Origin of the sequence: Hymenobacter sp. J193 (genome assembly GCF_024700075.1) — a bacterium.
GTDB lineage: Bacteria > Bacteroidota > Bacteroidia > Cytophagales > Hymenobacteraceae > Hymenobacter.
In genome coordinates this window covers 2,724,824-2,782,494 of the sequence record NZ_JAJONE010000001.1, presented here as the reverse complement: position 1 = coordinate 2,782,494, position 57,671 = coordinate 2,724,824, and the positions used below count along the sequence as shown (strand labels likewise).

Annotated in this window: 49 protein-coding genes, 1 tRNA gene and 1 pseudogene (2 of these 51 running past the window's edge); 30 read left to right on the top strand and 21 right to left on the bottom strand. The window is 59.7% G+C overall.

All coding sequences use genetic code 11. The features are described from left to right. From gatA to LRS06_RS12130, 9 genes and pseudogenes are all read left to right on the top strand, one after another. Positions 1-155, top strand: partial view of an Asp-tRNA(Asn)/Glu-tRNA(Gln) amidotransferase subunit GatA gene (gene gatA / locus LRS06_RS12170; RefSeq protein ID WP_257871742.1) — the 3' end only. The gene continues 1,288 nt to the left of window position 1, outside the view; the window shows 155 of its 1,443 coding nt (coding positions 1,289-1,443); its start codon lies beyond the left edge, outside the window; the stop codon is at positions 153-155. Continuing rightward, on the top strand, positions 155-2,194 hold the full coding sequence (locus LRS06_RS12165) for a LysM peptidoglycan-binding domain-containing protein (RefSeq protein WP_257871741.1): 2,040 nt from the start codon (positions 155-157) through the stop codon (positions 2,192-2,194). Before gatA ends, LRS06_RS12165 begins: the two co-directional genes overlap by 1 nt. A gap of 164 nt (positions 2,195-2,358) precedes the next feature. Next, a complete protein-coding gene (locus tag LRS06_RS12160; protein ID WP_257871740.1) occupies positions 2,359-2,961 on the top strand; it encodes a hypothetical protein in 603 nt (200 codons plus the stop codon). Between the two features lie 154 nt (positions 2,962-3,115). Further along, positions 3,116-5,391 (top strand): annotated as a pseudogene (locus LRS06_RS12155) (NADP-dependent malic enzyme). 186 nt (positions 5,392-5,577) lie between these two features. Continuing rightward, entirely contained in the window at positions 5,578-6,183 is a 606-nt protein-coding gene (ruvA, locus tag LRS06_RS12150; RefSeq protein WP_196954035.1) for a Holliday junction branch migration protein RuvA, read from the top strand. A gap of 115 nt (positions 6,184-6,298) precedes the next feature. Beyond that, entirely contained in the window at positions 6,299-13,594 is a 7,296-nt protein-coding gene (gene sprA, locus LRS06_RS12145) for a cell surface protein SprA (protein ID WP_257871739.1), read from the top strand. 163 nt (positions 13,595-13,757) lie between these two features. Continuing rightward, positions 13,758-14,138: a glycine cleavage system protein GcvH gene (gene gcvH, locus LRS06_RS12140; protein ID WP_257871738.1), complete on the top strand. Its 381-nt coding sequence runs from the start codon at positions 13,758-13,760 to the stop codon at positions 14,136-14,138. A 9-nt stretch (positions 14,139-14,147) separates the two neighbouring features. Further along, on the top strand, positions 14,148-14,552 hold the full coding sequence (locus tag LRS06_RS12135; protein WP_257871737.1) for a VanZ family protein: 405 nt from the start codon (positions 14,148-14,150) through the stop codon (positions 14,550-14,552). An 8-nt stretch (positions 14,553-14,560) separates the two neighbouring features. Continuing rightward, positions 14,561-15,868 carry a M28 family metallopeptidase gene (locus tag LRS06_RS12130; RefSeq protein WP_257871736.1) on the top strand — a complete coding sequence of 436 codons (1,308 nt, stop codon included), beginning with the start codon at positions 14,561-14,563 and terminating at the stop codon, positions 15,866-15,868. Between the two features lie 93 nt (positions 15,869-15,961). On the opposite strand, the gene LRS06_RS12125 is transcribed toward LRS06_RS12130, so the two are convergent. Together LRS06_RS12125 and LRS06_RS12120 are read right to left on the bottom strand one after the other, a co-directional pair. Beyond that, positions 15,962-16,504 carry a hypothetical protein gene (locus tag LRS06_RS12125; protein WP_196954039.1) on the bottom strand — a complete coding sequence of 181 codons (543 nt, stop codon included), beginning with the start codon at positions 16,502-16,504 and terminating at the stop codon, positions 15,962-15,964. Between the two features lie 334 nt (positions 16,505-16,838). Then, complete coding sequence (locus LRS06_RS12120) at positions 16,839-17,735, bottom strand: YicC/YloC family endoribonuclease (protein ID WP_257871735.1); 897 nt, start codon at positions 17,733-17,735, stop codon at positions 16,839-16,841. A 141-nt stretch (positions 17,736-17,876) separates the two neighbouring features. On the opposite strand from LRS06_RS12120, the gene LRS06_RS12115 reads away from it, so the two are divergent. The 4 genes from LRS06_RS12115 to LRS06_RS12100 all read left to right on the top strand — a co-directional run bounded on the left by LRS06_RS12115 (position 17,877) and on the right by LRS06_RS12100 (position 25,060). Beyond that, a complete protein-coding gene (locus LRS06_RS12115) occupies positions 17,877-20,666 on the top strand; it encodes a TonB-dependent receptor (protein WP_257871734.1) in 2,790 nt (929 codons plus the stop codon). A gap of 105 nt (positions 20,667-20,771) precedes the next feature. Then, a complete protein-coding gene (locus LRS06_RS12110) occupies positions 20,772-22,379 on the top strand; it encodes a T9SS type A sorting domain-containing protein (protein ID WP_257871733.1) in 1,608 nt (535 codons plus the stop codon). A 191-nt stretch (positions 22,380-22,570) separates the two neighbouring features. Continuing rightward, a complete protein-coding gene (locus LRS06_RS12105) occupies positions 22,571-23,770 on the top strand; it encodes a glycosyltransferase (protein ID WP_257871732.1) in 1,200 nt (399 codons plus the stop codon). Between the two features lie 21 nt (positions 23,771-23,791). Next, on the top strand, positions 23,792-25,060 hold the full coding sequence (locus LRS06_RS12100; protein ID WP_257871731.1) for a lipopolysaccharide biosynthesis protein: 1,269 nt from the start codon (positions 23,792-23,794) through the stop codon (positions 25,058-25,060). 111 nt (positions 25,061-25,171) lie between these two features. Here LRS06_RS12100 and LRS06_RS12095 read toward each other — a convergent pair whose 3' ends face one another. Beyond that, positions 25,172-25,318 carry a hypothetical protein gene (locus LRS06_RS12095; RefSeq protein ID WP_257871730.1) on the bottom strand — a complete coding sequence of 49 codons (147 nt, stop codon included), beginning with the start codon at positions 25,316-25,318 and terminating at the stop codon, positions 25,172-25,174. An 11-nt stretch (positions 25,319-25,329) separates the two neighbouring features. Then, positions 25,330-26,289 (bottom strand): MoxR family ATPase, encoded by a 960-nt coding sequence (locus LRS06_RS12090; RefSeq protein WP_317191358.1) that lies wholly within the window; start codon positions 26,287-26,289, stop codon positions 25,330-25,332. A gap of 280 nt (positions 26,290-26,569) precedes the next feature. On the opposite strand from LRS06_RS12090, the gene LRS06_RS12085 reads away from it, so the two are divergent. The 4 genes from LRS06_RS12085 (at position 26,570) to LRS06_RS12070 (ending at position 30,164) form a co-directional block, all read left to right on the top strand. Further along, positions 26,570-28,789: a T9SS type A sorting domain-containing protein gene (locus LRS06_RS12085; RefSeq protein ID WP_257871729.1), complete on the top strand. Its 2,220-nt coding sequence runs from the start codon at positions 26,570-26,572 to the stop codon at positions 28,787-28,789. 39 nt (positions 28,790-28,828) lie between these two features. Then, a complete protein-coding gene (locus LRS06_RS12080; protein WP_257871728.1) occupies positions 28,829-29,038 on the top strand; it encodes a PID-CTERM protein-sorting domain-containing protein in 210 nt (69 codons plus the stop codon). Between the two features lie 115 nt (positions 29,039-29,153). Further along, positions 29,154-29,663 (top strand): exosortase X, encoded by a 510-nt coding sequence (gene xrtX, locus LRS06_RS12075; protein ID WP_257871727.1) that lies wholly within the window; start codon positions 29,154-29,156, stop codon positions 29,661-29,663. Between the two features lie 15 nt (positions 29,664-29,678). Next, positions 29,679-30,164, top strand: coding sequence for an XrtX-associated membrane protein (locus tag LRS06_RS12070; protein ID WP_257871726.1), 486 nt, complete (start codon positions 29,679-29,681; stop codon positions 30,162-30,164). A gap of 82 nt (positions 30,165-30,246) precedes the next feature. Here the strand turns inward: LRS06_RS12070 and LRS06_RS12065 are convergent, their stop codons facing one another. Next, positions 30,247-30,648, bottom strand: a complete 402-nt coding sequence (locus LRS06_RS12065; protein WP_257871725.1) for a hypothetical protein — start codon at positions 30,646-30,648, stop codon at positions 30,247-30,249. Positions 30,649-30,902: 254 nt separating this feature from the next. On the opposite strand from LRS06_RS12065, the gene LRS06_RS12060 reads away from it, so the two are divergent. Continuing rightward, the gene (locus LRS06_RS12060) at positions 30,903-31,196 is read left to right on the top strand and encodes a hypothetical protein (protein WP_257871724.1); all 294 of its coding nucleotides are present in this window, start codon (positions 30,903-30,905) and stop codon (positions 31,194-31,196) included. 73 nt (positions 31,197-31,269) lie between these two features. Here LRS06_RS12060 and LRS06_RS12055 read toward each other — a convergent pair whose 3' ends face one another. Further along, positions 31,270-32,820, bottom strand: coding sequence for a hypothetical protein (locus LRS06_RS12055; RefSeq protein WP_257871723.1), 1,551 nt, complete (start codon positions 32,818-32,820; stop codon positions 31,270-31,272). 191 nt (positions 32,821-33,011) lie between these two features. Here LRS06_RS12055 and LRS06_RS12050 point away from each other — a divergent pair, with 191 nt between their 5' ends. After that, entirely contained in the window at positions 33,012-33,230 is a 219-nt protein-coding gene (locus LRS06_RS12050) for a CsbD family protein (protein ID WP_196954053.1), read from the top strand. 120 nt (positions 33,231-33,350) lie between these two features. After that, positions 33,351-34,184 carry a DUF1206 domain-containing protein gene (locus LRS06_RS12045; RefSeq protein ID WP_257871722.1) on the top strand — a complete coding sequence of 278 codons (834 nt, stop codon included), beginning with the start codon at positions 33,351-33,353 and terminating at the stop codon, positions 34,182-34,184. Between the two features lie 73 nt (positions 34,185-34,257). Here LRS06_RS12045 and LRS06_RS12040 read toward each other — a convergent pair whose 3' ends face one another. After that, positions 34,258-35,484, bottom strand: a complete 1,227-nt coding sequence (locus LRS06_RS12040; protein ID WP_257871721.1) for an NAD(P)-dependent oxidoreductase — start codon at positions 35,482-35,484, stop codon at positions 34,258-34,260. A gap of 253 nt (positions 35,485-35,737) precedes the next feature. Here LRS06_RS12040 and gcvP point away from each other — a divergent pair, with 253 nt between their 5' ends. Further along, positions 35,738-38,653, top strand: coding sequence for an aminomethyl-transferring glycine dehydrogenase (gene gcvP / locus LRS06_RS12035; protein ID WP_257871720.1), 2,916 nt, complete (start codon positions 35,738-35,740; stop codon positions 38,651-38,653). Positions 38,654-38,751: 98 nt separating this feature from the next. On the opposite strand, the gene LRS06_RS12030 is transcribed toward gcvP, so the two are convergent. Continuing rightward, a complete protein-coding gene (locus LRS06_RS12030) occupies positions 38,752-39,045 on the bottom strand; it encodes a hypothetical protein (RefSeq protein ID WP_196954057.1) in 294 nt (97 codons plus the stop codon). Positions 39,046-39,258: 213 nt separating this feature from the next. On the opposite strand from LRS06_RS12030, the gene LRS06_RS12025 reads away from it, so the two are divergent. Continuing rightward, complete coding sequence (locus tag LRS06_RS12025) at positions 39,259-39,858, top strand: DUF4136 domain-containing protein (protein WP_257871719.1); 600 nt, start codon at positions 39,259-39,261, stop codon at positions 39,856-39,858. 58 nt (positions 39,859-39,916) lie between these two features. Here LRS06_RS12025 and LRS06_RS12020 read toward each other — a convergent pair whose 3' ends face one another. The 3 genes from LRS06_RS12020 to LRS06_RS12010 form a co-directional block, all read right to left on the bottom strand. Continuing rightward, a complete protein-coding gene (locus tag LRS06_RS12020) occupies positions 39,917-40,297 on the bottom strand; it encodes a DUF805 domain-containing protein (protein WP_257871718.1) in 381 nt (126 codons plus the stop codon). A 149-nt stretch (positions 40,298-40,446) separates the two neighbouring features. Then, positions 40,447-41,343 carry a lipoyl synthase gene (lipA, locus tag LRS06_RS12015; protein WP_374679444.1) on the bottom strand — a complete coding sequence of 299 codons (897 nt, stop codon included), beginning with the start codon at positions 41,341-41,343 and terminating at the stop codon, positions 40,447-40,449. Positions 41,344-41,436: 93 nt separating this feature from the next. Next, complete coding sequence (locus LRS06_RS12010; protein WP_257871717.1) at positions 41,437-42,264, bottom strand: hypothetical protein; 828 nt, start codon at positions 42,262-42,264, stop codon at positions 41,437-41,439. 79 nt (positions 42,265-42,343) lie between these two features. Here LRS06_RS12010 and LRS06_RS12005 point away from each other — a divergent pair, with 79 nt between their 5' ends. Continuing rightward, positions 42,344-42,751, top strand: a complete 408-nt coding sequence (locus LRS06_RS12005) for an OsmC family protein (protein WP_257871716.1) — start codon at positions 42,344-42,346, stop codon at positions 42,749-42,751. A 103-nt stretch (positions 42,752-42,854) separates the two neighbouring features. Here LRS06_RS12005 and ytxJ read toward each other — a convergent pair whose 3' ends face one another. The 5 genes from ytxJ to LRS06_RS11980 form a co-directional block, all read right to left on the bottom strand. After that, positions 42,855-43,199, bottom strand: a complete 345-nt coding sequence (gene ytxJ / locus LRS06_RS12000; RefSeq protein WP_196954061.1) for a bacillithiol system redox-active protein YtxJ — start codon at positions 43,197-43,199, stop codon at positions 42,855-42,857. Next, a complete protein-coding gene (locus tag LRS06_RS11995; protein ID WP_257871715.1) occupies positions 43,196-43,546 on the bottom strand; it encodes a hypothetical protein in 351 nt (116 codons plus the stop codon). Before LRS06_RS11995 ends, ytxJ begins: the two co-directional genes overlap by 4 nt. A gap of 25 nt (positions 43,547-43,571) precedes the next feature. Then, positions 43,572-43,859 carry a hypothetical protein gene (locus LRS06_RS11990; RefSeq protein WP_257871714.1) on the bottom strand — a complete coding sequence of 96 codons (288 nt, stop codon included), beginning with the start codon at positions 43,857-43,859 and terminating at the stop codon, positions 43,572-43,574. Positions 43,860-44,016: 157 nt separating this feature from the next. Then, a complete protein-coding gene (locus LRS06_RS11985) occupies positions 44,017-46,056 on the bottom strand; it encodes a dehydrogenase E1 component subunit alpha/beta (RefSeq protein WP_257871713.1) in 2,040 nt (679 codons plus the stop codon). 311 nt (positions 46,057-46,367) lie between these two features. Then, positions 46,368-46,844 carry a hypothetical protein gene (locus tag LRS06_RS11980; RefSeq protein WP_257871712.1) on the bottom strand — a complete coding sequence of 159 codons (477 nt, stop codon included), beginning with the start codon at positions 46,842-46,844 and terminating at the stop codon, positions 46,368-46,370. A gap of 419 nt (positions 46,845-47,263) precedes the next feature. Between LRS06_RS11980 and LRS06_RS11975 the strand changes: the two genes are divergently transcribed. Both LRS06_RS11975 and LRS06_RS11970 read left to right on the top strand, forming a co-directional pair. Next, positions 47,264-49,639: a TonB-dependent receptor plug domain-containing protein gene (locus LRS06_RS11975; protein ID WP_257871711.1), complete on the top strand. Its 2,376-nt coding sequence runs from the start codon at positions 47,264-47,266 to the stop codon at positions 49,637-49,639. A 154-nt stretch (positions 49,640-49,793) separates the two neighbouring features. Further along, on the top strand, positions 49,794-51,071 hold the full coding sequence (locus LRS06_RS11970; RefSeq protein WP_257871710.1) for a pitrilysin family protein: 1,278 nt from the start codon (positions 49,794-49,796) through the stop codon (positions 51,069-51,071). A 79-nt stretch (positions 51,072-51,150) separates the two neighbouring features. On the opposite strand, the gene LRS06_RS11965 is transcribed toward LRS06_RS11970, so the two are convergent. Then, on the bottom strand, positions 51,151-51,696 hold the full coding sequence (locus tag LRS06_RS11965) for a hypothetical protein (RefSeq protein WP_257871709.1): 546 nt from the start codon (positions 51,694-51,696) through the stop codon (positions 51,151-51,153). Between the two features lie 232 nt (positions 51,697-51,928). On the opposite strand from LRS06_RS11965, the gene pheS reads away from it, so the two are divergent. From pheS to LRS06_RS11940, 5 genes are all read left to right on the top strand, one after another. Next, positions 51,929-52,966: a phenylalanine--tRNA ligase subunit alpha gene (gene pheS / locus LRS06_RS11960; RefSeq protein ID WP_257871708.1), complete on the top strand. Its 1,038-nt coding sequence runs from the start codon at positions 51,929-51,931 to the stop codon at positions 52,964-52,966. 51 nt (positions 52,967-53,017) lie between these two features. Further along, positions 53,018-53,902, top strand: a complete 885-nt coding sequence (locus LRS06_RS11955) for a 3-hydroxyacyl-CoA dehydrogenase family protein (RefSeq protein ID WP_257871707.1) — start codon at positions 53,018-53,020, stop codon at positions 53,900-53,902. Beyond that, a complete protein-coding gene (locus tag LRS06_RS11950; RefSeq protein ID WP_257871706.1) occupies positions 53,889-54,323 on the top strand; it encodes a hypothetical protein in 435 nt (144 codons plus the stop codon). The genes LRS06_RS11955 and LRS06_RS11950 overlap by 14 nt, the downstream gene beginning before the upstream one ends. A 96-nt stretch (positions 54,324-54,419) precedes the next feature. Continuing rightward, positions 54,420-54,493, top strand: a tRNA-Asn gene (locus tag LRS06_RS11945). A 160-nt stretch (positions 54,494-54,653) separates the two neighbouring features. Next, entirely contained in the window at positions 54,654-54,830 is a 177-nt protein-coding gene (locus LRS06_RS11940) for a hypothetical protein (protein WP_257871705.1), read from the top strand. 73 nt (positions 54,831-54,903) lie between these two features. On the opposite strand, the gene LRS06_RS11935 is transcribed toward LRS06_RS11940, so the two are convergent. From LRS06_RS11935 to LRS06_RS11920, 4 genes are all read right to left on the bottom strand, one after another. Further along, entirely contained in the window at positions 54,904-55,554 is a 651-nt protein-coding gene (locus tag LRS06_RS11935) for a sterol desaturase family protein (RefSeq protein WP_257871704.1), read from the bottom strand. A 69-nt stretch (positions 55,555-55,623) separates the two neighbouring features. Continuing rightward, positions 55,624-56,145: a shikimate kinase gene (locus tag LRS06_RS11930; protein ID WP_257871703.1), complete on the bottom strand. Its 522-nt coding sequence runs from the start codon at positions 56,143-56,145 to the stop codon at positions 55,624-55,626. A 58-nt stretch (positions 56,146-56,203) separates the two neighbouring features. Beyond that, positions 56,204-56,857, bottom strand: coding sequence for an HAD family phosphatase (locus LRS06_RS11925; RefSeq protein WP_257871702.1), 654 nt, complete (start codon positions 56,855-56,857; stop codon positions 56,204-56,206). 28 nt (positions 56,858-56,885) lie between these two features. Continuing rightward, on the bottom strand, positions 56,886-57,671 hold the 3' portion of the coding sequence (locus tag LRS06_RS11920; RefSeq protein ID WP_257871701.1) for an ABC transporter permease. The gene runs 270 nt beyond the window's last position; the window shows 786 of its 1,056 coding nt (coding positions 271-1,056); its start codon lies off the right edge, out of view; its stop codon occupies positions 56,886-56,888.

Here is a 57,671-nt window from a genome sequence, read left to right as displayed (position 1 = left end):
CATTGGCGGGGGTTCCGGCCGTATCGGTGCCGAATGGTGAAGACAGCGCCGGCCTGCCCATTGGGCTGCAGATTCTGAGCGGAGCTTTCCGCGAAGAGCAGTTGCTGGCATTTGCCAAATCCGTCACGGAAACCGTCACGCCAACTGTGTCCTGATGAAAAAATCGTTGCGCACCCCTGCTCTACTGTTACTGCTGGCTTCTGCAGCCCGCCCCGCCCTGGCTCAAACCGAGCCCGGGCTACAGCCTGAACAGGTAAGTGCCAATGACACGCTTCTGGCCCGGCAACAGCTGCTCCGCGTCGATTCGCTGGTGGCCGAGCCGGCCTTTTCGCCTGACTCCGCCCGGCTGGTGTGGCTTCAGACCCCGCCCGAAATGCGCGACCTGGTAGCCGACCGGATTGGCTGCTACGAGTCGGAAATGCCGCTGGTGTTCAACAACACGGTTATGGCCTTCGTGAACTACTTCACGGTGCGCAACCGCAAGTACACGCAGCGGGTGCTGGAGCGGCAGAACCTGTATTTCCCGCTGTTCGAGAAATACCTGGCCAAGTACCGTCTGCCCCAGGACCTGAAATACCTGGCCGTGGTAGAGTCGGCTCTGCTGCCCCAGGCCCGCTCCCGCGTGGGCGCCCTGGGCTTGTGGCAGTTTATGGGCCCCACGGCCAACGACCTGCGCCTGCGCCGCGACGAGTTCATTGATGAGCGCATGAACCCGGAAAAATCGACGGAGGCCGCCTGCAAGTTCCTGCGCGACCTGCACCGTTATTTCGGCGACTGGGAGCTGGCCCTGGCAGCCTACAACTACGGCTCGGGCAACATCAACAAAGCCATCCGGCGGGCCGGCGGGCAGCGCAATTTCTGGGCTATTTACAAGTACCTGCCCAAGGAAACGCGCGACTACGTGCCCACGTTCACGGCCATTCTGTACACGCTCAACTACGCCAAGGAGCACAACTTGCACGATGCGTCCCTGAACTACCGCTACCCGGAGCCGATGGACACGCTGCTGATTTCGGGCCGGTCGCTGGATTTGTATAAGCTCTCGAAGTCGTTCGGGCTGGATTCTACGGCTTTGCTGAGCTACAACCCGGAGCTGCGCAAACACTATCTACCGGAGACGTTTCATAACTATCCGCTGCAGATTCCGGCCTGCATCCGCCCCGAGTTGGCTCTGCAGGACCGCACAGCCTTGCTGGATTTTTGCAAAGTGACGCTGCCGCCCCCGGCTCCGCTGGTGCCCGTCAGTCCACTTCTGCCCCCACCCGACTCAACCCAGACGGCCGTGGCTGCTGCCGCCCCGCCGGCACCTGAGAAGCCGCGCTACCGCCGGGCCCAGCATACCGTGCGCCGGGGTGAAACGGTGGCCAGCGTGGCCGCCCGCTACGATGTGGACCCCAGCCAGATCCGTCGCTGGAACAAACTGCGCCGCGGCCAGAACCTGACGCCCCGCCAGCAGATCTTCGTCTACGTGCCCGTAGCCGCTGAAGCAGCTCCTGCTGTAGCAGTGGCCCGGCCGGATGTACCCAAAAAACTACCGACGGTAGCTGCAGAAACCAAGCCTGCTGGAGCAACTGTTTCTGCCGTACCTGCTGAGCAGGTTGCCGTTGCGCCAGAAGCTGCGGAATCAGTTGCGGCTGCAGCCGAAGATACGAAGCCGGTTGTTGCCCGCGTTTCAGCGCCCGTAGCCGCGAAAAAGCCCGCGCCCAAGCCTACTCGTCAGCCGCGCCCGGCAGCTCCAGCGGCCGCTGAGCAAGCCGAGCCCCAGCCGGAGCTGCCACCTCAAGTGGCTTCTGGCTTATCTGACGACGACCGGCCCGCACTCACTGAGTACGTGGTGCGTAAAGGTGACTACCTCACCAAAATCGCCCGCGAGCAGAACCTGACGGTGGCTCAGCTCACGGCCTGGAACCAGCTAGGCTCCAACCAGGTAGTGCCCGGCCAGAAGCTCACGCTACGTGCCCCGGCTGATGCCCCCACCGTAGCAGAAGCACGCCCGGTAGCAGCCCAGGCCCTTACGAAGCGCCCAACTAAACCTGCATTGACTGCGCCCCGCGTGCATCTGGTGCAGCCCGGCGACACGTTGTACAATATCTCCCGCCGCTATCAGGGCGTGACAGTGGACCAGCTTCGTAAGCTCAACAACCTGACGTCCGACGAAGTAAAGCCGGGGCAGAAACTGATAGTGCAGGGCTAGTTTCAACGGCAATTCACACGATTATGGGAGGGCTACCTGCGTGGTCCTCCCATTTTCTTTGGAGAAATTTGTGGAAACAAAAAAAGACGACTGCCCAGGGAACTTTTTCCTGAAAAAAGGCACGAAGCTTGTAAAGCTCCTTTCCACACTCTTTTCTACCTGCTATGAAAACGACAACCCACTTCGTCCTGGCCGCTGCTCTCCTTCTGGGAGTGGCGGCTTGTGACTCCCACGAGAACGAGCCTGAACCCGAGGTGCACGCTCCTGTTGCCACCTTTACCATGGGCAGCAGCATTCACTATCCCGCCCCAAACGTCACCACGGCCATCAGCTACCCGTCGGGGTACGTTCAGCATCAGGCTATCCTGAATGATGAGCTGCTGTATGTGCACTTCGATGCCAAAGAAGGCCGGGACGCGGTAAACTTCACCGTAGAGCGCAGCCAGCTTAATGCCAGTATCGTTGGCACCTACTCGCTGAAGTCGATGCCGAATCCGGAGGCCGGGGCAGCTGAGGTACGGTACGTGTACTACCGGGAAAACAAGCCCGGCAACATTTCGGCCAGCATCTACGACAGCAACAATTCCGGCATGAGTGGGCAGCTGACCGTCACAGCCTACGATGCCAAGCGCCACCTGCTGAGTGGCAGCTATGAGTTGCGCATGAAAAACATTTCTGACCCAAATGATACTTCCTGGGACCCTACCGACAAAGAACGGTGTGACCTGACGTTGTGGGGCTCATTTACTGACCTGTCAATAGAATAATCCCGGCTTCATCTTTCAAGACAAGCGCCCCGGCCGTTCGCGGTTCGGGGCGCTTGTGCGTACGCTGCATGCCGCACAAACTTTGATTCCGGCGGTTTTCGCCCCAACTTGCCTGTTACCCCGCGGTGCGGGCACCACCTAGTACTGCACACCCATGCTCAAAATCAACAAGCAAGAGGCCCTCGATTATCACTCCCAGAGCCCGGCCGGCAAAATTGAAGTAGTACCCACCAAGCCCGTCAGCACACAGTTGGACCTAGCGCTGGCCTACTCCCCCGGGGTGGCGGAGCCCTGCAAGGAAATTGCGGCCGATAAAGACGCCGTGTACAAGTACACCGCCAAGGGCAATCTGGTGGCCGTTATCAGCAACGGTACGGCCGTGCTGGGCTTGGGCAACATCGGCCCCGAAGCCAGCAAGCCGGTAATGGAGGGCAAAGGCGTACTCTTCAAAAAATTTGCGGGCATCGACTGCTTTGATATTGAAATTGACGCAACTGACCCCGACGAGTTCATTCGCATTGTGAAGGCGCTGGAGCCCACCTTCGGCGGCATCAACCTCGAAGACATCAAGGCGCCGGAGTGCTTCCGCATCGAAACGGAGTTGCGCGAGAAGGTGAACATTCCGCTGATGCACGACGACCAGCACGGCACGGCCATTATTTCATCGGCGGCCTTGCTGAACGCGCTGGAAGTGGTGGGCAAGAAGATTGAGGAAGTAAAAGTTGTAGTGAGCGGTGCGGGAGCGGCGGCCATCAGCTGCCTGCGCCTGTACCTGGAGCTGGGCCTGCAGCTGGAAAACGTGGTGGTGTTCGACAAGGACGGCATCATTCACCCCGGCCGCACCGACCTAGCCCCGCTGCAGCTACGCTTTGCCACCACCCGCCCGATTACCACCCTGGCCGAAGCCATGGAAGGTGCCGACGTATTCCTGGGCCTCTCGGCGGCCAACGTGCTGCCGGCGGAGCTGCTGCTGAAGATGGCCGCCGACCCCATCGTATTTGCGCTGGCCAACCCCGACCCGGAAATTGCTTATGAGGTGGCTATGGCCACGCGCCCGGACATCATCATGGCTACTGGCCGCTCCGACCACCCCAACCAGGTGAATAACGTGCTGGGCTTCCCCTACATTTTTCGGGGGCGCTGGATGTGCGGGCCACGGGCATCAACGAAGCTATGAAGCTGGCTGCCGTGCGGGCCCTTTCCGACCTGGCCAAGGAGCCCGTGCCGGACATGGTGAACCGCGCCTACGGCGACAATACCCTGAGCTTTGGTCGTACGTATCTGATTCCCAAGCCCCTGGACCCACGTCTGATTACGGCTATTAGCCCGGCCGTAGCTAAAGCAGCTATGGACAGTGGCATTGCCCGCGTGCACATCACCGACTGGCTGGCCTACGAGGATGAGTTGCGCAGCCGCCTGGGCGTAAACCAGAAGCTGATGAACCGCATCACCAACGCGGCCAAGAGCAACCCCAAGCGCGTGGTATTTGCCGAGGGCGACACGTATAAAATCCTCAAAGCGGCGCAGATTCTCCAGGACGAAGGCATTGCCCAACCCATTCTGCTAGGCAACCACAACAAGATTGCGCGCCTGGCCGCCGAAAACAACCTGGACCTGGAAGGCTGCGAAATCATCGACATCCTGCACGAAGATGCCAAGCGGGAGCAGTTCGCGGAACTGCTCTACCAGAAGCGCCAGCGCCGGGGCATGACGCGCTACGAAGGCCGCCGCCTGTTGCGCGAGCGGAACTACTACGGGTCCATGATGCTGGAAACCGGCGAGGCCGACGCCTTTATTACGGGTCTGAGCAAGGACTACGGCAAGAGCATTGTGCCGTCGCTGCAGGCTATTGGCGTGGCTGAGGGCGTGAAGCGAGTTGCCTCCATGTACATCATCCAGCACAAGAAAGGCCCGTTCTTCTTCGCCGATACCACTGTGAACATTGACCCCACGGCCGAGGAAATGGTGGACATCATCGGCCTCACGGCCAACGCCGTGCGCTTTTTCGATACGGAGCCGCGGGTGGCCGTTATCAGCTACTCCAACTTCGGCTCCAACCCCGGCGCACTTCCCGACAAGGCCCGCCGCGCCACGGAACTGGCCAAGCAGTGCTACCCCGAGCTGATTCTGGATGGGGAAATGCAAGCCAACACCGCGCTGAACCCGGAGTTGCTGCAGGAGCAGTATCCCTTCTCGGAACTCGCCGACAAAGGCGGGGCCAACACGCTCATTTTCCCGAACGTTATCAGCGGCAACATTGCCTACAAGGTTATTCAGGAAATCGGCGGTGCGGAGGTAATCGGGCCGGTGCTGATGGGCATGCGCAAGCCGGTGCACATTCTGCAGCTGGGCGCCTCGGTGCGCGAAATCGTGAATATGGCTGCCATTGCGGTGGTCGACGCGCAAAAAGCGGGCGGCAAAGGGCTGTAAGTTTGGGTGGCGGGCTGCCGGCTTCCCGGTGGGCAGCCCGCCATTTACTTAGTGCTCAGGCCCGCTACAGTTTTTTAGCGGAAATCCTCAGTAGATTGGGATAGAAAACCGCCTGCGCACTGTTCAGCAAGACCTGAGTTCTTCCTCTTCCACCCAACGCGAAGCCCGGCTTCGTGCCATGTTTCTATGATTGCCTACATCGACGGTAAACTCGCCTACAAAGACCACGCACTAGCTATTCTCGACGTGCACGGCATTGGCTACGAAGTCCGGATTTCCCTGGCTACCTACTCCAAGCTGCCGGCCGAGGGCGAAAAAGCCAAGCTTTATACGTATCAGCATATCAAGGAAGACGGGCAGACGCTCTACGGCTTTCTGGACCCCAACGAAAAAGCCTTATTCATGCAGCTGATTTCGGTGTCGGGCATCGGTCCGGGCACGGGCATCGTGATGGTGTCGTCGATGTCGGTGGGCGAAATCCGCCAGGCCATTGTGCAGGAAGACGTGCGCGCTATCCAGAGCATCAAGGGCGTGGGGCCGAAAACGGCGCAGCGTGTGGTGCTGGAGCTCAAGGACAAGCTGCGTAAGGATGAGCTGCTGGCCAAAGCCGGCATCGACACCGTGCCGCTGGCCAAGGCACACAATACAAACCGCAGCGAAGCGTTAGCAGCGCTGGTAACGCTGGGCTTTGCGCGGGCTGCCGCCGAGAAAACCCTCGACCAGATTCAGAACCGCCACGGCAACGACCTGAGCGTGGAAGAATTAATTAAATTTGCTCTTAAGTCCCATTAGCTGAGCGGCCGGCGGCAAGCCGTACGCCTTCTACCGGGAAGCAAACCGCCTGTGCCATCCATATCTTTACTCATCAGCTTGCGGCTTGTGGCTTGCGGCTTGACGCTTACCCCGCTTGAATACCGGTAAGAAGACCTTCACTACTGTTTCTTTGGTCGTAGCGTCGTTGCTGGCGTGGTGGTCGCAGTCGGGCGCTACGGGCAGCCGTGCGTTCGGGCTGCAGTGGGCATCCTGGCGTAGTACGGCCGGAAGCCTGGCCTGGTTGCCTGATACCCCTCGCACTGCTCCCACCGACACTACCCGCTACCGGCCCAGCCGCCGCCCCAAAGTAGCGCCCGAAGACCGCGCCGGTAACCGCCTGAGTCCGCAGCGCCGCGAGTCGCCGCTGCTGCTGGATCTGCCGCCCAACGTAAACCTGAACGTGACCGTGGACGACAGCCTGCAGGGCGTGGACGTGTCGGAGCGCGTAGGTTCGGACATTGATTTCCGCGACCCTACCCGGATGTCGTTTGAGGAATACTCGCGCTGGCAGCAGGACCAGACGATCCGCAACTACTTCCGTAACCGGGCGGCCGGGGGCGTGGCCGGGGAAGCCGGTTCGCCCGCCGTAGCCCAGCGCCTGATTCCGAAGATTTACCTGGGACCGGCTGCCAACCGCATTTTCGGTGGCAACTACGTGGATATCCGGCCCAATGGGTCGGTGACGGTGCGGGCCGGGGCCAAGTTCAACCGCAACCGCAACCCTACGCTTACCCTGCGCCAGCAGAAAACCGGCGACTTCAACTTCGAGCAGAACATGAACCTGAACCTCACCGGCCAGATCGGGGAGAAGATGCGGGTGACGCTCAACTACGACACGAAGGCTGCCTTCGACTTTGAAAACAACATGAAGCTCGATTTCACGGGCTTCGATACGGACATTATCCGCAAGGTAGAGCTGGGCAACGTGAGTTTGCCGCTCAACAACTCCCTTATTCAGGGTGGGCAAAACCTGTTTGGGGCCAAAACTCAGCTGCAGTTCGGCAAGTTGTCCGTTACAGCTGTGGCCTCCACCCTGCGCGGCCAGGCCGACGAGGTGCGCATTTCCAACGGCGGCCAGAGCCGGCCTTTCGAAATAAAAGCCAGCCAGTACGAGAAGGACCGGCACTTCTTTCTGTCGCAGTTTTTCCGCGACCGGTACGACGCCTCCCTGCGCAACCTGCCCACGGTGCAGTCGGGCATCCAGATCCGCTACCTGGAGGTGTACGTGACCAACGACAACCGTACCACCGAGAACCTGCGCAACGTGGTAGCCCTGATGGACCTGGCCGAGCCCCGCGTAGTATTCCGCCGCGACCAGTTCCCCCCCACCGGCACCACGCGCACCCCGGCCGATAACGCCGCCAATCAGGAATACGAGTTGGTGAAAGGCAGCCGCGAAAACCTCGGGGTTGATGCGGCGCTGGCGGGCCGGGGCCTGGTGAAGAACGTGGACTTTGAGCACGTACGGGCCCGCAAGCTCGACCCGCGCGAATACACCTTCAACGAGCAGCTGGGCTACCTCTCGCTGAACACGCAGCTCCTGCCTGAGCAGGTGCTGGGGGTTTCCTACGAGTACACCTACAACGGCAAGTCGTACCGGGTAGGCGAAACGGCGGGCTCCTATTCCGCCGGCGTGCAGGAAGACCAAGTAATTTTCCTGAAGATGCTGAAAAGCACCAACCCGGCTCTGCAGTACCCCACCTGGGATTTGATGATGAAAAACATCTACTCCCTGAACGCCACCCAGCTCAACCGTGACCAGTTCCGCCTCGACATCATCTACAAAGACGACGCCACGGGCGTGGATTTGCTTTCCCTGAAGGAAGGACAGCAGACCGCCAACGTGCCGCTGGTGCAGGTGTTCAACCTCGACAATGCCAACGCCAACAACGACCGGCCCTCCGACGGCAACTTCGACTTTCTGCCGGGCATCACCATCGACCCGGAGCAGGGCCGCATCATCTTCCCGCAGGTGGAGCCGTTTGGCCGCTACCTGAAATCGAAGTTCGACACCGTGGCCGAGCGCGACTTGGTAGACAAGTACGTGTACCAGGAGCTCTACGACCAGGTGCAGAGCGACGCGCAACAGCGCCAGGAAAAGGACAAGTTCTTCCTCACGGGCCGCTACCAGGCTACGTCGTCCGACGAAATCAACCTGCCCGGCATTCGGGTGGCGGAGGGCTCGGTGCGGGTGTACGCCGGTAGTACGCTGCTCACGGAGGGCACCGACTACCAGGTGTTCTACGATCAGGCCAAGGTAAAAGTGCTGAACCCGGCCTACCTGAACGCGGCCAACGAGCTGCGCGTGACCTTTGAGAAGGACGCGCTGGTGCAGGTGCAGCCGCGCAGCCTGCTCGGTGCCCGCTTCGACTACCGCCTCAACGACGACATCAACTTTGGCGCGACGGTGCTGCACTTGCTGGAAAACCAGGCGCCCGGCATCAACCGCGTGAACATCGGCGATGAGCCTGGCAACAACACCATCTACGGCCTTGACGTGAACCTGCGCCGCGAGTCCCGCGCCCTCACGCGCTACCTCGACATGCTGCCGCTGATTTCGACCAAGGCCCCGTCCACGGTGGCGTTCAGCGGGGAGTTTGCCAAGCTGGTGCCCGGCAAAACCCAGCTGGGTCGGGGCGAAAACGGCGTATCCTACATCGACGACTTTGAAGCGGCCCGCACGCCCTACACGCTCACGGGCGGCGTCAGCTCACTCACGGCCTGGCGGATGGCGGCCACGCCTTTACCTATACTGGGCAACAGCAGCACCATCGACCTGGCCGCCAACTACCGCCGTGCCAAGCTGGCCTGGTACAGCGTAGACCAGAGCTACTACAACAACGGTTCCAGCCGGCCCAACAACATCACGGCCGACGACCTGCTGAACCATTACACCCGCGGCGTGCAGCGCAAGGAAATCTTCCCGAACCGCGACGTGGGCACCGTGGGCAACGGCTACGAATACCCCCTGGACCTGGCGTACTTCCCCACGGAGCGTGGCCCCTACAATTATAACCCGCAAACAGGCCCTGACGGCCGCACCTTGCCCGCCGGCACCGCTCCGGGCAACTTTGCAGGCATCAGCCGGGAAATCACCTTCGACACCGACTTCGACAACGCCAACATCGAGTACCTGGAGTTCTGGCTGATGGACCCGTTTCTGAAAGGCAAGAACGGCCAGGTGAACGACTCCCAGAACCAGCCCACCGAAAACACCACCGGCGGCGAGCTGTACCTGAACCTGGGTACCATTTCGGAGGATGCGCTGAAAGACGGCCGCTATGCGTTTGAGAACGGCCTTTCTGACGACCCCAGCGACCCCAACAAGGATACCGACAGAACCAAGTATGGCCGCGTCAGCCGCCAGCAGTTCCTGACCGATGCCTTCTCGACGGCCAACGGCGGCCGCGACCGGCAGGACGTGGGCCTCGATGGCCTGAACGATGACGAGGAAAAAGCCGAGCCCGAATTCGGGACGCTGGCCAGCGCCGACGACCCCTCGGCCGACAACTTTCGTCATCACCTGAGCGACTACTACAACTCCGATGGGCGCGACGTGAAGATCCTGGGCCGCTACAAGGAGTACAACGGCCTGCAGGGCAACTCGGCCGAGAACAGCCAGCAAAGCTCCACGCCCCTGCCCGACAAGGAAGACCTGAACCGCGACAACATCATCCAGGACACGGAGCGATACTACGAGTATAAGATTCCGCTCCGCCCCGGCGGGCTGGAAGTAGGCCAGAACTTCATTGTGGATAAGGTGAGCAACCGCATCAACAACGACGTGGTGACGTGGTACCAGTTTCGCATTCCGGTGCGCCAGCCCACGGCCGTGCGCGGCACCACCGACGGGCTTCCCTTCGGCTTCAAGAGCATCCGGTTTATGCGCCTGTACCTCACCCAGTGGCAGCAGCCTACGGTGCTACGCTTCGTGCAGATGCAGTTTGTGGCCAACCAGTGGCGCCGCTACCTGGGCACCGTGGCCGAGCCCGGCCGGCCCAATGTGAACACGGACACCGACGCCGACCTGTTCACCATTTCGACGGTGAGCGTGGAGGAAAACGGTATTTCCGGCACCGGCGGCAGCGACGCTATTCCCTACGTGGTGCCGCCCGGCATCAAGCGCGACCAGGAATACGGCTCCAGCACCGTGAACCGCCAGCAGAACGAGCAGAGCCTGCGCCTGTGCGTGGAAGGGCTGCGTGAAGGCTACGGCAAGGCGGCCTACAAAAACGTGAGCACCAACATGCTCCGCTACAAGCGCCTGCGCATGTTCCTGCACGCCCAAAGCGAAACCGGCACCCGCGACGACCAGGTGCGCGGCTTCATCCGCATCGGCACCGACTACACCCAGAACTACTACGAGTACTCGCTCCCGCTGAAGATAACCGCCCCGGGCAGCACCTCGGAAAACCAGATCTGGAACCCCCAGAACATTGTGGATGTGGCTTTCCAGGATTTCATCGATGCAAAGGTAGAGCGTAATAAAAATGGGGGGCAGGCACCTTACGTGAAGCAGCTGGCCGACGGACGCACCATTACGGTGGTGGGCAACCCCGACTTCTCGGCGGTGCAGGGCGTCATGATTGGCATCTTCAATCCCACCGATAACGGCAACGACCAGTCGGTGTGCATCTGGGCTGATGAGCTGCGCGTGTTTGACTTCGACCGTACCTCCGGCTGGGCAGCTACGGCCCGCTTCAACACCCAGCTGGCCGATCTGGCTAATATCACGGCTACCGGCTCCTTTACGTCCATCGGCTTCGGAGGCTTGCAGGACCGCGTGCAGCAACGCTCCCTCGACGACGTGGTGCGCGGCGACCTGAACGCCACCGTGGCCGTAGACAAGCTGCTGCCCGAGAAGCTGGGGCTGCGCATTCCGGTGCTGGTGCAGGCCGGCCACGAGTCCCGCTCGCCGCTGTACGACCCGCTCGACCCCGACGTGAAGCTTGAACAGTCGCTGCAGAAGTTTGAGTCGAACGAAGAGCGCGCCGACTACCGCAAGGAAGTTATCGACCAGACCAGCAGCCGTAGCATCAGTGTGCTGAACATGCGGAAGGAGCGCACCAACCCCGAGAAAAAGGTGCGGCCCTACGACATCGAGAACTTTGCCCTGAGCTACTCCCTCACCGAGCAGCTGCACACCGATATCCAGACCGACAAGGACTTCACCCGCATCTACAACGGGGCCCTGGCCTACACCTACCAGACCACGCCCAAGAACTACACCCCGCTGGCCAACCTGAAGGCGCTGGATTCGCCCTACCTCAAGTTTTTCAAGGAAATCAACTTCACGCCGCTGCCCAGCCGCTTTGCCTTCCGCGCCGACCTCGACCGGCGCTACAACGAGCGGTTTCTGCAACGGACGCTGGAACCCGGCCAGGTGCCCACGCCTGTGGCGCAGGGCGTTTTCCAGAAAAGCTTTTTCTTCAACCGCATCTATGACCTGAAGTGGGACCTGACCAAGAGTCTGGCCTTCGACTACACGGCCACCAACCGCGGTGTAATTGACGAAGGGCCCGGGGCCACGCTCGGCAACTCGCCCGAGGCAGAAAGCAACCGGGCGCTGATTCGGGAAAACATCAAGCGCGGCGGACGCACCACCAACTTCAACCAGGTAGTGGCGCTTACGTACCGTCTGCCCCTGGACAAGTTTCCGCTCACCGACTGGATTTCGGCCGATGCGCGCTATGCGGCCACCTACACCTGGCAGGCCGCTTCCACTGCCCTGGTTGACCCGCTGGACAGCCTCCGAACCCTGAACCTGGGCAACACGGTGCAGAACAACAGCGAGCTAAGCGCCAACGGCAAGATTGACCTGGTGAAGCTCTACAATAAGGTGCGTTTCCTCAACATTATCAACAACGCTCCGCCACCTGCCCGCCCCGCCAAGCCCGATGCCAAAACGCCGGGTCGCGGCGGCAGCCCTACGGCGCCCGTTGCCCCAGCCGATACCACAGCCAAGAAGCCCGAGCTGCGCTTTGTGAAAGCCGTGCTCCGCTCCCTGATGACGGCCCGCAGTCTTAACTTTACCTATACCCGCAGCGCGGGCACCCTGCTGCCGGGCTATCTGCCCCGCACCAAATTCTTTGGGCTCGACGGTGAGTTCAGCGCCCCGGGTGTGCCGTTCATCTTAGGCAAGCAGTACGAGTTGGATGACCTGTATGAGCGGGCCAGCTCGCGGGGCTGGTACACGCCACAGAGTCAGTACCTGAACACGCCACTCAGCAACCTCGAAACCACCGACCTGAATCTGCGCACCAGCCTGGAACCCATCCGCGACTTCAATATTCAGCTGGATGCGCGTCGCCAGACGGTGCGCAACAATGAGAGCTTCTACCGGCTGGCCATCGACGAAAACACCCAGCTACCCACCGGGGGGCTGGCCGCGCGGCTGCCCCTGGAAACAGGCTCCTTCTCGGCCTCCTTTATCTCAATTGGCACTTTGTTTGGCGATTTGAGCAAGGAAAGCACGGTTTCCAAAGCCTTCAATCAGTTCATCGAAAACCGGAAATTTGTGCGTGACAAACTGGTGGCCGCCACCGACGCCACCAACCCCAAATACAGCTACAACTCCCAGGACGTACTGATTCCGGCTTTCCTGGATGCGTACCGCGGCCGCTCGTCGGAAGGATACAAGGCCAAAGGGTTTGACCCCTTCTCCGTACTGCCGGTGCCCAACTGGACCGTCAACTACAACGGGCTGGGCGAGCTGCCTTTCGTGCAACGGTTCTTCCGCTCGGTTTCGCTTACGCACGCCTACTCATCGGTGTACAACGTGAGCAGCTTCAACAGCTCGTCGCTCTACCCCAGCAAACCCGAGGAATTCCCTACCGTGGTGCAGGACGGTTTGTACGTGCCCTACTACACGCTGGGTCAGGTCAGCATCATCGAGCGACTGTCGCCGCTGATCGGGCTGAACTTCCAGACGCTGGAGAAAGTGACGGGCCGCGCGGAGTATCGCACCGACCGCCAGATTTCCCTGAATATTTCGTCGGGGGCACAGGTTACAGAAGTACACACCCAGGAAATGGTGTTTGGCTTTGGCTACGTGACCAACCAGCTGAAGCTGCCCTTCCGCATCGGGGGTGAGCAGCGTATTCTGCGCAATGAGCTCACGGTCCGCCTCGACCTGTCCATCCGCGACAATACGACTACGCAACGCACTATTGTAGCCGACAGCACCAACTTGTTGGGCAACCCACGTGGGCTGGTCGTGAACGGCAACCGACAGGTGCAGCTGCGCCCCACTATCGACTATGTGCTCAATCAGCGCCTGAACCTGCAGTTTTACTTCACTCGGGTAATTTCGGAACCGCGCGGTACGGCCGGCTACCGCAACTCGGCCACTGAGGGAGGTGTGCAGCTACGCTACAGCCTGTCGCAGTAAGCAACCGTTGCGCAGGGCACGAAACGCCTTTCATCTGCCGGGATGAAAGGCGTTTTTCGTAGAGCTTTGTGTACTTTGACGGTAGCCAATCCAGGATTTAACCCGTACTTTTGAGCGCGGCCTCCGGTCGCTGTGTCAGAACCCTTACTTCAATTCCCCTTCTATGAATTTGCCGGCCACCCTTCAGTATACCAAAGAACACGAGTGGGTTCGTGTTGAAGGCGACGTTGCCTACGTAGGCATCACCGACCACGCCCAGCGGGAGCTTGGCGACATCGTGTACGTTGACATCGACACGCTTGACAAGGACGTTGCCCAGAACGACGTATTCGGTACGGTTGAGGCGGTTAAGACGGTTTCGGACCTGTTCAGCCCCATTTCCGGCACCGTACTCGAAATCAATGATAAGCTCGACAGCAGCCCCGAGCTGGTGAACTCCGACCCCTACGGTGACGGCTGGATGGTAAAAATTTCGATCAGCAACCCCGCCGAGCTGGAAGCCTTGCTCTCTGCCGAAGCTTACGGTGAGCTGGTAGGCGCTTAGTTTTTCCGAATGCCGCTGGTTCCGCCCACGCCACGCCGCCGCGCCTACGTTGCGCTGCCCGTAGCGTGGGCGGTTGTCATTCTGCTGCTCACGCTCACGCCCGCCGACCAGATGCCCCCGCAGCCCAGGTGGGAGCTGCTTTCGTTTGATACGGCCGCTCACGCCGCTGTTTTCTGGCTTTTGGCCGTGCTTAGCTATTTTTCCGCCCGAAGGCAGCAACGTTGGCCCTGGCTCCGTCAGCATGCATTCATTGTACTCCTGCTGGCGGGCATAGCCTTTGGGTTCCTTATCGAAGTGCTGCAAACCACTATGCACGTTGGCCGCTACGGCGAATGGACCGACGGCCTCTCCGACGCCATCGGCATGAGCATTGGCCTGCTGATGAGCAAAGCTGCCATGCGACGCCTTAATTAACTGGTTCGATGCATAGCGCCAACAGGCTCAGGATTATTCGTAGCTCTCCGGCGGTAATCGGTGCCCTAGTAACGCTGCTGGCGGCCCAACCTGCCCCGGCGCAGGATATGGACCGCGTACGACGTACGATATCGGTGCTTACGAGCCCGAAGCTGCACGGGCGCGGATACACCCATCACGGCGACCAGCGGGCTGCGGCATACATAGCTAAACGGTTTCGCCAGTTGGGACTTCAAGCCTGGCAGCCCGATTACCGGCAGCCATTCCCCCTTACCGTCAATACATTTTCGGAAGCGTTGAAAGTGTCCGTTGGGCGGCAAGCTCTGCAGCCTGGCATCGACTTCATCCCGCACCCGACATCTGGCTCCTTTCAGGGCGAGCTGGCGGTTGTGTATTTCGATACACTCGCCTTCACCCAGACCAGAATTCGGAATCAGTTCCTGCAACAGGACCTGCGGCAAAAAGCACTCGTATACGAGCAGCGGATTGAGGCGCGCCTCCGGCAGGAGCCCGAGTTTAAAGCAAAGCTGGCCGCAGTCAGCGCCAGTATTGCACTGACTGCGGCTAAGCTTACCGCTTCGGTAGCCGACAACCAGGCAACACAAGTGCGGCTGCTGGTACGGACTCAGGCCTGGCCAGCGCAGGCGCAGCACGTGCGGCTCGATGTTACGGCTCGCCTGCAGCAGGTGTACCAGACGCAGAATGTGCTGGGCTACGTACCCGGCACCGCCTTTCCTGACTCTTTCTTGGTAGTGACAGCGCATTACGACCATCTCGGTGAGTTAGGCGGGCGCGCGTATTTTCCCGGAGCCAACGACAATGCCAGCGGCACTGCCATGCTGTTGGAGCTAGCCGCGCACTTTGCCCAGCCGGCTAATCGGCTGCGCTACTCGGTAGCCTTCATAGCCTTCAGCGGAGAAGAAGCCGGCCTGCTGGGTTCCCAATACTTTGTGGCAAATCCTGCCATGCCCCTGTCTTCTATTCGCTTCCTGCTTAATCTGGACTTAGTGGGCACGGGGGAGGAGGGCATCACGGTGGTAAACGGCAAGGTGCACTCCCAGGAATATCAGTTGTTGCAGCAACTTAATACGTCGGGCGTAGGTGTAGGCTCTATTGCTGCCCGGGGACGGGCCGCGAATTCCGACCACTTCCCGTTTTCAGAACAAGGTGTACCAGCATTTTTCTGGTATACCCGCGGCGGCACGGCTGCTTATCACGATGTGCATGATAAGGCCGAAGCCCTACCGCTGACTGCTTTTCCGCGACTAGTTAACCTTGCCAGGCAATTCCTGCAGCGCCTCAGCCGGACTATATAACTATATAAACGCAGCAATTCCGGAACAAACCGATGAATATCGATCTGTTCCGGAATTGCTGTATTCTGACGACCTAGAGGCGAAAGGCTAAGATTAGCCGTTCGACTTGAAGGAGTTCATAATCTGCTTAGCCACCATTTCCCACTCCGGCTTCTGACGGTCGGCGCAGGTGAAGGTGCACATCAGCAGTTTGCCTTCCACGTCGGTGAAGAAAATCAGGTTGTATACTTCGTGACCGAGTTCGGGCTTCATCAGCTCCAGGTAACCAACCTGACGGCCGCTGATTTCCTTCATGCCTTTGCCAAACCAGCGGGCATTGGGAAACTGCTTGGTGTAGGTTTTGATGAAGTTGTCCGAGTACATCTGGATCATGTCCTGATCCGCGGTGTTGTCGGTGTAGGTGAAGGAGATGCTGGCCTGCTTGTTATTGGTGTAGATCAGGCTGGGACGGCTCTGCGCTTTGGCGTAGAGGAAGTCCATCTGCTGTTCACTCATCACCTCAAAGCCTTTGGGGATAAGAATTTCAACACGCTCGCTCAACACGCGCTTTTTGATGAGTTCTACCTCAGCAGCGGGGCGGGCAGCCATCAGCAGCAGCATCAGGCTCAAAACAGGAAGAAGTAAAGCTTTTTTCATGGTCGTAGGCTGAAAAAAGTGAGTAATCAAAAGGAATCCAGATTCCGACGTACGCCTTGGAGGCGCCTTCGGATATCTCAAGTTAAGAACAAAATCCGATGTTCCAAGTATTCTGACAGAAAAATATCATTATGCCGGAACAGTGATAAGCCAAAAGGAGGCTGGCAAGCTCATAAGGAAAAAGACTATTTCGCTTAACCGTTGCAAAGTTAATGGTTTAGACGAGACATGACATCAAAAAGTTCTAAAAATATTCAGCACCTTCTATTCTAATTATTACTGGATTAAATCCAACGTATATAGCCGCCACAGGTGCTGATTTTCAGCTAAAGGCCTACAAAATATTGTTGATCTGCTCCTTTATTTTTTCCAGTTCTTCCTTCATTTCAACGACTAAGTGCTGAATCGTTGGATCATTGGCCTTGGAGCCGATGGTGTTTATTTCGCGACCCATTTCCTGAGATATGAACGCTAATTTCTTGCCTACAGGCTCCGGCAAAAACACCGTTTCGTTGAAATAGTGCAAATGGCTGACCAACCGCACTTTTTCCTCGGCGATATCCAGCTTCTCTATATAATACAGAATCTCCTGCTCAAAGCGAGTGGGGTTGAAATGCTCACTGCCGGTTACTTCAGCCATATGGCTCTGGAGCCGCAGCCGCACCTGCTCAATACGGGTAGGGTCGTGCTTTTCTACGTCGGCCAGCAGAATGCGGATTTTGTCGATGTAGCCTAAAATTTCTGTAGTCAGCGTCTGACCCTCGTCACGGCGGAACTGGTTGGCGCGGTCAAGGGCTTCCTGTAGCAAGGGCAGCAGTTCCTCCCAAGGCACATCCTCTTCCTCCTCGGTAGCGGCTGATGCATCGGTGGGAATGCGCAGGGAACCGGGCAGGGCATGGGCCAGGGCAATAAGCTGCTCGGTTGAAAGCCCTAATTCCTGGTTGATTTCCGAAAGCTCCTGCCAGGCAGTGCGCAGCGCGTCTTTATTGACGATAGAACCCTGGGCACCCGTTGCACGCGGGCGCGAGAACTCAAAGTTGAGGTTGACTTTGCCCCGCACCAGCTGCTTGGCCACAAGGTTGCGGATTTCCAGCTCCCGGTCCTGCAGAAAGCGCGGCAGCCGCAGGCTCAGGTCCAGGGTTTTCGAGTTAAGGGACTTTATTTCGACCGAGGCAGAGTACCGTTCGGTGTCGCGCTGGGCGCTGCCGAAGCCGGTCATGGAATACAGCATAGAGAAAAGAATAGGGAGGTTTGAGAGGCAAAACTACGCTTTTAGCGGGTGCCATCGGGGCGTAACATAAGCATAATATTGCCGTCATGCTGGCATAATAGCGGCCGGGTACTTTTGCGGCACAAAACAACCCATCTGGCTATGCAACGTTCTTTCCTAGTGCTGCTTATGCTGTTGACAAGCACCTGGGCCCTGGCCCAGCAAGGTACGCTCAGCGGCAACGTGAAAGACAAAAAAACCGGCGAGGCCGTCATTGGCGCCACGGTGCTGGTAACAGGCACCATTCAGGCCGCTCCCGTGGAGGTAGACGGCCACTACACCCTGAAGCTGGAACCGGGAACCTACAGCATCACCATTACCAACATCGGCTACAAGCCCCAAACCTTCCCCGGTATTGCGGTGCGCGCCGACGCCATTACCACCCTAAATGCCACGCTGGAGGAAAATACTACAACGCTGCAAGGCGTGACGGTGACCGGCCAGAAGCAGACCGGCACTGAGGTGGCGCTGATTCAGGACCTGCGCAAAAGTGAGGTGGTCGTGAGCGGCATGTCGAACGACCAGATTGTAAAATCCCTGGACCGCGACGCCGCCGAAGTAGTAAAGCGCATTCCGGGCGTGACGATTCAGAACAACACCTTCGTAGTAATCCGGGGGCTGTCGGAGCGCTACAACACGGTGTTGCTGAACGACGCCCTCACGCCTTCGGCCGAAACCGATACCCGCTCGTTTTCCTTTGATGTGCTGCCCAGCTCGGTTATCGACCGGATCCTGGTGTTTAAGTCGGGGGCACCGGAACTGCCCGGCGAAATGGGCGGCGGCGTAGTAAAGGTGTACACCAAGAACTCCGCCATCGAGAACAGCACTACGTTTTCCTTTTCCAGCTCCTACCGCGCCGGCACCACCTTCAACGCCTTCCAGCGCGCCAACAACTCCCCTACCGACTGGCTGGGCTTCGACAACTCGCAACGCACGCTGCCCAGCGGCACGCCCGGCACGGTATCATCGGACAATGCCACGCCGGAGCAGCTGGCCGCCACAGGCCGCTCCCTGCGCAACGACTGGGGTATGCGCAACGTGACGGCGCGGCCGGATCTGCGCGCTTCGCTAGGCCTTACGCGCCGCCTGACGCTGGGCAGTGCCGACCTGACGAATGTTACGTCCCTTTCTTACTCTAACACGCTGGAGCAGTACACCGTGAGCCGGGCGCGCTACAACCAGCCGTCGGGCGGCACTATTCAGCAGCAGTTTGGCTATGAAGACCAACAGAGCACGGCCGGCGTGCGCCTGGGCATCGTGCACAACTGGGCAGTGCGGCTGAATCCGCGCCACAAAGTGGAGTTCCGCAACCTGTTCAACCAGATTGGGGCCGACCAGACGGTGCTACGTACCGGCGTAAACGAAGCCGATGGCTACGACCGACGCGACTATGCCTTCCACTACACCAGCCGCAGCATCTACTCGGGCCAGCTGCAGGGTACTCACACGCTCGGTGGCCGCGAAAACACCACCGTGAGCTGGACCGGCGGCTACAACTACGTGAACCGCAACGAGCCCGACTTCCGCCGGGCCCGCACCCAGCGCGAGCTGGGCACCGATGACCCATTCCGCGTAACCATTGGCCGGGAACTGGTAGAAACCAGCCGCTTCTACTCCGACCTCCGGGAGAATACCTATATGCTAAGCGGACAAGTGGAGCGCCGCCTCACGGGCCGCGACACTACTCGCGCCAGTGCCTACAAGCTGCGGGCCGGCTTTTACACCGAGCGCAAAAGCCGGGACTTCAACGCCCGCCTGCTGGGCTTCGTGCGCGGCACCGAAAACGGCTTCGACAATAGCATTCTGACACGGCCGATTGACCAGGTATTCGCGCCGGAGAACTTCGGGCCGGAGAAGCTGCAGCTGGACGAGGTGCGCAACCCCAGCCGCAACTACACGGCCGACAACACCCTCATTGCCGGCTATGTGGGTACCACGGCGCCCATCAGCGACAAAGTGAACCTCTCAGGTGGGGTGCGCATCGAGTATAATGACCGGCAGGTGAACACGGCCACGCTGGGCGATGAGCCGGTAAATACCCGCGAGAAGCGCACTATTGTGATGCCCTCGTTCAACTCCACCTACAACTTTACGTTGCGTAGCCTGCTGCGGGCCGCCGCCAGCGTGACGGTGAACCGCCCCGAGTTCCGGGAGCAGGCCCTGTATCCTTACTATGACTTCAACAACACGGCCCTGATTATCGGCAACCCGCAGCTGAAAACGGCTACCATCTACAACGCCGACCTGCGCTACGAGTTCTACCCCAGCCCCACGGAAATGCTGTCGGGCGGTGTGTTCTACAAGTACTTCAACGATGCCATTGAGCAAACGCAGCAGCCCGCCAGCGGCTCTTTGCCCAACATCAAGCCTGCCAACGCCGACGCGGCTTACGACTACGGCGCAGAGATTGAGCTGCGCAAGTCGTTGGCCGGCCTGGGCGGGGCCGACATCTGGAACCGCTTCTCGGTGCTGCTGAACGCCTCCGTGATTCGGAGCCGGGTGGATCTGAGCAGTGACTCCTCGCAGATTGCGCGCCGCCCGCTGCAGGGCCAGTCGCCATATGTGGTGAATGCGGGCCTTTTCTACCAGGATACCGACCGCGGCCTGCAGCTGAACGTGCAGTACAACGTGGTGGGTAAGCGCATCTTCTTGGTAGGCAACCGCGACATCTTCACCATCTACGAAATGCCGCGCAACGTGCTGGACATTGCCGTGACCAAGAGCATTGGGCAGCGCCTGGAAATCAAGGGCGGTATTCAGGACGTATTCAACCAGGCCGTGCGCCAGGTGCAGGACGTGGACTTCGACGCCAAGATTACCAGCGCCGACCGGGACTTTGCCCGCTACCGCCGGGGCCAGTACAGCACCCTCGGGCTGGTGTACCGCTTCTAACAATAAGGTAACATTCGCCTAAAGAAAGGATAACGCCTTCCGTAGCCCGGGAGGCGTTTTTTCATGAGTACTTCGCAGCGTCATTTCAACCACGTCTTTCTGACTATGAAAAAGTTTGTACTTCCTGCTTTCCTGCTCGCCGCGCTGCTCAGTTCCTCCGCTCAACGGGCGCAGGCACAGGCACCCGTGGTAACGGTTAAGGACAAGATTACGGCCAACACCACCTGGTCCAACAAGAACGTGTACCTGCTCGACGGCTTCGTGCGGGTGGCCGACGGCGCCACGCTCACCATTGAGCCCGGCACTGTTATTAAAGGCAAGAAAGACACCCAGGGCACGCTGATTGTGGAACAGGGCGGTAAGCTCATGGCCGACGGCACGGCCAGCCAGCCCATTGTATTCACTTCGAACTCGGACAAAGGCAAGCGCGCCCGCGGCGACTGGGGCGGCGTGATTCTGCTGGGCCGCGCCCCCCAGAACATCAGCGGCACCACGGCCGTGATTGAGGGCGGCGTGAACGGCGTGTTCGGCGGCACCGTAGCCAACGACAACTCCGGTATCCTGCGCTACGTGCGCATCGAATTCCCCGGCGTGGCTTTCCAGCCCGACAACGAAATCAACGGTCTGACGCTGGGCGGCGTGGGCTCCGGCACCATTATCGACCACGTACAGATATCCTATTCCGGCGACGACTCCTTTGAGTGGTTTGGGGGCAGCGTGAATGCCAAGCACCTGGTGGCCTTCCGCGGGCTGGATGATGACTTCGACTCCGACAACGGCTTTTCGGGCAAGGTGCAGTACGCCGTGGCCCTGCGCGACCCGGAAGTGGCCGACATTTCGGGCTCCAATAGCTTTGAGTCGGACAACGACAAGAACGGCTCGGCCAACTCGCCCAAAACCAGCGCGGTTTTCTCGAACGTGAGCAGCTTCCTGCCCGCTTCTACCAACCTGAACTCGGACTACAAGCGCGCTATGCACATCCGGCGCAACTCGGCGCTGTCGGTCTTCAACTCGGTCTTCACGGGCTGGCCCACCGGCTTGCTGCTGGATGGTACGCCCTCGGAAGCCAACGCCACGAGCGGGGAGCTGCAAATCAAGAACACCGTGCTGGCCAGCGCCAAAACGAACTTCGCCGCTGCCTCGGGCAGTTCCTACGACGTAGCCGGCTTCTTCAACGCCGCCACGCGCAACAACCAGCTGACCACCACCGACGCGCTGAGTTTGAACGCCGACAACTTCAGCCTCACGGCGCCTAAGTTTATGCCGCTGGCCGCCTCCAGCCTGCAGGCCGGCGCCGACTTCACCGACGCTAAAATCAGTGGGGAGTTTTTCGATAAAGTAGCGTTCCGGGGCGCCTTCGGCGCCGAAGACTGGACGGCTGGCTGGACCAACTTCGACCCGCAGAACACCGACTATGCCAGCGGCATCACCACCGCCAGCCGTAAGAAATCCGACCAGCTGGCCGGCCTGAGCGTGTACCCCAACCCGGCCGCCGGCCAGGCCTCTGTGGCTTTCGTGCTGCGGCGTGGGGCGACGGCCGCCGTGCGCGTGCTGGACGTGACCGGCCGCGAGGTTGCCCAACTGAGCCAGCCCACGAAACTGGCTGCTGGTGCGCACGAGCTGCGCCTGCCCAGCCTGAAAGCCGGCGTATATGTAGCCACAGTAGTTACCGAAGAAACCACCCAGGCCGTACGCTTCGTGGTGACACAATAGGTACCTGCACGCATAGCACAGCCTGAATCTGGGGGCGGACACCGAACGTGTCCGCCCTTTTTGTGCTTACGGTGGCCGGGTGATGATGCGCGGCTGCGGGCCAACGGGCACCTTTACATAGCGCAGATGGGCCAACTCCGCTCCTAGCGCTACTTTTGTTTCTGCTTCGCTTCCTAACCGCCTATTGATTGATGCGCATCCTGCACCTGCCCAAGTGGTACCCCAACCGCTACGATGATCAGGATGGCGACTTTGTAGCCCGGCACATTGCGGCTATTGCCCAGGCCGAGCCCACGGCCCAAACCGCCGTGGTATTTGCCGCCGTAGCCCGCCACCCCTTGCCTGCCTTGATTGAGGCCGAACACGACCCGACGGGGCTGGTGCCTACCTGGCGCTATTATTACCGCGCCCGGATTACAGGCCTGAAGCCGTTGGATAAGCTACTGAAGCTGCTGCTTTGGCTGGAATGCATGCGCCGGGGCCTTGGTGCCGTGCGGCAGCACTGGGGCGGCTCCCGCCCCGATATTACGCATGCCCACATTCTGCTGCGCCCGGGCGTTCTGGCTCTTTGGCTGAAGTGGCGCCACCGGATTCCGTACCTTATCACGGAAAACTGGACCATCTTTCTGCCCGCCAATGATGAGCGCCGGAGCTGGTTCCGGGGGTGGCTAGCGGGGTGGCTGGTAAAGCAGGCCGATGCCTACACGCCCGTTTCGGATGACTTGCGCCGGGCCCTGGCACGCCTGGGCGGCGTGAACCCGCATACCGTCATCATCCCGAATGTGGTAGATACGGAGCTGTTTCACCTGCCGGCTGAGTCCGGGCCCCGCCGGGGTCTGCTGAACGTAGCCGCCTTCAACGAGCAGGCCAAAAACCTGAGTGGCACTTTGCGCACAATAGCCCGCCTGCGCAGCCAGAAGCCCGAGTTGCGCCTGCATCTGCGCATTGCGGGGTACGGGCTGGCTGAGGCCCAGATGCACCAATTGGCCACCGACCTGGGCTTGCTGACCGACGGCACGGTGGAGTTCCTGGGCAAGCTCACGCCCGCGCAGGTAGCGGCCGAAATGCAGCTTGCCCAGGTGTTCGTGCTGTTTTCCAATTACGAAAACCTGCCCTGCGTACTGCTTGAGGCTCAGGCCAGCGGCCTGCCGGTGGTGGCTACCCGCGTGAATGGCGTGCCCGAAATGGTGCCTGAAGACGGCTCCTGCGGCCTGCTGGTACCGGCCGGCGACGAGGCAGCCCTGGCTGAAGCCTTACTCACAGCCCTACAAGCTCCGGCTGGCCGCTTCGATGCCAGTGCTATGCGGGCCCGGGCCGTTAGTAGGTTCAGCTATCCGGCGGTGGGGGCTGCTTTCTGGCGGGTGTACCGGCAGCTGCTGGCGCAGGCGTAGCTTTACATTTTTCCTCGCTATATGCTCCGTCGCGTCGCGTACAATTTTGCTGCCCGACTAAGTACGGCTCTGCTGAGTTTTGGCGTGGTCTGGCTGACGGCGCGTTACCTGGGTGCAGCGGGACGTGGGGCCGTGAGCTTGTTTGTTACGGATTGCGCGGCCCTGCTCTTGTTCATCGGGCTCTTGGGTGGCTCTTCGCTGATTTACCTGGCGCCGCGCCGCAACCTGTGGCACCTTCTGCTGCCGGCCTACGGCTGGGCCGTGGTGGTGTGCGCGGCCGGCACAGCAGTAGTCGGGCTGCTTCGCCAGCCTGCATTTGCTTACCTGCTGCATCTGGGCAGCCTGAGCTTGGTGCAGGCATTTTTTTCCATCAACTGCGCGCTGCTGCTGGGCCGGCGCCGCGAAGGCAGCTACAACCTGCTCACGGCGGCGCAGGTGGCATTGCTGGCGGGCGGCTTGCTGCTGGCCTTCGGGCTGGCTGTGCGGTGGCAGGCAGTGAGTACTTATTATTATGCTTCCTATGTAGCGTTTGGGTTGCCTCTGCTGCTGAGCTTCAGGCTACTGCTGAGGCTACCCGACCAACTGCGGCTGGACCTGCGGCTGCGGGCTACCACCCGCGAACTGGCCCGCCACAGCCGGGGGGCGCACTTCTCCAATATCCTGGCCTTTGCCAATTACCGCCTCAGCTACTATTTCGTAGCCTACTATGCCGATGCCCGAGCGGTGGGTATCCTATCGGTAGGCGTGGCGCTGATGGAGGCCCTCTGGTTGATTCCGCGCAGCACCGCCCTGGTGCAGTATGTAGACATGGTACACACGGCCGGTACCGGTCCGCTTCCCACCGCTGCTTTACGCGTGGCGCGCCTCACCATAGCCGGCACGCTGGCGGCCGTACTGGCGCTAATCGGGCTGCCGGCGGAACTGCTGAGCCGGGTGTTCGGGGCTGAGTTTGGGGCCGCGCGCCCGGTTATGCTGCTGCTGGCTCCCGGCGTGGTGGTTATGGCTGTTCAGCTGCTGGTGAGCAGCTATTTCGCGGCCCTGGCCCGCTACCGCATCAACAATACTGCCGCCACGCTGGGCTTGGCCGTCACGCTGATTGCCTGCGCTCTGCTTATTCCGAAGCTGGGCATCCGGGGGGCGGCGCTGGCTTCTACCTGCTCCTACGTGGCTTCCACCTCCTTTTTGCTGTGGCACTTCCAACGGGCTACTGGCAGCGGCTTCAGGGCCTTCCTGCTACGCCCTGATGACGTGGCGCACGGGTGGCGGCTGTTGCGGCAGCGCTGGCGCTAGCCTGCTGTCTTCACTGCCACTTCAAAATACGGGAGTCGGCCAGGGGATTGAGCGCTTGGGTAGGCGTGGCGTCCGGTAGACACACTGCGCACCGCGTGTTGCCAACCTGCTTTAGCTGGTCAGAATGCCTCGTTGGGGACTATGCGCCAGTGCCCGCCGCTGCCAGGCGCTTTCATCGGCAATGAGCACGTGGTTGAGCAGCCACGGGTTACGCGCCACCCGGCCCAGGGCGCGCAGAGTCTTGGTGAGTCGGGACAAAGCAGAACGGATTAGCTGATGGGCACTTTGCGCAGGATGGCCTCAATCAGATCCTGGGTGCGGATGCCGTCGGCCTCGGCTTCATAGTTGAGCAGGATGCGGTGGTTGAGCACATCGGCCGCCACTTCCTTGATGTCTTCGGGCAGTACGTAGTCACGCTCATCCAGAAACGCCACGGCTTTGGCGGCCCGGTGCAGGGCAATGCTGGCGCGCGGGCTTACCCCAAACTGTACATACTGCTGAAAGTCCGGCAGATCGTACTCAGCCGGCTTGCGGGTGGCAAAAACCAGCTCGATGATGTACTTCTCCAGGGTTTCGGAAATCTGCACCTGATTGATCTGGCTGCGGATGGCAAAGATGTCTTCTTTGGTGAGCACGGGGTTGACTTCATCCACGTAGCTGAGGTTGGCCATGCGGCGCATCACTTCCAACTCATCGGCCTTCTTGAGGTAATCTACGAACACCTTCATCATGAAGCGGTCTACCTGGGCCTCGGGCAGCGGGTAAGTGCCTTCCTGCTCCACGGGGTTTTGGGTGGCCAGCACCAGAAACGGCAGATCCAGCGGGTACGTGGTTTCGCCGATGGTAACCTGCCGCTCCTGCATGGCTTCGAGCAGGGCACTCTGCACCTTGGCCGGGGAGCGGTTGATTTCGTCGGCCAGCACGAGGTTGGCGAAAATCGGCCCCTTCTTCACCTCAAATATCGACTGGCTCTGGTTGTAGATCATGGTGCCGATGAGGTCGGAGGGCAGCAGATCGGGGGTGAACTGCACGCGCTGAAACGGCAGGTGCATTACCCGGGACAGGGTACTGATGGTAAGGGTTTTGGCTAGGCCCGGCACCCCTTCCAGCAGGATGTGCCCGCCCGTAAACAGGCCAATCAGCAGCCGGTTGACCATGTAGTGCTGGCCCACCACCACTTTGCCAACTTCAGTAAATACCTGGCGGATTTTGTCGCGGTAGTTTTCCACGGAATGCAGTCAAGAGAAAAGCGAAGGTACCCAATTGGCCACGGCTGACCCGGCCAGGCAGCCGGGCCAAGATAGCAGAGTAAGCGGAGTTGCCGGTCATAGTCGGCCCCTATACTTCTGTTTATGTGCGGCCTCTGCCGGTTCACGTACCAAAACTCTTCTTTTACTTACAAAAAGCCCTATCACAATTATATGTTGGCTATCCACTGTTGGTTATATATCTTACATGCCTTTTATTAGCTGCCTGTAAGCGCTTTTCTCTTTTATTCTTCTTTTTCCTATGAAAAAAACCCTACTCACACATTCATCTTCTGGCCTCTCCCGCCACGCGTGGCGGGCCTTGCTGGGCCTGGGCCTGGCAGCCACGCTGGGCACGTCACCGGCCCTGGCGGCACCGCTTGCCGCGCCGGCCAGCAAACCGGTGGTTGCTGCCGAAGTAGACCGCGTCGTCACGGGCGACGAGCAGATTCTGACGAATGACACTTACCATAACTTAACCATTAAGGCAGGCGCTACGCTGGAGATTTACGGGGAAGTCACTATTACGGGCACTATGACCGTTGAAACCGGCGGTACGCTGAACTGCGCGGGCTTCCAAGGAGGAGTAGTGAAGGGGCCGGGCGCCTTCGTGCTGGAAGATGAGGCCACTCTGATTATCAGAAGCGCCGAAGGCATTGCCGCAACCGGCCAAAACACCGGTATTATTCAAACGACGGCCCGCTCATTCAGTTCCAAGGCTGCCTATGCTTATCTGGTACCTCCATTTTTTATACTCGAAACTCCTCCCGTGACGGGAACTGGCTTGCCAGCAGAAGTAGCCCTCTTACTAATCGGACCCGATATCAGCAGCATCTCGGCTCGTCAGCAAAAGCCAGCCGATTCTCCTTTCGCAATCTTACTTAGCAAGGATGTGAAAGTCAGCACGGGGGTAGTGATGGCCTCAGCTGATTTATACCTGAATGAGCACCAGCTTACGCTGCTCTCGACCAAGGATGTCACAGCCGAGATACTCCCTGTCAATTTTTTTGCAGACTTTGAGGGCGAAGTCATCGGCAGTACAGTAGTAGCGCAGAAATACATTGACGCCGCTACGCCTATCGGGTATCATCACCTGTCTTCTCCCGTTCAGGATGCGCCATTCAAAGCGCTGGAAAGTGGTGGCAACTTCAAGGCAATTCTCAACTCTGCTTATAACTCCGCAGAGAAGCCCGGCGCCCTTGAAGAGTTCCCCAACGTATTTGGCTACGATGAACGCCGGCTGGCTACGGCCAACGAATCGTACGGGCAGACGTTTTCCCGCGGCTGGTTTTCGCCCACTGAATCAAGCATGGAGGAAGGACGCGGCTATTCCGTCAACATCCGCCGAGGCCAGACGCTCAAGTTTGCCGGCGCAGTAAACAATGGCCCCGTAGGGCCGCTTACCCTCACGCGCGGCGACGAAGAAGATAGCGGATGGAACCTGCTCGGCAACCCCTACCCGTCCTCCATCGACTGGTATGCGGCTGATCAGTTAGGCGTTATTCCTGGCGGCATGGAACGCTCGGCTTACATCTACTCGCCCACCAGCCAGTATGGCGGCACGTACCGGACATACTTTAACAATGGAGACGGAACATCTTTTGGTGACCCTATGATTGCCCCGGGCCAGGGCTTTTTCACCCGGCTTTTTAATGACAACAGCTCTGTAGAGCTTACCTTCACCAACGAAATACGCGGAGCTTTTAATTTCGAACCCACCGAACTCCAAGCCAGCCTGCCCAAGCTCACCCAGCGCACAACGGCCAAGCGCATCACCAGTCCCACGCAGCCCTACGTGCAGCTGGAACTGAAAACCGCCAGCGGCCTCGCCGACCCCACGTACGTGTACTTCCAGGCGAAAGCCACTGCTGCCGTGGAGAACAACTACGATGCGCCCAAGCTGCGCAACGTAGGCGCGGCTTCGCTCTTCACGATGGTAGGCGCTAAGGAACTGGCCGTGAACGGACAGGCACCTTTGGCGGGCCTGGCCGTGAGCATTCCGGTAGGTGTAGCCGCCGGCGCCGGCACTTATACCCTGCGCGCCGAGAAAATCCTGAACTTCGCCGGTGCTCAGCCCGTGTCGTTGGTCGATAATGTAACCGGCAAAACCACTGACCTACGCCAGCAGCCGGAGTACACCTTCACGCTGGACAAAGCCTTTTCCGGGCACCGCTTTAATCTTGTTTTCGGAGCCAGCAGCGTAACCGGCAACCGCGACGCCGTGAAATCGGCGCAGGTAGCCTTGTATCCCAACCCAGCCCGCACCGCGTTTGAGCTGCAGATTCCGGTAGTAACCGGGGGCAAAATTGTTAAGGCCCGCCTCTACAACCAGCTAGGCCAGTGCGTGCAAACCCGCAGCCTGCCCATGACCAGCCAGGGTGCCCAGGGCTCCTTTGACGTGCGCAGTCTGGCCCGCGGAGTCTACTCCCTGCAGCTGGAAATCGGCACTACGCTGCTTACCAAGCGGGTAGTTCTGGAATAGGCTGTCTTCCCTTACCGTATGAATCATTTCCTTTGCCCTATGAAAAACGTACTGCTGAAGCTGCTATTGATGGGCAGTTTGTTGATAATGGCCAGCGTAGCCCATGCACAAAGCGACGAGCCCCCAGAAGGCGGCCCCATGCCCGACGATCCTACGGCCGTACCCATTGATGGCGGGGCCTCCCTCCTGCTGGCTGCCGGCGTAGGCCTAGGCGTGCGGCAGCTACGCCGCCGCAAAACGGCCAAGTAAGCGCCTCCACGATTTACCAGCAAAATCCCCGGCCTCGTAAGCCGGGGATTTTTAGTTATTTTTAGGGTACGTTTTCAGGCTTACTTGGCCTGCAGCCGCCTAAATACCCATGTCTATGGATACCCGCAAGCGTCAGTTGCTTCGTTTTGGACTACTCAGCCTAGGTATCTATTTCCTGTGGCTTGGTGTATATGAAAACTGGCTGGGCCCGGACCACCGGCTGGACACAGAATTATCCAACAACATTGCCGCGGGTAGCGCCTTCGCATTGCGGCTCGTTGGCTTCGACGCCGGCACTGCCAGCCAGCACATCGTAACTATTGCCGGCCAGCAGGTAGTAGCCGTGTGGCCGCCTTGCAACGGACTGGTGCTCTATGCGTTGTTCACGGGCTTCATCCTCGCTTTTCCCGGCCCGGCCAAATCAAAGCTCTGGTTTATTCCTATTGGTATAGCGGCCATTTACCTTATCAATATTCTACGTGTAGCGGCCCTGGCTTTAAACCACGTCTACGCTCGTGGGTCAGTTGATTTCAATCATCACTACACCTTCACATTCATAGTATACGCCTTTATTCTGCTGCTGTGGGCCCTGTGGGTTAGGCGTTTCGCTCAGCCAGCTGCCTAAGCCTTGGTGTCAGTTATGCCTACCCGTTCACTTCCTGCCCGCTTGCTATGGATTTCTAGCTTGCTGGTTTTAGCAGGTTTCCTGTTTTGCCTGGGTGCTTATGAGAAGGATATCCTTGGTCAGCTCAATGTTGTATGGCACCGCTACAGCACCAACCTGCCAACTGCCTTAACCGGGTCTGCCGATCCGGCCATTACCCGCCTCCCTGTACCGGTTGTTGGTTTTTACACCTTGCTGTATATCTGCCTATGCCTGTTGCTGCTTAGACTGCTCGTTGTTACCTCACTGCGCTTCCGCTTCATTCTGGCAGCTTACGCGGGGAGCTTTGGTGCCTGCCTGGTACTACTAGTCCTGGCTAAGCTCCTGCCCGGCGCATTGGGCCTTTATCAGCTGGGTCGTAACCTGATTGATTTTATCGTTTCTCCTCTACCAATCATGGCACTTGTCCCTTTGGTATATTGGTATTATCCCGCTGCGGCTCCAGCTACCGCAGCCAAATAAGCAAAAGCAACGAAAAGCTTTGTTTCTGCCCGTAGCCGGCAGCTGCCCGCCCGCTTGAACGAGCAGCTACCGACCGTAAGCACTAGCGCGACAGGGAGGAGCCGAGCTTGATTAGAATTTTGCCCAGGTGCGTCAGGGGGGCAGTATAGCCGTTGGCGGCTTCTTCGGCCACTTTGATGGTTTCGGCACCCAGGCTGGCCAGCGTTTCGGCAATGCTGTGTGAGTCGGTTTCCGAGTTGCTGAGCTGTTCGCGCAACAACACAATTTCCTGCTTGATCTTAGCCAGGCCCGGCCGCTCACTGGCTAGCAGCACCTCTTCCCAGCGGGCTATTTCGGAAAGGCCCCGCTTGTTGTCGGCGCTGGGTACACCGTCATTCAGCAGCGCTAAGGTATCTTCAACCAAAGCCGAGTTCTGCTTGTCGCTAACTTCCAGCGGAATGGTAGGCGTAGGAACGGACTGGGGAGTGGGCGTGATGGAATCCATATAGATCAGAAAAGAAAGGTCAGAAGTTACAGGCATATACCTAGGCTGTGGCGGAAAGGTTGACCATGCATTCTGGCCCGCTCGGGTAGCTGGGCACTTAACCGCTTATATCTGTCAGTAAACCGGACAAAGGCCCCTTAGGTCGCGGAAGCTGTGATTTCAATTCTTCGGCCAAGGGCAGGCAGCCCGGCGGGTTACCTTTTCCGGCCTGCCTTTATTAAGGCTGAATCTTTCACCAGCCATTCCAAATTGCCATGAAATTCTCCCTGAAATCTACCCTGGTTGCCGTTGCTTTCGCCGCTTCGATGACTGCCTGCTCCCAAGCCGAGCAAAACAACGCTGAAGCCGCTGCCGACAACGCCGCCGCTACTACCGAAGCCGCCGCTGACACCGCTGCCGTAGTTACCGACGACGCCGTGGAAGGTGCCGGCCAGGCTACTGAAGCTGCTGCCTCTAACGCTGCCAACGCTACCGAAGCCGCCGCAGACAACGCCGCTACGGAAACGAAAGAAGCTGCCGCCGCTGCTAAAGAAGAAGCTGCTCATTAATTGCCCGGCGCTCCGGCGTCAACAGCTACACAAAAGCCCCCTGACGCAAGCTAGGGGGCTTTTTTTTGCGTTTCTAAGCTTCTGGAGTAGCCAGCGTATCGGCGGGCGCAGGGCACACCAGTTCCAGCAGTACTGAGTAGTAGGGGCGGCCCGTCATGCGGGCGCGCAGCCAGCCGTAGTAGCTCAGGGCCTGTAGATCTTCGCGCAACAACGGCAGGAACGTGGGCAGGGCTTCCACGCGCGCGGCAAAGGCGGGCTGCCGGGCCACATCGGGGTCGAGGAGGATACTGCGCACCAGCTGCAGGTAGCTGGCTACGTAGGCGTACGGGTGCGGCTGGCCCGCAAACCGCTCGTGCAGCAGCCGCTCGATGGAGCGCAGCCGGTTTAGAGCCAGGTCGTGGTGGCCGAGCTCCAGCTGGATGAGCATTTCGCCCATATTCTTGTTGAGCAGCCACTCCAGGCCCATTTCCTGCTCGCACCAGTGGTCCGTTTGCCCGATAGTGAGCAGCACCTGGTTGGCTTTCTGAAAAAGCCCTTCGGCAAAGTAGTGGAAGCTCAGGCCCAGGCGCGCCGTCAGCTCGTCGCGGTGGGTAAGCGAGGTTTCGGATAACAGCTTGTTCAGCAGCGCAATGCTTTCGTTGTTGCGGTGCATAAAGGCGTAAATGGCAGCCTGTAGAAACGCACAGCGGGGCAGCCACTCAGTGGCGTAGCTGCGCCCCCCGGCTGCCAGCAAAGTGTGCATCTGCGCCAAATACCCGGCCGCCTCTGCAAAGCGGCGCGTGCGGTAGAGACCGTGCGCAATCATGTACAGCAGCCCCAGTTGGTAGTAGCGGTGAGCCGGGGCAAAGCCGTGGCGCTTTTCCATGAGGTGGTAGCAGCGCATCACAAAGGGCGTGAAGGAGCTGAAGTCACGGCGCACGAGCATGGCGTTGCGGGCAATGGACATGAGCCGGTAAAGCACCGCCGGGCGGCGAGCAAACGCCTCCTGCAGCTCGTATTCGCGCAGCACTTCCTGCAGAATCCCGTCAAACGACTCGGCGGCGCGGCCTTTGACGCGGGCCTGCCGCAGCCGGTGCCTGATGATGCTGTCGGCAATACCGGCCCGCTCCTCTTCGTCGGCTAGCTTCTTGTTGAGGTGGCGCCGCCGGATGATGTCGTCGAGGTCTTCGGTGGCTTCGCGGCTGGCCTGGGCTATTTGCAGGTTGTACACCGCGTTCAGCAGTTCAAACTGTTCATTTTGCTGGGCCTGCTTTTCGGCTTTGCGCAGGGTAGTCCAGGCCAGGCGGGGCACGCCGGCCTCGAACAGGTACTGGGCCAGCGTGAGCAGGCCACGCACCGAGGACGCCGCCGTAGGGTCGCGCTGGTGCTGGCGAAGCAGCAGGTACTCGGTGAGGTGACGTAGCAGGCGCTTGCGCAGAGCGTAGTAGGCCGTGGGGTTGGGTTCCTGCGGGTACAGACGCGCCAGAATCTGCTCGGTGGTGAGCGGCTGGGGCAGCAGCAGCAGCTCGTAGAGGCGCTGGTCCATGCGGCCCTTGTCTTTGCGCCGCTGCCGCTGAATGAACTGGTCGAACTCGCGCCGCTCATCAACGGAAAAGGTGGCTAACGTGGTCCGTAAATCATCCATTGCCGGCTTGGATTGTATATAATTTTATTCTCAATAATAAGGAGAATAGCGGAGCATTCCGGCACCGGAGGTGCTTTTGCAGCTTAATTGATTTTTTACGGCAACCAGCCACTGAGGCCCTGGCGCTAACCTCCGCAGTAAGGCCGCGTATAGCTCGTCAATACCTTTCCCACCTAACGCTTCTTTCACTCATGGATCTGAACAACAATAACCTGAACGACCGCACGGAGCTGCGTGCCCGCGGCAACTGGAACGAAATCAAGGGCCAGGCCAAGCAGAAGTGGGGCAACCTCACCGACGACGACCTGGACTACCAGGAAGGCCAGCAGGATGAGTGGTTTGGCCGCCTCCAGCAGAAAACCGGCGACGCTATTGATGACATCAAAGGCTGGTTCCACCGCACGTTCTAACTGGCCTGCCTTACGCTTACTGCGCCCCGCCCACCCCAACCTGGTGAGCGGGGCGCTGCTTTTTGGCCATATATCATCGTTTCGCGTAAGCTCCTACATCTATTCTTTCACCTTTCTCCCATGTCTCTCTCCAACTCAATTTCTGCGGCGGTGCCGCACTCGGCTTCCAGCGGCATTCGGGCGCTGGCCCGCTTTGGCTTTGCGGCCAAAGGCGTGGTGTATTTACTGCTGGGTATTCTGGCGCTGCTGGCGGCTACCGGCCAGCAGGGCGGCCAGACGGCCGACAAAAAGCAAGCCGTACAAACCTTGCAAGGACTACCTGGCGGCTCCGTTTTGCTCGGGCTGGTTGCGGTAGGGCTCCTAGGTTACATCATCTGGCGCTTCACACAGGCCTTCCGCGACACCGAAAACAAGGGTTCCAGCGCTAAAGGGCTGGGGCGGCGCCTGGGCTACGCAGGTAGCGGGCTGCTTTACGCCAGTCTGGCCTGGTACGCGGCGCAGCTGGCCTTCCGGGGCTCAGCCAGTGGCAACAGCGGCAGTGCCCAGCAAAGCCTAGTGGCCAAAGCCCTGAGCTGGCCCGCCGGCGAGTGGATTGTTATCCTAGTCGGGCTGATTACGATTGGCAGCGGTCTATATCAGATTTACCGGGCTTATTCGGGCTCATTCCAGAAGCACGTGAACAGCGCCGATATTCCGGCCGGCCAGCAAAACATGGTGTACCGCACCGGGCAGCTGGGCTACACGGCCCGCGGCATCGTAATGGCCATCATCGGTTACTTCTTCGTGCAGGCGGGCCGCCAGCACAGCGCGGCGGCTGCCGGCACCACCGACGAAGCCTTTGACCTGCTGGCGGCTATGGGCCCCGTCGTGCTCGGCATTGTGGCGCTGGGTTTGATGGCCTACGGGCTCTACATGCTGGTGCAGGCGAAATACCCGGTACTGAATGTAAAATAGTGAAATGGTGAGTTGACGTTCTGATGATGCCACTTGCGCGGTTAGCACGTCAACTCACCATTTCACCACCTCACTATTTCACCTCTGCTCCCACGTAATCAGCCAGGTACTGGTACCGCTCGGTGAGCTGGCCGCCGCGGGCAATGGTAGCGCGGGCTACCACGTCGTCGGTGCCGGCTTCGCCCAGCAGGTGCGGGAAAACGTTGTCGATCAGCTGGCGGCCAAAGTCACGGCTGGCGTTGCGGGGCAGCTCGCAGGGCAGGTTATCCACGGCCATAATGGTGATATTGCCGGGTCGTGAGTAGGCGGCCTCCAGCTCGCCGGTCTGGCAGTTGTAGTCGAAGGCCGGCTCCTGAATGGTGCTGCTGCGCTTGGTGGTCGGGATGGAGCCGTTCACGTCGCAGGTGACGTCGGCAATGGTATTGATGCGGAAATCCGGACGGCAGATGTCTTCTTCCGTGAACAGGTGCGGCGCGGCCGGGTGCCAATAGGCGCAGGCAATGAGCAGGTCCGTCACAGGTAGGAAGTTCTGAAACGTCGACTCGTATTCCTGCGGGTTGCGGTGAAAGTCAGGCGTATCCCACACGCGTCCGTCGCGGCGGCGGTTGTAGTCGGAGGAGCGCAGTTGGGTGTATACCGGCTCGTTAAAATTCAGATATAGGTAATCGTACACGCTCACCCGTCGGATGCCCATCCGGTTGAGCACCTCCACAGCACCCTGGGCCACGCGGCCGGTGCCCGTCACGGCCATTTTGATGGGCGGCAGCTGCTTTACTTTAAAGAACTCCTCCTGCATATCCTCCATATCGATGCACTCGTAGGCCGGCTTCAGCTGAAACAGCCCGTGCTTGCGGCCATACGTGAGCAGCCCGTTGTAGGCCCCCACAATGCCGGCCCAGCGTCCGAAGGCCACAATCCGCTCCCCTTGCTCATTGGTCAGCAGCTCGTAGTCTATGAGGGTAATGTTCTTCTTCAGAATTTGGCGCAGCAGCTCCCGGTTGGCCGGCTGCTTTTTCACGGTGTGCGAGAAAAACAGGTATGTTTTATTGGGAATCAGCTGGCTGACGGGCACCTCCTTCACGCCCAGCAGGATGTCGCAGTCGGCCACGTCGGGGCGCACTTCCAGGCCAAGGTCGCGGTACTCCTGGTCGGAAAAGCAGCGGATGGGGCTTTCCTGCACCACAATGCGCAGGCCGGGGTACTGGGCCTGCGCTTCGGCGCATTTTTTGGGCGTGAGCGGCACGCGCTTATCGGGCGGGGTTTTGCCTTCGCGAATCAGGCCAATGGTAACGGAACGCATGGAGGAGCTTGGGTGGGTGGAAATCAGCCTCAAATCTGAGCAAATTATTTGGGCCTGCTGTAAGAGTACCCGGCGCGACTTTCCATAATACCATTAAACCGCCGGGCACTATCCAGGCGGCTGGTGATGTTGCACCGGCGCAAACAGGCCGAAACTTTTGACGCTTTCCGGGCTTATCCATGAAGCCTTTTCGCGCTACCTTTGCTATGGCTCTTCGCGGGGCCCGTTTGTTGCCACCCTCAACCATCCTTTTATGTTGTTGAAAACCAAGCCCGCCGACGTATTCGTGGACCGCCACAATGGGCCCGACGACGCGGCCGTGGCCGACATGCTGCGCGTCATCGGCGTGAAGTCGATTGACCAGCTCATCGACGAGACCGTACCGGCGGCCATTCGCCTCAAAAAGCCCCTGAACCTGCCCGCTGCCCTTACCGAGCGGGCTTTTTTAGCGAAGTTCAAAGGTATTGCCGGCAAGAATAAGCTGTTCAAAAACTATATCGGCCTGGGCTACCACGACACCCAGTTGCCGCCCGTAATCCAGCGCAACATCCTGGAAAATCCGGGCTGGTACACGGCCTACACCCCCTATCAGGCCGAAATTGCCCAGGGTCGCCTCGAAGCTCTCATCAACTACCAGACGATGGTAATTGACCTCACGGGCCTCGAAATTGCCAATGCCTCCTTGCTCGATGAAGGAACTGCCGCTGCAGAAACGCTGCACATGTTCCACTCGCTCAGCAAAAAGAAAAATGCCACCCGCTACTTCATTTCTGAGCAGGTGTTGCCCCAGACCATCGACGTAGTGCGCACCCGCGCTCTGCCCCTGGGCATTGAGGTAGTGGTGGGTGACCACCGCTCCTTCGACCTCACCGACGAAACTTTGTTCGGCGCGCTGCTGCAGTATCCCGCCGCCGACGGGGCCGTGTATGACTACTCCGACTTCATCAGCCAAGCCCACGACAACAACCTGTTCGTGACCGTGGCGGCCGATCTGCTGGCGCTGACGCTGCTCACGCCTCCCGGCGAGATGGGCGCCGACGCCGTGGTAGGTAACTCCCAGCGCTTCGGGGTGCCCATGGGCTACGGCGGACCGCACGCCGGTTTCCTGGCTACCAAAGACGCTTTCAAACGCGTAATTCCGGGTCGCATTATCGGCCAAAGCATTGATGCGGCCGGTAACAAAGCCTACCGTATGGCCCTGCAAACCCGCGAGCAGCATATCCGCCGCGAAAAAGCCACCTCCAACATCTGCACGGCGCAGGTGCTGCTGTCGGTGCTGGCGGGCATGTACGCCGTGTACCACGGCCCCCAGCGCATCCGCCAGTTTGCCAGCAACGTGCATGCTCTGGCGCAAACGCTGAACGGCGCCCTCACCAGCCTGGGTCTGGAGCAAACCAACGAGCATTACTTCGACACGCTGGGTATTCAGCTGGAAAGTGCCGAACTGCAACAGGCCATCCGCCAGGAAGCCGAGGCTGCCGGCATCAACTTCCGCTACTTCGGTGAAAACCAGGTGGGCATTTCTCTGCACCAGAACACCGAAATTGAGGATGTGCAGGACATCGTGGCCGTGTTTGCCAAAGTGCTGGGCAAGGATGCGTCGGCAGTAGAGCTGCCCACTGAGGTTTCGGTGAACTGGACCAAGGAGCTGATTCGCCAGAGCGAGTACCTGACGCACCCCATCTTCAACTCGCACCACTCCGAGCACGAGATGCTGCGCTACATGAAGCAGCTGGAAAACAAGGATTTGAGCCTTGCTCACTCCATGATTCCGCTGGGCTCCTGCACCATGAAGCTCAATGCCACCGCCGAAATGATTCCGGTAACGTGGCCGGAAATCGGCGGGCTGCACCCCTTCGCTCCGCGTGAGCAGGCCCAGGGCTACGCCGAAATCTTCCGCGACCTGGAAGCCTGGCTGTGCGAGGTCACCGGCTTTGCCGCCGTTTCGCTGCAGCCCAACTCCGGGGCTCAGGGTGAATATGCCGGCCTGCTGGCCATCAAAGGCTACCACGATGCCCGCGGCGACCAGCACCGCAACGTGGCGCTGATTCCGGCCTCGGCCCACGGCACCAACCCTGCTTCGGCCGTTATGGCCGGCATGCAGGTAGTGGTAGTAAAAAGCACTGAGGAAGGCAACATCGACGTAGAGGATCTGAAGGCCAAAGCCGCGCAGTATGCCGATAAGCTGAGCTGCCTGATGGTGACCTACCCCAGCACGCACGGCGTGTACGAGGAAACCATCATCGACATCTGCCAGACCATCCATAACCACGGTGGCCGCGTGTACATGGACGGCGCCAACATGAACGCCCAGGTAGGCCTTACCTCGCCCGCCACCATCGGGGCCGACGTGTGCCACCTGAACCTGCACAAAACCTTCTGCATTCCGCACGGTGGCGGCGGACCCGGCGTAGGCCCCATTGGTGTAGTAGCCGATCTGGCCCCCTACCTGCCCGGCCACGTGCTGGTAGATGCCGATGGCCGCACGGCCGGGGCGGTTACTTCGGCTCCCTGGGGCTCGGCCAGCATTCTGCCTATCTCCTATGCCTACATTTCGATGATGGGCGGCGAAGGCCTCACGCAAGCTACCCGCATAGCCATCCTGAACGCCAACTACATCAAGGCCCGCCTGGAAGCGCACTACCCCGTGCTATACACCGGAGCCAACGGTCGTTGCGCCCACGAAATGATTCTGGATTGCCGCCAGTTCAAGAAGGCCGGCATTGAGGTAGAAGACATTGCCAAGCGCCTGATGGACTACGGATTCCACGCGCCTACCGTATCGTTCCCGGTTGCGGGTACGCTGATGGTGGAGCCTACGGAGTCGGAAAGCAAAGAAGAGCTGGACCGCTTCATTGAGGCCATGATTGGCATTCGCAAGGAAATTGCCGCCGTGGAAGAAGGCCGCGCCGACCAGAAGGACAACGTACTCAAGCACGCCCCGCATACGGCCGCAGCCGTGCTCACGGCCGACTGGAACCGCCCCTACACCCGCGAAGAGGCCGTGTACCCCACCGAGTACGTGCGCGCCGCCAAGTTCTGGCCCACCGTAGCCCGTATCGACTCTGCCTACGGCGACCGGAACCTGATCTGCTCCTGCACACCCATCGAGCAGTACACCGATGCCGAAGAGAAACTGGTGGAAACCGACAAAGGCCCGTCTTATTAGGGCTTGAAGCAAATGAAAAAGGCCCCGCAACGATTGTTGCGGGGCCTTTTCAGTTACCGGGCTTATGCTTCAGGCACTGCAGCCCGGGCAAAAACAGCCTACTTGCTAAAGCACTGACGCTGCACGTAGCCGGTATAGGTTTTACCGTCTTTGACCACGCGGGCCTTCATGAAATAGTAATCGACGGTATCGGTGACCTGTACTTCTGAGCCGGCCGTGATGGTCAGCAGCTGGGGCGAGGTTTTTGTCATGCCATCGTACAGGATACACTCCACGATGGTATTGTGGGCTACAGGGTCACGATCAGGCTTGGTGGAAGTGGTACTTTCGGAGGCAGTGGTACAGGAAGCAAAGGCTCCTACGAGGCCGGAAAAAAGCAAAAGTCGACGCATAACGCTGGAGAAGGTGAGGAATATCGGTGAAAGATAAGAGGAAAGGTATTTTCTGAAAACAAATTGTTTCATTCCAAGAGAATGGCCCAGAGGCGACGGAACGCGGCGGCGACGGGAATTGTTAGAATACAGCCGCCCAGCGCGCTTTTTCACCTGTTCAGGTTGAAGGGCAAGTCGGGTGGGTGGTGTAAAAACATTTCTTCTTTACTTCTCATGTCCGTCAATATGTCCAAGTTCCTGCGTTTTTTCTCCCGGCCGGTAGCGCTGGCCGCGGTGGCCCTGCTGCTGGGTAGTGCCGGGTGCGCTACGTCCAGCCGCGTCGGCGTTACTTCTGACTTCGACCACGCCGTCAATTTCCGTACTTACAAAACCTGGGCCTGGTACCCGCAGCAGCCCACCGACGCGGAGGGTGGCCCAGCCCAGGGTTACAACTCCTTTCTCGATCAGCGCATTCGCAAGGCCGTGGAAATGGAGATGAACAAAAAAGGCCTTACGCTGACGGATAAAAACCCTGATGTGTACGTGGCTTACAGCGCCAAAGTGGAAGACAAGCAGCGCGTCGACCCGGCCTTCAACTCGCCCTACGCTTACCGCTGGTACGGTTACGGCTACGGGATGCCGTCGCGCGTGAACGAGTACAAAGCCGGCACCGTCATCATTGATGTGGTGGACGCCCAACGTAAGCAGCTTGCCTGGCGCGGCCACGGCCAGGCCCAGGTACAGGACCAGTCCATCTCTGAGCAGGAAGTGTACCGCATTGTAGGCAGTGTGCTGGGCAACTATCCTCCCCAGGACAATCAGGCACAGCGCTAAACGCGTCCTTGTTTCCTTGCAGTTGAAAAGCTGTCCTGTACATGTACAGGGCAGCTTTTTAGTTTTGCGGGTCCTGTGGATTGAAGCCAGTCCGGCGCTTGGGGTCGGGCCCGAAGCGGTTGGGTCCAGCTGTGCCATCAACCAAGGGAATGCCTGCGCCGAAAACGTTGCCCAGTACCGGCAGTAGCAGCAGCCACCACCACCAGCCCGAAAGGTTCGTGTCGTGCAGCCGCCGGACGGTTTGGGCCACCATCAGCACCAGCAGGATCAACAACATGAAAATCATCAGCAGTACAGCCCAGTCTTCCGCCATGAAATGGTGTTCCACAGCCTGGCCAAGTATGCCATAGAGAAGCAACGTCAGGGCATATAAGCCAACGGAGCGTGCCCAAAATGCGCGGCGGCGCAACCGCCCCCGGAATAGAAAGAATGACTTCACGTAGAATACGTCTATGAACCAGCTGGGAAAATTCAGCCGAAAAAGCTACTGCGAAAAGATATAGGATAGCGCTTAAAATGCAAAAAGCCCCCTCCTTCAAATTCTGGGAGGGGGCTTTTTGCAGTCTAATGGGTTGAATTACGCTTCGATTAGATTGGCACGTTCACGTGACGCTCAGCGTGGTAGCTGGAGCGCACCAGCGGGCCGCTTTCCACGTACTTCAGGCCGCGGCGCAAACCCTCCTCGCGGTAGTGCGCGAAAAGGTCGGGGTGAATAAACTCGGCAACTTCGAGGTGGCGCTTGGTGGGCTGCAGGTACTGGCCCAGCGTCAGAATGTCGAGGCCGTTGGCTACGAGGTCGTCCATGGCCTGGTACATTTCCTCCGGCGTTTCGCCCAGACCCAGCATGATGCCGGACTTGGTGCGCTTGCCCGCCGCCTTGGTCCGGCGGATTTGCTCCAGACTCCGGTCATACTTGGCCTGCGGACGTACGAGGCGGTAGAGGCTGCCTACGGTTTCCACATTGTGCGACACCACTTCCTGCCCGCCAGAAATCATTACATCCAGAGCTTCCCAGTTAGCTTTCACGTCGGGAATCAGGGTTTCGATGGTTGTTTCGGGGCTGAGCTGCTTGATGCGCACCACCGTTTCGTGCCAGATACCGGCACCCCGGTCCTTAAGCTCGTCCCGGTTAACGCTGGTAATCACGGCATGCTTCACACCCATTAGCTGAATGGCTTCGGCTACGCGGCGGGGCTCGTCGGTATCGTACTCGGTGGGGCGCCCGGTGGCTACAGCACAGAACGAGCAGGAGCGCGTGCAGATGTTGCCCAGAATCATGAAAGTAGCCGTGCCCGCCCCCCAGCACTCACCCATGTTGGGGCAGTTGCCGCTTTCGCAGATCGTGTGCAGCTTATGCTCGTCTACCAGACGACGCACATTGGCGTACTCGCGGCCCACGGGCAGTTTCACGCGTAGCCAGTCGGGTTTGCGGGGTTTGGCGGGTGCCACAGCCTCGGGCTGCACAATGGGCAGCGTCAGCAACATATCATCCATACGGCAAAGGTAGGAGGCAGCCCGCAGTTCTTCGCAGTCGGCGGGGCACCTTCGCCGGCAATGGCGCCAGATGCGCCCGGCTGACTACTTGCGGGTGCCGATGTAAATCGTGAGGTAAACCGAGGTAAAGTAGTTATTGTTCAACTGGGCCGCATCCACGGAATTGGAGCCCAGGATGGACAGCTGCTTGGGGTAAGCCTCAAACAAAAAACCGGTTTCTACTCCCGCAATGGCGTCGCGGTAGCGGCCGTATTCAAACGTAAGCGCGCCGCGCACGTGCCCCCCGATCTGGGGCTTGATTTCACTGGCCCCGCTGAAGAGAGGCGCCCTGTCGTAGATAAAGATGTCTTCCGGCGGGTGCTTGTCCGGGTCGTACTGCTCGGCCCGGATGTCTTCCGCGCCGATAGGACGACCGTTGTTGTCGCGCTTGGTGTAGTCGTAGTAGATATAGTAGGGCATCATCAGCGCCACCGACGGCCCAGCGGAGGCCAGGGCGCTTACCTGCACCCCGGAGTCGGGGGCCTTGCGGAAGACAACCCGCTGGGCGCCTACCGATGGGCGGAGCACGAAAGCATAGTTCATCTTGCCCGGCACGTAAATTCCGCCCGAGTACAGGTTCTGCAGCCGCTGCTCTTTCGGGTGCTTTACCTCCACCGCCTCAATCATCCAGAACCGCGCCCAGTCGGCGGAAATCATGCGGGTAGAGCGGAACATGGCGCCCCCGATCATGCCCCCGTTGGTGTTGAAATTGACGCCGTACGTTAGCTCCCGCTGAAACGTGGGCGCATCGAAGGTGCTGCTGGTGCGGCGGGCCTGCGCCTGCGCCACCGTGCTGCCCGCGGCCAGCAGCCCTAGTATTCCTCCCAAAACCCGGAAACGCAAAGCGCCCATAGCGTAGCTGAAGTCTATCATCTGATGATGGCGGCCCCCGTTGGACCAGCACTGGTCGAAAGTACGTAAATTTACTGCCTTTCAGTTAGCCCTTTTTTCTATGCCCACTGCCTCCATTCGCTACGCCGGCCACCTGCGTACCGAAGCTACCCACGTAGCTTCCGGCAACACTATCCTGACCGATGCCCCGCTCGACAACCACGGCCGGGGCGAAGCCTTTTCGCCCACGGACCTGGTCAGCGCGGCGCTGGGCTCCTGCATGATGACGATAATGGGCATCGTGGCGGAGCGGCACGGCCTAAACCTCACCGGCACCACCTTCGACGTAACCAAGCATATGGCGGCCGAGCCCCGGCGCATCAGCCAGATCGACGTGCAGTTTCGCCTGCCCGCCGCCCTGGATGCCAAGCAACGGACGCTGCTCGAAAACGCCGCCCGTACCTGCCCGGTAGCCTTAAGTCTGAACCCCGAAATCCGCCAGGAGGTTCAGTTTGACTATAGTCTGTAACCGGCTTGCGGCGAGTAGGTTTCAGCTCTTGAAAAACAGTCAGGCGCGCTACCGATTAGGTCGATAGCGCGCCTGACTGTGTGTGCCTGAAACGTGTAGCCACCTAGCTTATAGCCTGCTGCACGTCGTTGAGGCGGATGGCCATGTGGGAGGCGTCGAAGCGGCACTCGCCCTGCTGAATGAGCAGTAGCTGGGGCGACTCGTGCCGGACGCCGAACTTCTGGGCTATTTCGTTGGAAATGGGCCGAAAGCGCAGCAGATCCAGGTAGTAGAACTTGGCGTTTGCGGGCGCGGCATCGGCCCACTGGCGCTCCAGGCGGCTTTTGGCGGTGGCGCTGATGGAGCAGGTGGTGCTGTGCTTGAAAATGATTACGGGCTGCTCTTCCGACTCGCGTACGATGTCGGTGAGCTGTTCGGAAGAGGTAAGCGGAATCCAGGAAGAAATCATGAGGTTGGGGTAGCAGGTTGTTTTTTGGGCGTTTTACGGACCGGGCGCAGCTTCGGAATCATATCCTTGGCCGGGGGCGTGTACCGCGGAGTGCCTTCGTGGTCGTATTTGTACTTATTACGGCCATCCTTCTTGCGCGGTTGGTTGGTGCTTTCTCCAGCCCGGAAAGACTGCCGCGTAACGCCCAGGTGCGAGTCCTGATACTGGTTTTTCTGCTTTTCCGCGTCCTTCAGGGCTTTGCGGTTGGCTGCCCGCTGCTGCGCCGGGCTGGAATACTCCGTTTGGGCCAGCGCGGGCGCGGCCAGGCCTACAGACACCAGCAAGAAGAAAACGATGCGAGAAACCATAGTGCGTAGCAGTAAAAGCCCTGGCCTAAAAAACAATTCCAAATATTTTCCGCTGCCCTACTTTGCGGGTCAGCTTTCGGCGCTCGTATTTCTTTTGCTTGAGCAAGCCCTGCTTGTCGTAGCTTTTCTTTTCCGTTTTCAGCGACGATACGGCCTCCGACAAGCCGGAGCCGTTGCTGTCGGCTTTGCCCAGCTTCACCTTGGGCTGGGGCGGCCCTTTGGGGTCGGGGATACGGTAGCGGTGGCAGCCGGAGCTTAGGCCCAGGCAGCCAACCAGCAGCACCGTGCCCAGCAGATGAAAAAACGTACGCAAAACAACCTGCATCAGACTACTCATTGTGCTGCGGCGCAGCATTCAGGCACGGAAGATACAACGTATTACTTGATGGTTATATGGCTGAATGGTTAAATGGCTACTAACCAGAAGCTGGTAGCTAAAAACAAGTCAACCATCCAGCCATTTCAACCAGTTAATACGCCAGCAGCTTTTCTACGGCGGTGCGCAGGCGCTGCTGGGGCAGAAACTGCTTTTCCAGGGAAGGCGCGAAGGGAATGGCTGTATCCAGGGACGCTACCCGCTGAATGGGGGCGTCGAGGGAGGTAAAGCAGTTTTCGGCAATCCAGGCGGCAATTTCCCCGCCGATGCCGCCCGTGAGCGTGTCTTCGTGGAGGATGAGTACGCGGCCGTTTTTCTCCGTAGTGCGGCGCACGGCTTCCTCGTCCCAAGGCAGCAGGGTGCGCAGGTCCAGAATGTCGGCATCCAGGCTCAGCTCCTCGGCCAGCTGGGTGGCCCAGTGCACGCCCATGCCGTAGGTGATGATGCTAAGGGTGTCGCCTTCCCGCGCCAGGGCTGCCTTTCCGATGGGCGTGGTATAGTAGACATCCGGCACGGGGCCGCTGATGCTGCGGTAGAGCATCTTGTGCTCGAAGTAGATAACCGGGTTGGGGTCTTCGAAGGCGGCGCAGAGCAGACCCTTGGCATCCGTGGGGTTGCTGGGGCACACCACTTTCAGGCCGGGCGTGTGGGTAAACCAGGCCTCGTTGCTCTGGGAGTGGAAGGGGCCGGCCGCCGAGCCTGCGCCGGTGGGCATGCGCACCACCACGTCGGCGTTCTGGCCCCAGCGGTAGTGGCTTTTGGCCAGATTATTCACAATCTGGTTGAAGCCGCAGGTCACGAAATCGGCGAACTGCATTTCCACCATGGCCTTTTTGCCTTTGATGCTGAGGCCCAGGCCCGCGCCCACAATGGCCGACTCGCACAGGGGTGTGTTACGCACCCGCTCCTTGCCAAACTGCGCCACGAAGCCCTCGGTCACCTTGAACACCCCGCCGTAGTCGGCAATGTCCTGCCCCATGAGCACCAGCTCGGGGTAGCGCTCCATGCTCTGGCGCAGCCCGTCGGAAATGGCATCAACGAAGCGCTTATCAGTTGTAGAACTGAGAACTGAGAAGTTAGAACTGAGAGGCGAAACAGCTGTGCCGGCCGTTTCCGGAGTGCTAAGTTCTAAGCTCTCATTTCTGAGTTCTCCTACGGGCGCGTACATGTCGGCTACCTCCTCTTCCAGGCTGGGGGTGGGCATGGGCACGGCGTCGGCCACGCGCAGGCCCTCTTCGATTTCGGCTTTGATTTGCTCCCGATACTGGTGGCGCAGGGTTTCGCTCAGTACGCCTTCGTCGAGCAGCCACTTCTCGTAGTTCTGCACCGGGTCCTTCTCAGCCCACTCTTGGAACAACTCCTGGGGTACGTACTTGGTCCCGCTGGCTTCCTCGTGCCCGCGCATCCGGAAGGTGAGGGCCTCGAGCAGCACCGGGCGCGGGTTCTGACGCAGGTCTTCGGCCAGTCGCTTCACCGTGTCGTACACTTCCAGCACGTTGTTGCCATCTACCTGCACGGCTTCCATGCCGTAGGCGGGGCCTTTGTCGATGAAGTAGCGGAAGCGGAACTGCTCCCGGCTGGGGGTGCTCAGGCCGTAGCCGTTGTTTTCGATGATGAAGATGACCGGCAGCTGCCACACGGCGGCCACGTTCAGGGCCTCATGGAAGTCGCCCTCCGAGGCGCCACCGTCGCCGCTGTAGGTTACGGTTACTTTATTCCGCTTCTCCAGCACATCGGCCAGGGCAATGCCGCCGGCCACGGCCAGCTGCGGCCCCAGGTGCGAAATCATGCCCACGATGTGGTGCTCGTTGGTGCCGAAGTGGAACGACCGGTCGCGGCCCTTGGTGTAGCCGGTGGTTTTGCCCTGCCACTGGGCAAAGAGGCGGTCCAGGGGAATGTTGCGGCCCGTGAACACGCCCAGATTGCGGTGCAGGGGCAGGATGTACTCGTCCTCGTGCAAAGCCAGCGTGGAGCCCACCGAAATGGCTTCCTGCCCGATACCCGAAAACCACTTGCTGACCTTGCCCTGGCGGAGCAGAATCAGCATTTTTTCCTCAATCAGCCGGGGTTTCAGCAGTCCTTTGTACAGGTGCAGCAGCTCGTCGTTGGCGTAGTCCTTGCGGTCGAAATTCATGGGATTCAGGCGGGTGGGAAGGTGTTGGGGGCCAAAAGTACGGGTTTGGCTTGGATGGAAAACCTGCGTAGCCCGTATTGGGCGCTTCCGCTGCAAACACCCGGGCGGTTTAAGCCTACAACAGCCTTCGTTAAGCCTGTTTCGGTCTTAGCTAAGGCAAAAACAGGCTTAACGAAGACCAAAACAGGCTTCGCTAAGACCGAAACAGGCTTAGTTAAGGCCGTTTCGGTCTTCGCTAACACCTAAGCAGCCTTAGCCAGGACCGAAACGGTCTTCGCTAAGGCTGTTTAAGGGTTCGGGCAGGGTGGGCGCTAGCTTGGCTTGCTGCTACCGCCCTTGCGGCCACCGGGCCGGATGTAGTAGGCGTGGATTTGCTGGCGCAGCTCGCCCAGGTCAACGGTTTCGCCCTTGTCCTTCTCCACATCCTCGTGGATGTTGTTGACCTGAAAGAACACGTCGGAGCCCAGCACGTTCAGGGCGTTGTCGAGGCGGGTCAGCTCGGCGGCCAGCTGGTTGCGCAGGGCCGCCAGGGCGCGGTAACTGGCTACTTTGGCGCGGAGTGCGTCGGGCGTAGCGGTTTTGCGCAGCACCTCGGGGGCCTGGTCGGCGGCTTGCAGGGCCAGGTCGGCCAGGGGCAGGCGCTCAGGCGAGATGGTAGCCGAAGTCAGCAGGCTCTCGGGCTGCTGGGGCACGAAGGCCAGCTTGGTGGCCAGGGCCTTGATGGCAGTGCGGGCGGCGGTGAGGTCGGCCTCGGCCAGCGGGGCGGTAAAGTTGTTTCCTTTGGGCATAGCAGTAGAGAAAGTAAAAGGTGAATCAGCCAACAAACAATAGGTGCGGGGCAAGCGAGCTAGTGCGGAGCCGGCCTTAGGCAGGGCCGGTATAGTGCGGGCTAATTACTTACAATCAGTAAAATAGCCAAGCTTGCCGGCTGATTATTTTCCCGTGTTTCCCCGCTTTATCTTCGCCACCGGTTTACTTCCTATTCTTTTGTATGAATCGATTCTTACTTCTGAGCCTATTGGCCTGCCCCACGTTGGCGCTGGCGCAGCAAACTGATGCGCTGGAAACCCGCCGGGTAGCTGTGCAAGTGCCGCAACCAGACAGCCTCCAAAACCTTAGAATACCACAGACTGCATTAGAGGGTGCATTTATTTGTCTAGTCGTAAATCCATCCAATGCCCATGCTCACCTGAATTCCTGCCTCCCCGTGCAGGAACACCTTCGCCAAGTAGCCGGGGTGCAGGTAACGCCCTACTCCGGCGTGCCGGGCGCGCCGATGGTGGTGCGTATCCGGGGGGCGGCTAACCTGGCCAATGTGGTGCATCCGCTGTACGTGGTGGATGGAGTGCCGCAGTTTCAGCGCACCGACGAAGAGTACGGCCCGCAGTTCAGCGGCCTGAACCCGCTGCTCAGCATTCCGGCCGAGGAAATCGAAACCATCGAAGTGCTGAAAGGAGCCTACGAAACGGCCCTCTACGGGCAGCAGGGCACCGATGGGGTTATCCGCATCACCACCCGCCGGGGCCGGAACCCGGGCAAGCCCCTGCTGCAATACCAGGGCTACGGGGGCGTGCAGACTATCCGCAACCGCTACGAGCTGCTGAATGCCCAGGAGTACGCGCAGCTGGCCAACGAAACAGCCCTTACTGAGGGCCGAATCCCACCCTACTCCGCCACCCAGGTAGCCGGCTTCGGCCGGGGCACCGACTGGCAGCGGGAAATTACGCGCCCGGCCGCCCTGCAAAGCCACCACCTCAGCCTGCAGGGCCACCCCGACAGCACCGGCTACTACGTGGCCGCCAACTACCTCAATCAGCAGGGCATAGTAGAGAACAGCTACCTCAAGCGCTACGGCCTGCGCGCCACCCTCACCCAGGACCTAGGCGGCCGCCTGCGCCTGGAAGCTGGCGGCAGCTTCCAGCAACTGGAGCAGCAGTATTCACCTTTTGCCAGCAGAGCGGCTCTCTATGCCCGTCCCACCGTCCCCGTGCGCGACGCCAACGGAGAATTTACGACAACCTCTGGGCCGGTGGACATGCGCAACCCCGTGCAGCTCACGAAACAAGACTACCAACAGTTACGGCAAACGGTGGCCCTGGCACGGGTGCGGGCCTTGTGGCGCATCGGCGGTGGCTTTGCGCTGGATGTGCCGGTGTCCCTGGAAATCACACGGCAGCAGTTTGTTCAACAGCGTCTTCACTTTGACCCTTCTATTAAGGGCAGCCGAACCGAGCAAACCAACCGTTTCCAGCAGGTGGCGCTGCTGCCCACCCTGCGCTATGCCCACACCTGGGGGCAGCACCAAGTGCAGGCCAGCCTGGGCATACAAGGTCAGAATTTCAAGTACCGCTCGGATACCCGCACAGAGCTGCCTCCTTACCTAGCTACCAGCGGTATGCGGGCCGAATCGTCGCTGCGGGCTGCGCAGGCCACGGCCCAATACGTTTTCGCGGGCCGCTACGAAGCCCGCGCCACCCTGCGCCGGGATGCCAGCAGTCGGTTTGCGCCGAATGACCGGTGGGAGCTGCAACCCGGCGCCCAGCTGCGCTGGCACGCAGCCGAGGAAAGCTTCCTTAAAGAAGGCGGGCGGGTACAGACCCTGGATGTGTGGGCGGGGTGGAGCCGGGTGCGTCCCGATGGATTTAGTCTGACGACGAATATTACCGGCGGCGGCTCGCTTTTCTATCAGCAGCAACAGCAACACGTAGATGCCGGGCTGTGCCTGGTAGCTGGCGGCTTTGATGTAACCGTGGAAGCCTATCAGCGGCGCACCATGTTGTTGTTTAATCCCGGCCTTACCGGCAGCAGCACATCCGTGAACACGGCAGTGCGCAGCCAGGGCCTGGAGCTAACTGTAGGTCACTCCTGGCGGTGGGGAGCCGTGGCCGCCAGTACGCGCCTGGCGGGCAGCCTCAACCACAGCCGCTTCCAGAGTGAGTATCTGCAGTTCACACTCCCTACCGGTAGTGCAACCTTAGACGGGCACTCGTTGGGAGGCTGGCGCGGCCCTACCTATTTAGGTGTAGACCCCGCCACCGGCGCAGCCCGCTTCCGCGACACGGACGACAACGGCTACCCCGATCTTGACTATCTGGGCAGCGGCTTACCCAAGCAACTACTCTCCCTTAGCCAGCGAGCAAGCTACCGCCGCTTCAGCCTAGAGCTGCAGGCCGATGCCATGCTGGGCCACTATGTGAACAATGTACCACTACGCTTCCTGGATGTGGCGGATGTAGGGGGCAATAGCAGCACCCGCCTGCTTGACCGTTGGACGCCCGATAATCCAAACGCTGCTGTTCCCGGCGCCGGGCAACGCGTCTTGCCAGCACTCAGCTCCTACACCCTGCAGCCGGGCAACCACGTACGCCTGACGGCCCTCACGGCCCGGTACAAGCTCTGGGAGCAGGACCGCCGCAGCCTCGCGCTCTGGCTGGGCGCCCACAACCTGCTGGTGCTGTCCAAGTACCGCGGCTATGACCCCAACATCAGCAGTGCCGGCGCCGATGCCAGGCAAGCCGGCCTCGACGACGCTACTTACCCTACCGCCCGCACCATCCTGCTGGGCGTACAAGCCACACTTTAATTGAGAATGGCTACGCCCTGGGTGCGGGCGGGTTCTGCCAATTCATAATTCTCAATTCAGAATTCATAATTCTTCATCCAGAATTTCCCAGAAACTTCCCGTTGCGGCTGCCGGTTATTGCGGCCATAGCCCACCTGTTGCCCTGTCTTTCCCTATGATTCAGTTCGAAGAATTTACCCTTGCCAACGGCCTGCGCTGCATTGTGCACGAAGACCACAGCACGCCCATGGCCGTGCTCAACGTGCTTTACAACGTGGGCTCCCGCGACGAAGACCCCGCGCATACCGGCTTCGCGCACCTGTTCGAGCACCTGATGTTCTCGGGCTCCGTCAACATTCCCAGCTACGACGAGCCCCTGCAAATGGTGGGCGGCGAGAACAACGCCTTCACCTCGCCCGACATCACCAACTACTACCTCACCCTGCCGGCGGCCAACATCGAAACCGGCTTCTGGCTGGAGTCGGACCGGATGCTGAGCCTGGCTTTCTCCGAAAACGGGCTGGAAGTGCAGCGCAAGGTGGTAGTGGAAGAGTTCAAGCAGAACTACCTCAACCAGCCCTACGGCGACGTATGGCTGAAGCTGCGCCCCCTCGCCTACCAGACGCACCCTTACAGCTGGGCTACCATCGGCAAGGAAATCAGTCACATCGAAAACGCCGTAATGGACGATGTGCGGGCCTTTTTTCAGAAGCACTACGCCCCGCAGAACGCCGTGCTGGTAGTGGCCGGTGCCGTAACGCGGGCTGAGGCCGAGCGACTGGCCGAAAAGTGGTTTGGCCCCATTCCGGGCGGCGCGCCCTACGTGCGGCAGCTGCCCCAGGAACCGCGCCAGACCCAGGCCCGCCACCTCGACATCACGGCCGACGTGCCCGTATCGGCCTTTTATCAGGTGTACCACATGCCCTCCCGTGTCGACGAGGCCTACTACACCGTGGACCTGATGAGCGACGTGCTGGGCCGGGGTAAGTCGAGCCGGCTCTATCAGCGCTTGGTAAAGGGGCAGCCGCTGTTCAACTCTATTTCGGCCTCCGTTATCGGTTCCCTGGAGCCCGGGCTGCTGGTCATCAGCGGCAAGCTGAATGCGGGCGTAGAGCCGGAAGCGGCCGATGCGGCCGTGCGCCAGGTGATAGAAGAGCTGCGCACCCAGCCGGTGCCTCCTGAGGAGCTGGAGAAAGTAAAAAACCAGGCCGAAGCCAGCATTGTGTTCAGTGAGATTGAGCTGCTGAACCGCGCCATGAACCTGGCCTTCTGCAAGCTCATGGGCAATACCAACCTGGTAAACGAGGAAAGTGCCCGCGTGCAGGCCGTAACGGCCGCCGGCGTGCTGGCGGCGGCCCAGGAAGTCTTGCGGCCCGAAAACAGCACTACCCTGTATTACCGGGCGCAGGCCACTGCCCCGGCGCCTGAGCTACTGGAAGCCGCCGAGGCGTAAGCTCACATTCCGCCACATAAAAAAGCCTGTTCAACTAAGTTGAACAGGCTTTTTTATGTGCTATTTACCGGGCAGGAGCTTACCAGCCGCTGCCACTGGAACCCCAGCCATCATCCACCTTCTTCTTGGCGGGCGTGGTAGCTTTCTTAGCGGGCGTGGTGGCTTTCTTCGTGGTGGTCGTAGTGGTTTTCTTCGCCGAGGTCAGGCTGGCGGTAGTAGTAGCCGGCGCAACTTCAGCTACCGGCTCGGGCTCCGGGGCTGGGGCAGGCTCTACGTAGGCCGGAGCAGGCGCCGGAACCGGATCCGGCTCACTTCTGCGACGACGAACGTATTTACCCAAAGGGCGGCCCTGGTAGTCGGTAGACACGCGCATGGAGGGCGCGGCCGTGAAACCGGGAGCAATCTGCATGCCCTCCGTCTGGTTCATCGATTGGGTACCGCCCCCGCCGCCGACTGCGCCCCAGTCGCCGCCGGTGGCAGCTTTACGGGCCGTATCGGCGGGCGCGGCCGTGGCTGTTGCGGCCGGAGCCGCGGCGGGCTTGGCCGCCGTAGTTTTCTGCGCCAGCGCCGGCGAACCAGCCAGCACAGCTGCTACTACAAAGTATGTTGAGAAGGAACGCTGCATGACAAGAGAGAAGAAATGTAGAAGTTGAAACGCGGTTAGTCTGAAGCCAGTACGAAAAAAACGGCCGATTGGTGCAATCAGCCTCCTGAGAATCTTGGCGCTGCAACATTACGGCCTTTCAGGGGGTTCCGCCAGCGGCTTTCTTCTTTTCTTGAAACAACTATTTTCTCTCTTGCCTGGGTACCGCAGGGGGCGTGAAGACTTCAGGGCCAGCGCGTACCTTTGCCCTACTATGCAGGAGACTATCACTCATCTACAGGCCGCCATCGACGCCTTCGATATCAGCACCGCCGAGCAGCTGGAACAGTTCCGCGTGGCTTTCACCGGCCGCAAAGGCCAGCTGGCCGACTTGTTTGACCAGTTGAAAACCGTGGCGCCCGAGCAGCGTCGGTCGGTGGGCCAGCAGCTCAACCAGCTCAAGCAGCACGCCCAGCAGAAGTTCGAGCAGCGCCAGCAGGAACTGGAAGCCGCTTCCGCCAACGCCCCGGCCGATCCTACGTTCGACTATACTCTGCCGACCGTTCCGCAGGCCCTGGGCACCCGCCACCCGCTGAGCCTGGTGCGTGAGGAAATTGTGCGCATTCTGGCCCGTATCGGTTTCAATGTGGCCGAGGGACCCGAAATTGAGGATGACTGGCACAACTTCACAGCCCTGAACTTTCCCGAAAACCACCCGGCCCGCGACATGCAGGACACGTTTTTCGTGCACCGCACGCCCGGTGAGGCCGAGTGGGTACTGCGCACGCACACCAGCCCGGTGCAGGTGCGCGTGATGCAGGCCCAGAAGCCGCCTATCCGCAGCATTATGCCCGGCCGCGTGTACCGCAACGAAGCCATTTCGGCGCGCGCCCACATGATGTTCCATCAGGTAGAGGCCCTGTTTGTAGACGAAAACGTGAGCTTCGCCGACCTGAAGCAGACCGTATACTATTTCGTGCAGGAGCTGTTTGGACAGGATATGCAGGTACGCTTCCGCCCCTCGTTCTTCCCCTTCACCGAGCCCAGCGCCGAAATCGACATCACCTGCCTGATTTGCAAGGGCAAGGGCTGCAACATCTGCAAAGGCACCGGCTGGGTGGAAATCGGCGGCTGCGGCATGGTGGACCCCGCCGTGCTGGAGCAATCCGGCATCGACCCGGAGCGCTACTCGGGCTACGCCTGGGGCATGGGCATTGAGCGGATTACCATGCTTAAGTACCAGATCAAGGACCTGCGCCTGTTCACCGAAAACGACACGCGCTTCCTGCGCCAGTTTGAGGGCGTACAATAAAGCAGCGGGCTTTTTCGTCTAAACCTGACTTTTTCTCCCTAGATCAACCGCATGGCTAACGAACAGCCCACCAGCTCTGCTTTGCAGACTGCTATCCGCACCATTGGCATTGTGGGGGCCGGCACCATGGGCCTGGGTATTGCGCAGGTGTGCGTGCAGCACGGCTTTGCCACGGTGCTCTTCGATATCAACGAAGAAATGCTGAGGAAAGCTCAGCTCGCCATTACGGCGGGCCTGGGCAAGCTGGTGGAAAAAGGCCGCCTGACGGGGCCAGAGCAGGAAGCAGCTCTGGCCCGCCTGCGGCTCACCACCGACCTTTCTACTGTGCAGGCTGAGCTGATTATTGAGGCGGTAGTGGAAAAGCTCAGCGTGAAGCATCAGCTCTTCCGGGAGCTGGCCGTGCTCAACGCGCCCACTACGATTCTGGCTTCCAATACCTCGTCGCTGCCTATCACGCGGCTGGCGGCGCCCATCCAGCACCCGGAGCGAGTGGTAGGGATGCACTTTTTCAACCCCGCCCCGCTGATGCCGCTGGTGGAGATAATCAAGGGCGCCGCCACGAGTGCCGCGGTGGCCGAAACGGTGTATCAGCTGGCGCTGCAGCTCGGCAAAACGCCAGTGTACGCGGCCGATGCGCCCGGCTTTATCGTGAACCGCGTGGCCCGGCACTTTTACGTGGAGGGGCTGAAGATTGCGGAAGAGCAGGTGGCGCCCCTGGAGGTAATCGACGAGCTGCTGGAAGCCACTGGGTTTCGCATGGGCCCGTTCCGGCTGATGGACTTGATTGGGGTAGACACCAACTTCTCCGTGACGTCGGCCATGTACGAGGCCTTTCATTACGACGCTAAATTTCGGCCCAGCCGTATACAGCAGCAGAAAGTAGACGCTGGCCACCACGGCCGTAAAACCGGCAAAGGATTCTATGACTACTCGTAACCTCTGGTGCGGTGCTACTGTGGCCCTGTTGCCTCTACTGGCAGCTTGCAGCGACTCGGGCAACGATGCACAGCCGCAGATTCCGCTGGCCGTCGTCAACGAAGTCCTGCCCCTCACCAACCAGGAATACACAGCCTTGCGCTTTGATGGTGGCATGGTCTACCACAATGGCGGCGTGCGCGGCCTGATTGTGGTACGTCGCAGTGCTACCTCCTACCTGGCCTTTGAGCGCAACTGTCCTTACCGCCCCTACGACGACTGCGCCCGGGTGGAAATTGATGCCTCCCGGCTGTTCCTCATAGATAAGTGCTGCAACTCCCAGTTCGACTTGCAGGGCATGGTGCAGGGCGGTCCGGCGCCTCGGGCACTGCGGCAGTACAGCACAGCCTTGGCGGGCAACCTCCTGACAATCACAAACTAGCCTGCTACGCGAAAAATATTTCGGTAGAATCCTTGCACAAAGCCAGAATCTAGCCTAATATTGCACCCGCAACGACAGATAAATGTCGCCATAACCGCTTCCTTAGCTCAGCCGGTTAGAGCATCTGACTGTTAATCAGAGGGTCCCTGGTTCGAGCCCAGGAGGGAGCGCACAAACAAAAAGCCTATCGGAAACGATAGGCTTTTTGCATTTGGATAGTACCTAGGAAGGCATAAGTCAACTTTTCGGGCTTAAGGACAGTATCAAACAGAGCAGGTGCTTATTCTGACAGCCGCCTGACTCTTTCCTCTCTTCCGAAACACTTTCCCTATGAACTCTTTCCGCTCAATACTGGCCATGAGCCTGCTCGTGCTGCTTACCTTCTCGCTGAGTAGCTGTGACGTTATCGGTGACATCTTCAAGGCGGGGGCCTTAACCGGTGTCATTGGTGTAGTGCTGATAATTCTGCTGATCTGGTGGATTCTGGGCAAGGTGCGCCGCCGGTAGCCTGCCGACATTTCCTTCCCACAAAAAAGGCAGCCCATGGGCTGCCTTTTTGTATCAAATCCCAATCAATCATTTACCCGGCTTTGCGACTCTCGGGCATGGTGCCGACGATGTGGTCCCAAAGCGTGGTGGATACCCCGAAAGCCACCTCATCCTGCCGGTAGTGGTGCTGGGCGTGGTGATGCCACCAGAATTTCAGAAAGTTTTTGGGCGGCGAGTACACGTGGATGGAATAGTGCACAAACAGGTACAGCGCGTAGCCGAACACGAAACCGGCCAGAATACCGAAGCCCGCGTTGCCGAACACGAAGTAGAAGATGAAGAACAGCAGCGACGCCACAAATACCGTTACGATGGGAGGCATGGCCAGTCGCGTCTTGTCTTTCGGGAACTCATGGTGGACGCCATGCATGGTGTACTGAAACTTGGCCCGGCCCGGGGTGCTGGGCTTAATATGGTAGAGGAAGCGGTGCATCAGATACTCTACCAGCGTGAAGGCAAACCACCCCGCCAGAAACAGCCCGAAAGCCGCCAGCCCCGTGAGCAGGCCGCGGCTAAGGCTGTAATACAGGCTCACCGCCGCTACACCGAAGAAAATGCTGAGCGGTGCGGCTATATGGGTATGCGTGAGGCGCTCCAGCACAGGATTCTCGAACAGCTGGGCCGAGCCTTTGTGTTTGGGTTTATGCAGTTGTCCCGAGGTTGGGGCAGCTTTCTGTTCCATGGTACTGCAAAGAATGATTCAAAACGCAAAAGTAACCATCAACCCGCAAACGTGCATCGGGCTACTGTATTAAGCCGTGGCCACGTAGCGCTGCACGAGGGCCCACAACGCATCAGGTGTGCAGGCCGGGGACGCGCAACGAAGCGCGGCCCGGCTGTAAAACCCGCTGCGGGCCGCTATGGTTTCGGTGAGGCGCTGTTTCAGGGCTTGCTCATCGGGCAGGGCGGCCAGCAGGGGCCGGGCAGCTGCGGCCCGATGCAGGCGCGCCACCAGCTCCGGTACCGGCACATCCAGCCATACAGTGATGCCTGAGGCCAGCAGCGCATCCATGGTATCATGGAAACAGGGCGCCCCGCCTCCGGTAGCCAGCACCAGCCGCGGATGTGTCTCAATCAACTGACGCACTAGGCTCGCTTCTACTGCCCGGAAATATGCTTCGCCTTCCGCTGCAAAGATTTCGGCCACACTGCGCTGCTCCTGCCGCACAATTTCCTCGTCCAGGTCCAGGAACGGCAGGCCGCCGCGCAAAGCCAGGGCGCGGCCCAGGGTGGTTTTGCCGGCTCCGGGCATACCAATCAGAAACAGGCGCATAGGCAAAAAGGTGAAAGGTGATGCGAAGCGGCAAGATACGCGCGCGGCCGGCAGCTGATTACCTTACCAACTCCTGCACGAAGTTGTCCTGGAAATCGGCTGCGAAGTGCCGGATGTTGGGCAGGTGCCTGAACTCCTCTATCTGGTGGGTAGTGGTGAGGATAATGGCTGGCATACCCGCGTTCAGCGCCGCTTCGGCCCCTTTTGGCACGTCTTCGAATACCAAGCAATTGGCCGGGGCCACGCCGAGCTGCGCGGCGGCCTGCAGAAACGTTTCGGGGTGGGGCTTGCTCTGCGTGACGTCGTCGGCACTGACGATGGCGCTGAAGTAATGCCGGATACCCAGCGTGTCGAGCACGAAGTCGATATTGAATGGAATAGCTGCCGAGCCAATGGCCATAGGTATTTGCCGCTGGTGGGCCTTTTCCAGAAACTCCGGCAGACCGGGCAAAAGGGCCAGATGCGGGCGGTATTCTGCTTGGTAGCGCCGCTCCTTTTGCAGGGAGAGGCGCTGCATCTCTTCGTCGGTGAGGCGGCCCTCGCCCAGCATACGCACCAGCACTTCCTGGTTTTTGCCGTACATCTGTGGCTTTACTTCTTCCCAGGTGAAGGAACCGCCCAACTCCTCATTCAGCAACGCCTGCCAGGCCCGGGTATGGTAGTCCATATCGTGGATCATGGTGCCGTTGAGGTCGAAAATAAATGCCTTCATCAGGAGTAGGTAAGGAAAGAAAACCCGGCTAGCTCAGCTTCACGCGGGGGTCCAGCACCGCATAAAGCACGTCCACCACAATATTCACCAGCACAAACAGGGCCGCAATAAAGATGGTAGCGCCCATTACCACCGGGAAATCGAGGTTCTCGACGGCCCGTAGCGTGACGGTGCCCAGGCCTTTCCAGTTGAAGATGTATTCGATGAAAAACGCACCCGCCATGAGCGAAGCCAGCCAGCCCGAGACGGCCGTAACTACCGGGTTGAGGGCATTGCGCAGGGCATGGCCCACCACTACGCCATAACCGGAGAGGCCCTTGGCCCGGGCCGTACGAATGTAGTCCTGGCTCATTACCTCCAGCATAGAACTGCGCGTGAGCTGCACAATAACCGCCAGCGGCCGGATGCCCAGCGCAAAAGCCGGCAGCAGCAGGTTGCGCAGTGCCAGGTGGCGGCCCATGAACGGGTCGGTTTCGTAGAGCTGCCCGGTGAGGTTAAGGCCGGTCCAGTGGCTCCAGTAGAAGCCGAACGTCATGGCAATGAGGATGGCGGCCACAAACGAAGGCACCGAAATACCCAGCACCGACACCGAAATCAGGGCGCGGTCGAGCCAGGAGTGCGGGTGCAGGGCAGCCACAATGCCCAGCGCAATACCTACCGAAGCAGCAAGAGCCATAGCCGCCAGCGCCAGCCATAGCGTGCCGGTGAAGTGGTCGGCCAGGATGCTGAGCACTTCCTTGTTGCTTTGAAACGAGCGGCGCAGGTAAGGCTTCTTCAGCACTACGGCCTGCTTGCCCAGCGGCAGCAGGGCCAC

What these genes read in the sequence shown, in the direction of transcription:
- LRS06_RS12165 (WP_257871741.1), top strand. Translation starts at nt 155, where the DNA reads ATGAAAAAATCGTTGCGCACCCCTGCTCTACTGTTACTGCTGGCTTCT.
- LRS06_RS12160 (WP_257871740.1), top strand. Translation starts at nt 2,359, where the DNA reads ATGAAAACGACAACCCACTTCGTCCTGGCCGCTGCTCTCCTTCTGGGA.
- ruvA (WP_196954035.1), top strand. Translation starts at nt 5,578, where the DNA reads ATGATTGCCTACATCGACGGTAAACTCGCCTACAAAGACCACGCACTA.
- gcvH (WP_257871738.1), top strand. Translation starts at nt 13,758, where the DNA reads ATGAATTTGCCGGCCACCCTTCAGTATACCAAAGAACACGAGTGGGTT.
- LRS06_RS12135 (WP_257871737.1), top strand. Translation starts at nt 14,148, where the DNA reads ATGCCGCTGGTTCCGCCCACGCCACGCCGCCGCGCCTACGTTGCGCTG.
- LRS06_RS12130 (WP_257871736.1), top strand. Translation starts at nt 14,561, where the DNA reads ATGCATAGCGCCAACAGGCTCAGGATTATTCGTAGCTCTCCGGCGGTA.
- LRS06_RS12125 (WP_196954039.1), bottom strand. Translation starts at nt 16,504, where the DNA reads ATGAAAAAAGCTTTACTTCTTCCTGTTTTGAGCCTGATGCTGCTGCTG.
- LRS06_RS12120 (WP_257871735.1), bottom strand. Translation starts at nt 17,735, where the DNA reads ATGCTGTATTCCATGACCGGCTTCGGCAGCGCCCAGCGCGACACCGAA.
- LRS06_RS12115 (WP_257871734.1), top strand. Translation starts at nt 17,877, where the DNA reads ATGCAACGTTCTTTCCTAGTGCTGCTTATGCTGTTGACAAGCACCTGG.
- LRS06_RS12110 (WP_257871733.1), top strand. Translation starts at nt 20,772, where the DNA reads ATGAAAAAGTTTGTACTTCCTGCTTTCCTGCTCGCCGCGCTGCTCAGT.
- LRS06_RS12105 (WP_257871732.1), top strand. Translation starts at nt 22,571, where the DNA reads ATGCGCATCCTGCACCTGCCCAAGTGGTACCCCAACCGCTACGATGAT.
- LRS06_RS12100 (WP_257871731.1), top strand. Translation starts at nt 23,792, where the DNA reads ATGCTCCGTCGCGTCGCGTACAATTTTGCTGCCCGACTAAGTACGGCT.
- LRS06_RS12085 (WP_257871729.1), top strand. Translation starts at nt 26,570, where the DNA reads ATGAAAAAAACCCTACTCACACATTCATCTTCTGGCCTCTCCCGCCAC.
- LRS06_RS12080 (WP_257871728.1), top strand. Translation starts at nt 28,829, where the DNA reads ATGAAAAACGTACTGCTGAAGCTGCTATTGATGGGCAGTTTGTTGATA.
- xrtX (WP_257871727.1), top strand. Translation starts at nt 29,154, where the DNA reads ATGGATACCCGCAAGCGTCAGTTGCTTCGTTTTGGACTACTCAGCCTA.
- LRS06_RS12070 (WP_257871726.1), top strand. Translation starts at nt 29,679, where the DNA reads ATGCCTACCCGTTCACTTCCTGCCCGCTTGCTATGGATTTCTAGCTTG.
- LRS06_RS12065 (WP_257871725.1), bottom strand. Translation starts at nt 30,648, where the DNA reads ATGGATTCCATCACGCCCACTCCCCAGTCCGTTCCTACGCCTACCATT.
- LRS06_RS12060 (WP_257871724.1), top strand. Translation starts at nt 30,903, where the DNA reads ATGAAATTCTCCCTGAAATCTACCCTGGTTGCCGTTGCTTTCGCCGCT.
- LRS06_RS12055 (WP_257871723.1), bottom strand. Translation starts at nt 32,820, where the DNA reads ATGGATGATTTACGGACCACGTTAGCCACCTTTTCCGTTGATGAGCGG.
- LRS06_RS12050 (WP_196954053.1), top strand. Translation starts at nt 33,012, where the DNA reads ATGGATCTGAACAACAATAACCTGAACGACCGCACGGAGCTGCGTGCC.
- LRS06_RS12045 (WP_257871722.1), top strand. Translation starts at nt 33,351, where the DNA reads ATGTCTCTCTCCAACTCAATTTCTGCGGCGGTGCCGCACTCGGCTTCC.
- LRS06_RS12040 (WP_257871721.1), bottom strand. Translation starts at nt 35,484, where the DNA reads ATGCGTTCCGTTACCATTGGCCTGATTCGCGAAGGCAAAACCCCGCCC.
- gcvP (WP_257871720.1), top strand. Translation starts at nt 35,738, where the DNA reads ATGTTGTTGAAAACCAAGCCCGCCGACGTATTCGTGGACCGCCACAAT.
- LRS06_RS12030 (WP_196954057.1), bottom strand. Translation starts at nt 39,045, where the DNA reads ATGCGTCGACTTTTGCTTTTTTCCGGCCTCGTAGGAGCCTTTGCTTCC.
- LRS06_RS12025 (WP_257871719.1), top strand. Translation starts at nt 39,259, where the DNA reads ATGTCCGTCAATATGTCCAAGTTCCTGCGTTTTTTCTCCCGGCCGGTA.
- lipA (WP_374679444.1), bottom strand. Translation starts at nt 41,343, where the DNA reads ATGTTGCTGACGCTGCCCATTGTGCAGCCCGAGGCTGTGGCACCCGCC.
- LRS06_RS12010 (WP_257871717.1), bottom strand. Translation starts at nt 42,264, where the DNA reads ATGATAGACTTCAGCTACGCTATGGGCGCTTTGCGTTTCCGGGTTTTG.
- LRS06_RS12005 (WP_257871716.1), top strand. Translation starts at nt 42,344, where the DNA reads ATGCCCACTGCCTCCATTCGCTACGCCGGCCACCTGCGTACCGAAGCT.
- ytxJ (WP_196954061.1), bottom strand. Translation starts at nt 43,199, where the DNA reads ATGATTTCTTCCTGGATTCCGCTTACCTCTTCCGAACAGCTCACCGAC.
- LRS06_RS11995 (WP_257871715.1), bottom strand. Translation starts at nt 43,546, where the DNA reads ATGGTTTCTCGCATCGTTTTCTTCTTGCTGGTGTCTGTAGGCCTGGCC.
- LRS06_RS11985 (WP_257871713.1), bottom strand. Translation starts at nt 46,056, where the DNA reads ATGAATTTCGACCGCAAGGACTACGCCAACGACGAGCTGCTGCACCTG.
- LRS06_RS11980 (WP_257871712.1), bottom strand. Translation starts at nt 46,844, where the DNA reads ATGCCCAAAGGAAACAACTTTACCGCCCCGCTGGCCGAGGCCGACCTC.
- LRS06_RS11970 (WP_257871710.1), top strand. Translation starts at nt 49,794, where the DNA reads ATGATTCAGTTCGAAGAATTTACCCTTGCCAACGGCCTGCGCTGCATT.
- LRS06_RS11965 (WP_257871709.1), bottom strand. Translation starts at nt 51,696, where the DNA reads ATGCAGCGTTCCTTCTCAACATACTTTGTAGTAGCAGCTGTGCTGGCT.
- pheS (WP_257871708.1), top strand. Translation starts at nt 51,929, where the DNA reads ATGCAGGAGACTATCACTCATCTACAGGCCGCCATCGACGCCTTCGAT.
- LRS06_RS11955 (WP_257871707.1), top strand. Translation starts at nt 53,018, where the DNA reads ATGGCTAACGAACAGCCCACCAGCTCTGCTTTGCAGACTGCTATCCGC.
- LRS06_RS11950 (WP_257871706.1), top strand. Translation starts at nt 53,889, where the DNA reads ATGACTACTCGTAACCTCTGGTGCGGTGCTACTGTGGCCCTGTTGCCT.
- LRS06_RS11940 (WP_257871705.1), top strand. Translation starts at nt 54,654, where the DNA reads ATGAACTCTTTCCGCTCAATACTGGCCATGAGCCTGCTCGTGCTGCTT.
- LRS06_RS11935 (WP_257871704.1), bottom strand. Translation starts at nt 55,554, where the DNA reads ATGGAACAGAAAGCTGCCCCAACCTCGGGACAACTGCATAAACCCAAA.
- LRS06_RS11930 (WP_257871703.1), bottom strand. Translation starts at nt 56,145, where the DNA reads ATGCGCCTGTTTCTGATTGGTATGCCCGGAGCCGGCAAAACCACCCTG.
- LRS06_RS11925 (WP_257871702.1), bottom strand. Translation starts at nt 56,857, where the DNA reads ATGAAGGCATTTATTTTCGACCTCAACGGCACCATGATCCACGATATG.